Origin of the sequence: Rubripirellula tenax (assembly GCF_007860125.1) — a bacterium.
Lineage (GTDB): Bacteria > Planctomycetota > Planctomycetia > Pirellulales > Pirellulaceae > Rubripirellula > Rubripirellula tenax.
Window position 1 is genome coordinate 584,343 of sequence record NZ_SJPW01000005.1, and the last position, 57,671, is coordinate 642,013.

General features: G+C 56.2%; 42 protein-coding genes and 1 tRNA gene (2 of these 43 cut by a window edge). 21 read left to right on the forward strand and 22 right to left on the reverse strand.

The genetic code is table 11. From position 1 onward, the window contains the following. Positions 1-351, forward strand: the final stretch of a protein-coding gene (locus tag Poly51_RS20520; RefSeq protein ID WP_146459641.1) for a cytochrome c3 family protein. It extends 1,617 nt beyond the left edge of the window; the window shows 351 of its 1,968 coding nt (coding positions 1,618-1,968); its start codon lies off the left edge, out of view; the stop codon is at positions 349-351. Positions 352-993: 642 nt separating this feature from the next. Then, positions 994-2,403, forward strand: a complete 1,410-nt coding sequence (locus Poly51_RS20525; RefSeq protein WP_146459642.1) for a sulfatase-like hydrolase/transferase — start codon at positions 994-996, stop codon at positions 2,401-2,403. A 208-nt stretch (positions 2,404-2,611) separates the two neighbouring features. Here the strand turns inward: Poly51_RS20525 and Poly51_RS20530 are convergent, their stop codons facing one another. Then, entirely contained in the window at positions 2,612-2,794 is a 183-nt protein-coding gene (locus Poly51_RS20530; protein ID WP_146459643.1) for a hypothetical protein, read from the reverse strand. 7 nt (positions 2,795-2,801) lie between these two features. Then, the gene (locus Poly51_RS20535) at positions 2,802-4,040 is read right to left on the reverse strand and encodes a DUF1559 domain-containing protein (protein ID WP_146459644.1); all 1,239 of its coding nucleotides are present in this window, start codon (positions 4,038-4,040) and stop codon (positions 2,802-2,804) included. Between the two features lie 929 nt (positions 4,041-4,969). Between Poly51_RS20535 and Poly51_RS20540 the strand changes: the two genes are divergently transcribed. The 3 genes from Poly51_RS20540 to Poly51_RS20550 all read left to right on the forward strand — a co-directional run bounded on the left by Poly51_RS20540 (position 4,970) and on the right by Poly51_RS20550 (position 8,482). Beyond that, entirely contained in the window at positions 4,970-6,706 is a 1,737-nt protein-coding gene (locus Poly51_RS20540) for a bifunctional alpha/beta hydrolase/class I SAM-dependent methyltransferase (RefSeq protein WP_146459645.1), read from the forward strand. A 284-nt stretch (positions 6,707-6,990) separates the two neighbouring features. Further along, complete coding sequence (locus tag Poly51_RS20545; RefSeq protein WP_146459646.1) at positions 6,991-7,812, forward strand: hypothetical protein; 822 nt, start codon at positions 6,991-6,993, stop codon at positions 7,810-7,812. Positions 7,813-7,846: 34 nt separating this feature from the next. Next, positions 7,847-8,482 carry a hypothetical protein gene (locus Poly51_RS20550; protein WP_146459647.1) on the forward strand — a complete coding sequence of 212 codons (636 nt, stop codon included), beginning with the start codon at positions 7,847-7,849 and terminating at the stop codon, positions 8,480-8,482. Between the two features lie 48 nt (positions 8,483-8,530). Here Poly51_RS20550 and Poly51_RS20555 read toward each other — a convergent pair whose 3' ends face one another. Further along, the gene (locus Poly51_RS20555; RefSeq protein WP_146459648.1) at positions 8,531-9,910 is read right to left on the reverse strand and encodes a glycosyltransferase; all 1,380 of its coding nucleotides are present in this window, start codon (positions 9,908-9,910) and stop codon (positions 8,531-8,533) included. Positions 9,911-10,124: 214 nt separating this feature from the next. Here Poly51_RS20555 and Poly51_RS20560 point away from each other — a divergent pair, with 214 nt between their 5' ends. The 5 genes from Poly51_RS20560 (at position 10,125) to Poly51_RS20580 (ending at position 16,118) form a co-directional block, all read left to right on the forward strand. Beyond that, a complete protein-coding gene (locus Poly51_RS20560) occupies positions 10,125-10,721 on the forward strand; it encodes a tetratricopeptide repeat protein (RefSeq protein ID WP_146459649.1) in 597 nt (198 codons plus the stop codon). A 308-nt stretch (positions 10,722-11,029) separates the two neighbouring features. Continuing rightward, on the forward strand, positions 11,030-13,672 hold the full coding sequence (locus Poly51_RS20565) for an ATP-dependent Clp protease ATP-binding subunit (protein ID WP_146459650.1): 2,643 nt from the start codon (positions 11,030-11,032) through the stop codon (positions 13,670-13,672). A gap of 276 nt (positions 13,673-13,948) precedes the next feature. Next, complete coding sequence (gene msrA / locus Poly51_RS20570) at positions 13,949-14,611, forward strand: peptide-methionine (S)-S-oxide reductase MsrA (protein ID WP_146459651.1); 663 nt, start codon at positions 13,949-13,951, stop codon at positions 14,609-14,611. Between the two features lie 55 nt (positions 14,612-14,666). Next, positions 14,667-15,401: an alpha/beta hydrolase gene (locus Poly51_RS20575; RefSeq protein ID WP_146459652.1), complete on the forward strand. Its 735-nt coding sequence runs from the start codon at positions 14,667-14,669 to the stop codon at positions 15,399-15,401. 144 nt (positions 15,402-15,545) lie between these two features. Continuing rightward, complete coding sequence (locus Poly51_RS20580; protein WP_146459653.1) at positions 15,546-16,118, forward strand: DinB family protein; 573 nt, start codon at positions 15,546-15,548, stop codon at positions 16,116-16,118. Positions 16,119-16,181: 63 nt separating this feature from the next. On the opposite strand, the gene Poly51_RS20585 is transcribed toward Poly51_RS20580, so the two are convergent. Together Poly51_RS20585 and Poly51_RS20590 are read right to left on the reverse strand one after the other, a co-directional pair. Then, positions 16,182-17,435 (reverse strand): DUF1559 domain-containing protein, encoded by a 1,254-nt coding sequence (locus tag Poly51_RS20585; RefSeq protein ID WP_146459654.1) that lies wholly within the window; start codon positions 17,433-17,435, stop codon positions 16,182-16,184. A 50-nt stretch (positions 17,436-17,485) separates the two neighbouring features. Then, positions 17,486-17,923, reverse strand: coding sequence for a hypothetical protein (locus Poly51_RS20590; RefSeq protein ID WP_146459655.1), 438 nt, complete (start codon positions 17,921-17,923; stop codon positions 17,486-17,488). A gap of 331 nt (positions 17,924-18,254) precedes the next feature. Between Poly51_RS20590 and Poly51_RS20595 the strand changes: the two genes are divergently transcribed. Genes Poly51_RS20595 through Poly51_RS20605 form a run of 3 tightly spaced genes read left to right on the forward strand, consistent with a single transcriptional unit; the run spans position 18,255 to position 24,044 of the window. Further along, positions 18,255-19,817 carry a HEAT repeat domain-containing protein gene (locus Poly51_RS20595; RefSeq protein WP_146459656.1) on the forward strand — a complete coding sequence of 521 codons (1,563 nt, stop codon included), beginning with the start codon at positions 18,255-18,257 and terminating at the stop codon, positions 19,815-19,817. A gap of 20 nt (positions 19,818-19,837) precedes the next feature. Next, positions 19,838-20,095 carry a hypothetical protein gene (locus Poly51_RS20600; RefSeq protein ID WP_146459657.1) on the forward strand — a complete coding sequence of 86 codons (258 nt, stop codon included), beginning with the start codon at positions 19,838-19,840 and terminating at the stop codon, positions 20,093-20,095. A gap of 58 nt (positions 20,096-20,153) precedes the next feature. After that, positions 20,154-24,044 (forward strand): FtsK/SpoIIIE domain-containing protein, encoded by a 3,891-nt coding sequence (locus Poly51_RS20605; RefSeq protein WP_146459658.1) that lies wholly within the window; start codon positions 20,154-20,156, stop codon positions 24,042-24,044. On the opposite strand, the gene Poly51_RS20610 is transcribed toward Poly51_RS20605, so the two are convergent. The 3 genes from Poly51_RS20610 to pdxH form a co-directional block, all read right to left on the reverse strand. Continuing rightward, the gene (locus tag Poly51_RS20610; RefSeq protein WP_146459659.1) at positions 24,037-25,482 is read right to left on the reverse strand and encodes a sulfatase; all 1,446 of its coding nucleotides are present in this window, start codon (positions 25,480-25,482) and stop codon (positions 24,037-24,039) included. The two genes, Poly51_RS20605 and Poly51_RS20610, sit on opposite strands and share 8 nt — an antisense overlap. A gap of 204 nt (positions 25,483-25,686) precedes the next feature. Then, positions 25,687-27,222: a sulfatase-like hydrolase/transferase gene (locus tag Poly51_RS20615; protein WP_146459660.1), complete on the reverse strand. Its 1,536-nt coding sequence runs from the start codon at positions 27,220-27,222 to the stop codon at positions 25,687-25,689. Between the two features lie 83 nt (positions 27,223-27,305). Next, positions 27,306-27,950, reverse strand: coding sequence for a pyridoxamine 5'-phosphate oxidase (gene pdxH / locus Poly51_RS20620; protein ID WP_222435899.1), 645 nt, complete (start codon positions 27,948-27,950; stop codon positions 27,306-27,308). 139 nt (positions 27,951-28,089) lie between these two features. Between pdxH and Poly51_RS20625 the strand changes: the two genes are divergently transcribed. Both Poly51_RS20625 and Poly51_RS20630 read left to right on the forward strand, forming a co-directional pair. Then, complete coding sequence (locus Poly51_RS20625; RefSeq protein WP_186775693.1) at positions 28,090-28,770, forward strand: YqgE/AlgH family protein; 681 nt, start codon at positions 28,090-28,092, stop codon at positions 28,768-28,770. A gap of 49 nt (positions 28,771-28,819) precedes the next feature. Continuing rightward, positions 28,820-29,218: a cold shock domain-containing protein gene (locus tag Poly51_RS20630; RefSeq protein ID WP_146459663.1), complete on the forward strand. Its 399-nt coding sequence runs from the start codon at positions 28,820-28,822 to the stop codon at positions 29,216-29,218. Positions 29,219-29,251: 33 nt separating this feature from the next. On the opposite strand, the gene Poly51_RS20635 is transcribed toward Poly51_RS20630, so the two are convergent. From Poly51_RS20635 to Poly51_RS20670, 8 genes are all read right to left on the reverse strand, one after another. Next, positions 29,252-31,150, reverse strand: coding sequence for a hypothetical protein (locus tag Poly51_RS20635; RefSeq protein ID WP_146459664.1), 1,899 nt, complete (start codon positions 31,148-31,150; stop codon positions 29,252-29,254). Continuing rightward, a complete protein-coding gene (locus Poly51_RS20640; RefSeq protein WP_146459665.1) occupies positions 31,147-33,504 on the reverse strand; it encodes an ABC transporter substrate-binding protein in 2,358 nt (785 codons plus the stop codon). The genes Poly51_RS20635 and Poly51_RS20640 overlap by 4 nt, the downstream gene beginning before the upstream one ends. A 13-nt stretch (positions 33,505-33,517) precedes the next feature. Continuing rightward, complete coding sequence (locus Poly51_RS20645; protein ID WP_146459666.1) at positions 33,518-36,889, reverse strand: outer membrane protein assembly factor BamB family protein; 3,372 nt, start codon at positions 36,887-36,889, stop codon at positions 33,518-33,520. A gap of 69 nt (positions 36,890-36,958) precedes the next feature. Further along, positions 36,959-37,750 carry a biopolymer transporter ExbD gene (locus Poly51_RS20650; protein WP_146459667.1) on the reverse strand — a complete coding sequence of 264 codons (792 nt, stop codon included), beginning with the start codon at positions 37,748-37,750 and terminating at the stop codon, positions 36,959-36,961. Positions 37,751-37,814: 64 nt separating this feature from the next. Beyond that, the gene (locus Poly51_RS20655) at positions 37,815-38,303 is read right to left on the reverse strand and encodes an ExbD/TolR family protein (protein ID WP_146459668.1); all 489 of its coding nucleotides are present in this window, start codon (positions 38,301-38,303) and stop codon (positions 37,815-37,817) included. 67 nt (positions 38,304-38,370) lie between these two features. Further along, positions 38,371-39,078 (reverse strand): MotA/TolQ/ExbB proton channel family protein, encoded by a 708-nt coding sequence (locus Poly51_RS20660; RefSeq protein ID WP_146459669.1) that lies wholly within the window; start codon positions 39,076-39,078, stop codon positions 38,371-38,373. 67 nt (positions 39,079-39,145) lie between these two features. Further along, a complete protein-coding gene (locus Poly51_RS20665) occupies positions 39,146-40,117 on the reverse strand; it encodes a hypothetical protein (protein ID WP_246114647.1) in 972 nt (323 codons plus the stop codon). A 57-nt stretch (positions 40,118-40,174) separates the two neighbouring features. Beyond that, positions 40,175-41,857 carry a hypothetical protein gene (locus tag Poly51_RS20670; protein ID WP_246114648.1) on the reverse strand — a complete coding sequence of 561 codons (1,683 nt, stop codon included), beginning with the start codon at positions 41,855-41,857 and terminating at the stop codon, positions 40,175-40,177. Positions 41,858-42,124: 267 nt separating this feature from the next. Between Poly51_RS20670 and Poly51_RS20675 the strand changes: the two genes are divergently transcribed. The 4 genes from Poly51_RS20675 to mscL all read left to right on the forward strand — a co-directional run bounded on the left by Poly51_RS20675 (position 42,125) and on the right by mscL (position 45,898). Beyond that, positions 42,125-42,197: transfer RNA gene (locus Poly51_RS20675), tRNA-Phe, on the forward strand. A 237-nt stretch (positions 42,198-42,434) separates the two neighbouring features. Next, on the forward strand, positions 42,435-44,111 hold the full coding sequence (locus tag Poly51_RS20680) for an alanine/glycine:cation symporter family protein (protein ID WP_246114649.1): 1,677 nt from the start codon (positions 42,435-42,437) through the stop codon (positions 44,109-44,111). Beyond that, positions 44,108-45,385 (forward strand): nucleotide pyrophosphatase/phosphodiesterase family protein, encoded by a 1,278-nt coding sequence (locus tag Poly51_RS20685; protein WP_146459670.1) that lies wholly within the window; start codon positions 44,108-44,110, stop codon positions 45,383-45,385. The genes Poly51_RS20680 and Poly51_RS20685 overlap by 4 nt, the downstream gene beginning before the upstream one ends. Positions 45,386-45,427: 42 nt before the next feature. Continuing rightward, positions 45,428-45,898, forward strand: coding sequence for a large-conductance mechanosensitive channel protein MscL (mscL, locus tag Poly51_RS20690; RefSeq protein ID WP_146459671.1), 471 nt, complete (start codon positions 45,428-45,430; stop codon positions 45,896-45,898). Here mscL and dusB read toward each other — a convergent pair. The 3 genes from dusB to Poly51_RS20705 all read right to left on the reverse strand — a co-directional run bounded on the left by dusB (position 45,895) and on the right by Poly51_RS20705 (position 50,062). Continuing rightward, positions 45,895-46,920: a tRNA dihydrouridine synthase DusB gene (gene dusB / locus Poly51_RS20695; RefSeq protein ID WP_146459672.1), complete on the reverse strand. Its 1,026-nt coding sequence runs from the start codon at positions 46,918-46,920 to the stop codon at positions 45,895-45,897. The two genes, mscL and dusB, sit on opposite strands and share 4 nt — an antisense overlap. A 121-nt stretch (positions 46,921-47,041) precedes the next feature. Next, positions 47,042-48,100: a transporter gene (locus Poly51_RS20700; RefSeq protein ID WP_146459673.1), complete on the reverse strand. Its 1,059-nt coding sequence runs from the start codon at positions 48,098-48,100 to the stop codon at positions 47,042-47,044. A gap of 165 nt (positions 48,101-48,265) precedes the next feature. Further along, positions 48,266-50,062, reverse strand: coding sequence for an ABC-F family ATP-binding cassette domain-containing protein (locus Poly51_RS20705; protein ID WP_146459674.1), 1,797 nt, complete (start codon positions 50,060-50,062; stop codon positions 48,266-48,268). Between the two features lie 304 nt (positions 50,063-50,366). Here Poly51_RS20705 and Poly51_RS20710 point away from each other — a divergent pair, with 304 nt between their 5' ends. Next, positions 50,367-53,177 carry a 2-oxoglutarate dehydrogenase E1 component gene (locus Poly51_RS20710; RefSeq protein ID WP_146459675.1) on the forward strand — a complete coding sequence of 937 codons (2,811 nt, stop codon included), beginning with the start codon at positions 50,367-50,369 and terminating at the stop codon, positions 53,175-53,177. Between the two features lie 83 nt (positions 53,178-53,260). On the opposite strand, the gene Poly51_RS20715 is transcribed toward Poly51_RS20710, so the two are convergent. Next, complete coding sequence (locus Poly51_RS20715; protein WP_146459676.1) at positions 53,261-54,913, reverse strand: hypothetical protein; 1,653 nt, start codon at positions 54,911-54,913, stop codon at positions 53,261-53,263. 119 nt (positions 54,914-55,032) lie between these two features. On the opposite strand from Poly51_RS20715, the gene Poly51_RS20720 reads away from it, so the two are divergent. Further along, the gene (locus Poly51_RS20720; RefSeq protein ID WP_246114650.1) at positions 55,033-55,470 is read left to right on the forward strand and encodes a thiol-disulfide oxidoreductase DCC family protein; all 438 of its coding nucleotides are present in this window, start codon (positions 55,033-55,035) and stop codon (positions 55,468-55,470) included. Between the two features lie 17 nt (positions 55,471-55,487). Here Poly51_RS20720 and Poly51_RS20725 read toward each other — a convergent pair whose 3' ends face one another. Next, positions 55,488-56,291: a phosphoribosylformylglycinamidine synthase subunit PurQ gene (locus Poly51_RS20725; protein ID WP_146459678.1), complete on the reverse strand. Its 804-nt coding sequence runs from the start codon at positions 56,289-56,291 to the stop codon at positions 55,488-55,490. 81 nt (positions 56,292-56,372) lie between these two features. Next, positions 56,373-57,671, reverse strand: the 3' portion of a protein-coding gene (locus Poly51_RS20730) for a sporulation protein (protein ID WP_146459679.1). The gene runs 84 nt beyond the window's last position; only the last 1,299 of its 1,383 coding nucleotides appear in the window; its start codon lies off the right edge, out of view — the gene reads right to left on this strand; it ends in the stop codon at positions 56,373-56,375.

The following is a 57,671-nucleotide window of genomic DNA, read 5'->3' on the forward strand; positions in this document are numbered from 1 at the left end:
GTGCTGCAGGTCGCGGCGATGGAACGCACCGATGCGCGAGAAGCGTCGGGAACCGAGTGGCTTCGCCCCTATTTGCTTATTGGACTGTCAGACACGTACGCCGCGATCCGACTCATATCGGAGCGTGTTTACGGTACGCTACCCGACGCGGAGCCTCTGGCTTTCGATTTTGCAACACCTGCTGACGAGAGACTGCGACAGATCGCTGAGTTACTTCGAGAAATTCGCGAGCACGAACGCTTCGCTCCCAATGCAGAATTGCTAGTCGATGAGGATGGGAAGATTGACACCGAACGCTTGGATCAACTGATGAAATCCCGCAATCAGCGTCCAGTCACTTTGCAAGAATAGGATGTCAGCAGAGGGTGATTCGCTGCGAAAGGAAGGGACCAATCGAGAGGTAATTGGCCACTCTTTTCGCTCCTGCCCCGTCCGTGCGAAGCTTTTCCCGCGACGACCTATCCCACCGCCATTTGTTCCTGTGTTTGTCCAAAGCAGACTGACCGAACGGCTCTCAGACGTCGACAAGCCGGGTGGAGTTAATGGCAAATCCTGGGTCTTAGAGGATTCGTTGTCGCAATCGTTCCGACAAAGTTGAAATCCATAGAGCGAGTTGGTGCCCAGGATGCCGCCTAACGAAATACCGCTAGCACGACTGTCAACGGCTTCGGTATCCTGCACTCCCGAAGAATTCACTTGACTAAAAACTGGAATCGCCACCGCCGTGAAAAGGTGCGACGAACAGTGTTTCGGTTTTTCGCCGACCGTTGGTTCCGAATCGCAAATCGCTTCGATCAATCACCCGTCGTTGCGGCCCACCGTTTTCGCTTAACTGACGGACTGTGGTCGATCGTGAATTGTCCGTAATTTGACGCTCCGTTGGGATGAATTGGCAGCTGCGAATTCCAATGGCGTGTTACAACAGGTTTGTAACCTAACTTGAGCTACCGTTCAGTCTAGCTCCACAATGGCCGAGCGACAGCAATCTCACTAATGAGCATTCCTATGAAATCGTCTGCCCTGCATTCGTTAAGTCATGTCGTCGTTTTGGCGCTGACCTCTCTCGTTCTCGCCAAAGCTGCTCCGCTGGGTGCTTCCGAGGGTAAGCCTAACTTCATATTTGTTATCGCCGACGACCAACGCTGGGATGCGATGGGTGTCGTACAGCGTGAGCACGGAGAGAACGGTCGGTACCCATGGTTTGAAACGCCGTCGATGGATCGTCTCGCTGCCGAAGGTGTCCGATTTCGCAATGCCTTCATCACCCATTCGATCTGTTCGCCCGGTCGAGCCGGATTTCTGACCGGGCAATACACTCACGTGAACGGGGTGATGGACAATGTAACCCATCTTCCTGTTAACTCGATCACGCACGCGACTCTTCTGCGTGACGCGGGCTACCAAACGGCCTACTTTGGCAAGTGGCACATGTTTGACCAAACCGGACCCCGACCGGGCTTTCAGCATTCGGCCAGCTTCATCAACCAGGGGATCTATCAAGATTGCCCGTTTGAAATCAACGGCGTCATGACCTCTACCAATGGCTGGGTGGACGATGTCTCCACAGACCTCGCCATCGATTGGCTCACGGCAAACCATGACCGACCCTTCTCGATGGTCCTAGGTTTCAAGAGTCCACACAATCGTCGTGGGGATACTAATTTACCAGAGCGATTGCGTCATCTTTATGAAGGTAAAACCACGCGTCCCACCCCTAATGTCGCGTTGGCCGCCATCTATCACAAAGCACTTACCGCCGAAGACGTTGGAAAGGAACGCGGACTTTCCGCCAACTCGGTCCATCTAGACTATTTACGTCATATCAAGGGCATCGACGAAAACCTTGGGCGTCTTCTCGACGGGCTCGACGAACTTAAGCTTGCTGAAGACACGGTTGTCGTCTATTCGAGCGACAATGGATATTTCCTCGGCGAACGCGGTCTGGGTGACAAACGGGCACTCTACGAGGAAGGTCTGCGACTGCCGTTTCTGGTCAGGTACCCGCGACTGTTTCCAAAAGGAAAATTAGTTGATGAGATGGTTCTTAACGTCGACCTTGCGCCTACTTTTCTGGACCTTGCCGGAATCCCGGCCCATCCCGGCATGCATGGCACGAGTTTCAAAGAACTGGCCGAAGGCAAAAAAGTCGACTCATGGCGCAACTCGTTTCTCGCGTACTACCGCAAGGAATTGGGTGACACTCCGACATGTCATGGCATCCGCACTGACGCCGCCAAAATGATCGTCTATCCAGGCCGTCCTGACTGGACGGAAGTCTTCGACTTAAAGAACGATCCCTACGAGTTACAAAATCTGCCAGCAGACGGGCCACTAGCAATCCAACTGAAGTCAGAACTCGATAAGCAGATGACAGCGTTACAATTCAAGCCTCTGAAACCTTAGAGACAGAACACCCAGCTAACGTGGTGCGGAAAAGTGTTTGCCCCCTTTTGCCGGGAACTAGCCTTCGCGTGCTTCGTACAGAAGATGTCGGACACTTATTTTCCGCTCATGGCTAAGTCGAATTTCGCAGTTCGTTAAGCATGAAAATAAGAAAAGCGTGTCACGGTATTCCGTGACACGCTTTGGCTGTCTACTTGTCAACGCGATCCTATTCCGGATCTGGTGGCGGCTCCATGTCCAAGTTAGCCGATTCGGGATTCTGGTCCAAATAATTTTGGACTTCCGATGCGTCCGACGTCACTTCGGGATCCGACGACCCGGAACAGCCACTGGCAACGACCAGTGGCAGAGCCATCAGGATGCCGAAAAATATCTTCAATGAATGTTTCATGGGTCTACTAGATCTCCTGATCAATTACTTCTTGGGATGCGGCAGTACCAAGAGCTCCCCACAAACCGAACGGGCTTGCGGAGCCGGGCACTGAAAGAGGATCGTTGGTTGTGCTGGACATGCCGACTTGCCCACGGTTGGAGCTTCCAGCTTCGATCGAGTCGGTGATGAACTTGACGGCGCCATCGCCCATCAAGACGTGTGCACCACCTTGGTGACGACTCCCCGCACTTGCGATAGTGATCAAGGTCAAAGAGTTTCCATTAGTGCAAAGTTCCGTATTGGGAGGCAATATCGTGAACACCTGTTGATTCAGAGGTGTGCCGTAGGCCCACTTGAAACCGCGACGTTCCTCTGCAGTTCCGACGATACGGCCACTGAAGTTTACCAGGTCCCAAAACTGAGGACGTAATGGATCAATGTATTGCTTGCAGGATGTGGCTCCATTCAATCTTGTGATCTGTGTACCACGATTTGCTGGAGTCGTACGGATATCGTTGTCACCCAAATCGGTCACGATCTCGCCCATCGCGATCGTGTTAGACAAACCATCAAGCACATCACGAAATGCGTAAGGACGCTGCAATTTAAAGAATCCACGCTGAGAGGCTCTTACGCGTTCGTAATAGGCAGGGTTGCCACTGGTGTTTTGCAGATAGGTGCCCCGACGGAGGTAGCCACCCCACGTGGTATCCGTGGAGTCGCCCATGCACGGCCCGTAATTCGTGCGGCCTTGAGCGGGCAAACCAACTCCCGGATCGCTCGGGCAGCGAAGGGATGGAATGTCAGTCATCCAGGGGTCATAAAAACCGCCGGCGGCGTCGGTATTTGCACTCAGCGTTCGCCCTGGCCAAGGGCCCATTGCTTGAAAGATCGCTCCGGGGGTACCACCTTCTCTCACAACAAATGGGTTACTGATTTGTTCCCACAGCGCCTGTTGCTCCATGAAGGGAGTCAAACCCACCAACGCTGACAAATAAATTTGATTGTTTCCGCCGACGGCCTGCCATGAACCGTTCGCGCCGTGAGTACCTCCCTGCTGCATCGGCACTAGCTTGAAGGCCGAGTGGTAGTTGTGGATGGCTAAACCGATTTGCTTAAAATTGTTGCTACAGCTCATTCGTCGAGCTGCCTCGCGTGCTGCCTGGACAGCAGGCAGCAATAATCCAACCAATACGCCAATGATGGCGATGACCACCAGCAATTCAACGAGCGTGAAACCACGCTTCTTCGAGATGTTTACCATTTTTAGTACCTTTCAAAAAATGAAATGACAGGCGAATAGAGAGTGCAGATCATCCGCATCGCCGAGGAACCTTTGACCTGAGATTAACGCGGCGACAAGCGGCTAAGTAAGTCATTTTTTTAAGAAACGACAAATTTTCTGACGCTTTTCCGTGAACGTCGTGAAATGTTCCCCAAAACCTAATCTATGGGTTTTGAGCGTCGAGAGCCAATCCCGGCGAAGCACTTTCCATGACGAAAAAACGACGACATTCACCAGAACAGATCCTGAAAAAACTTTGCGATACGGATGCCATGTTGGCGGCCGATTAGAGCGTTGGTGAATTCATTCAGACAATGGACCACGCTGAGCCGCTGGCGCAGCCAGTATGGCGGTGAAGAGGCCAAGCGACTCAAGGCCTCTTGGAAAAGAGAACAGCCAGCTCAACAAGATTGTTGCCGACCAAGCCTTGGACAATATGCCCATATGTTGCGTTTCGGGCTTTCGTTCACGCATCAAGCATACCGTTACGCCTTTCCCCATAAGTACGTCCTTCGTTTTCCTCTTTCCGATCGGCTCGAAAACCTAACGCGTCACAAGTGAGAGCCCTGATCTAATGAAGGTGCGTTATGGTCTCTACTCGGGTCTTACAGTTGCAGTCGTCCCTTTGTCCTACGTGATTTAGCCTGCACTTAGGGGTTGAATGACTTGAGGGCTCCGAATCACTGGCAACAAAGAATTTCGATGGTGCTTGGTGCGTGAACCGAAAGACGATCGCGAAGTTTGGAAGAAATCGAAATCGCGCGAATCCGAGCAGATTTAGTGGGCTCTTTTAGTTGAAGGCGTCGCTGCCTGAAGTTTCCGTTCGCTGATTGTGCGACGAATGTGACTCAGGCCAAGTTCTTCGTCCCGAAAACTTCCCTTCACTCAAACACCCTGAGTCGCCCATCATGCGAGTCACAACTGAATCTTCCTTCTTGGCCAGCGATGGACAAGAAATTTTCTACCGCTACTGGGAACCCACTTCCCCTAGCGATCGGGCGGTGATGTTGTTCCATCGCGGGCACGAGCATTCGGCGCGATGGCAGGACTTTGTCGACACCAGTGGGCTGGACGACTGTTCGTTCTTTGCCTGGGACGCTCGTGGACACGGTCGGACCGTCGGCGAGCGTGGCGCGGCGGATAGTTTTTCGCGAATGGTGAAAGATGCGGATGAATTTGCGAAGCACATCGAGCAAAAACACAAGATTCCGCTGAAACAAATGGCGGTCGTCGGCCAAAGTGTCGGCGCGGTGCTGGCGGCGAGTTGGATCCACGACTATGCGGCTCCGGTGCGTTCCCTTGTTATGGCAACGCCTGCGTTTCGAATCAAGCTGTATGTGCCTTTTGCGATCCCCGCATTGAGACTTTGGAACCACATTCGGCCGGGCGGTTTCATCAAGAGCTACGTCCGCCCCGGGATGTTGACGCACGATGCCGACCAAGCCAAAGCGTACGCCGACGACCCGCTGGTTTCCCCTCAAATTGCGACTAACATTCTGTTGGACCTGCACGACACGTCGACTCGCTTGGTGGACGATGCCAGCGCTATCCACACGCCGACGCTGATGTTCGTATCGGGCAAAGACTATGTCGTTCGCCAGGACGTCCAGCATCAATTCTTTGACCGGTTGTCGTCGACGGACAAGCAGATCGAGGTGCTCGACTACTTTTTCCACAGCACGTTTTGGGAAGCCGGTCGCGGCGACGTGATTCGACGCAGTGGCGACTTCATTCGCGAACGTTTCGACGCGTCGGCCGCCGAATTGCCCAGCGAAACGGCGGCGAAGGGTTCGCTTGCCAAGTACGAACAACTGAAACATCCGCCATCGGTGATCAGCCGCGCGTGGTTCGGACTTCAAAGTCTTTCCCTGGGGACGGTCGGTCGGCTCAGTCGTGGAGTTCAAATCGGGTGGCGAGACGGCTTCGATTCGGGACAATCGCTCGATCACGTCTATCGCAACCGAGCCGAGGGCACAACGCCGATCGGCCGGCTGATCGACCGAGGATACCTCGACTCGATCGGTTGGAAGGGGATCCGCCAACGCAAGATCAACATGGAACGTTTGCTCGATGAAGCGATCGCACAGCAGGTCGAGCGGTTCGGCGAGATCACGATCCTAGATATCGCGGCGGGACCTGGCCGATACGTTTTAGAAACGCTCAAACGGAATGAGTCGTTACCCCTGCGAGCGATTCTTTGCGATCGTGACCCCGGTGGAATCGCTGAGGGAAGTGTGATCGCAAGAGAACTGGGCCTTTCCGATCGCGTCGAATTTCGGCAAAGCGATGCCTTCGATCCAGCGAAGATCCGCGAAGCGGTTGGCGATCGGTCGGTTCATATCGCGATCGTTTCGGGGCTGTACGAATTGTTCCCCGACAACGAACCCGTCGAGCGATCGTTAGCGGGTGTCGCCAATGTCCTGATCGATGGCGGGCGATTGCTGTACACAGATCAACCGTGGCATCCCCAACAGGAAATGATTGCCCGCGTCTTGCCCAATCGAGACGGCGATCCGTGGGTGATGCGATGCCGAAGCCAAGCGGAAATGGATGCGTTGGTCCGCGAGGCGGGTTTTGGTCGTGATCAAATGCTGGTCGATCGATGGGGAATCTTCAGCGTCGCCACGGCCGTGAAATATGAGTGATGCGTCTGAACGAAAACTCGGAGTGACACCGGACGGCGTGCGCTGTTCCGCTATGATTCTTCGCTGCCGGACGCCAGTCCGTCGAATTAGCCGATCCCCGAATAAAACATTGACGCACCACAAGTCGTGTACCTGAGCTCGATCGTCGGGCAGAAGCCGTTGCAAAAGTCGTCAAGACGTTCGGCGATCAGATCCGACCGCAACTCTCGACGATTTTCGCCACCGGCAGACTCGACGTAGACGCACCACTCGCCCAGAAGCGGCTGCCACAGGAATATCAGTTCGTGTCACTTGATCGTTCATTGCCGAAGTTGGCCACAAAGATGGTGGCAGCCGAATCCGACACCGCGCGAACGAAACTGCTTCGCCAGGAAGTGCCGCGACTGTATCGGCACTTGAAACGAGTCCGTATCGAACGTGGTCTTTTGAGCCGCTGGGGAATGTCGGTCAACTTGGATGAACTTGCCGGTGTTGAAATCGTATCGCCTGATACTTTGCGAGTGATTGGACAATGCGCCGACATCACCATGCAGCCACCTGCCTATCATGCTGGGCTGCAACACACCTACGGATACTTACTTAGCTTGGTGGAAACACCCTACGGTTACAAACGCGATCGTTGGCTCAGCGACCGAATCGAAGTGGGGTTCGGGCTACCGAGGCATTCGCTGAATGCGTTCCCACGGCGTGGAACGCTATTGGGCAACTTGACGGACTTCTTGGTCCGATTGTCGCTGCGAGAAGGTCCGCCGGCGAAGTCCGTGGGCGCTGTGGCGGAATTCGACAAGCAATCGCTCGAACGTACGCCGGGGACACGCATCGTCGAAGAAATCCGAGGGGACGATCGCGATACGATTTTGTTGAGAACAGATTTGTTTCCAATGCCCTACACACCGGGCGAGGGCTTGTTGGTTTATTCGATCAAAAAATCGCGTTCGGGCTGGAAATTGGTCACCACCTTTCCAATTGAACAGCCAAGCTGGGACGAGTTGTTGTCGCCATCGCGATTCGGAAACGAGCAGCCGATAAAAGTTCGGTACAATGGATTCGTGAACAATTTTCCCGCTGACGGTGTCCTGGGGAAACGTACGAAAACCGACTTGTAACGCATAGCCTCATCAAAATCGAAGACGACGTCTGATGGAAAAGAGCCACGAAAAAGAGAACGACCCGACGACTCTGCAACCGGTCGCCGAAACCGCTGCCGTTCAAAATCCGAGTTCACTGTGCGACGACACCCAGGATGCGTTGGAAGCCGAGAACCTAATCGAAACGTACCAAATCATTGGCGAGTGGATTCGTTTTGCTGATGCCAAGGCCGCCGCCGTTTTGGCCGTCAATGGCGCGCTGTGTGGCGTCTTGATTCCGACATTGCACGAATACTCGAGCACACAACAAAATCATCCCGCAGCTTGGTGGGGCACGTTGGTATCGGCATCATTCTTGCTTTGGTTGGTCGCGATGATTTTGTCGTGCGTGCTGGCGTTCCGGTGCATTTTGCCGTTTCGACATCGCGGCAAGCACCCAGCGATTGGACATGCGGATCATTTCCATCCGGCTGCGATTTCACAGTCCTATCGGATCGACCAAACCGAAGAATTCGCCGACGAGATTGGGCGGATGGGGATGAGTGGCCTGAAACGCGAGATTGCGATTTGCATGATGCTGGATTCGCATGTATCGAGTGCGAAGTACGGCAGTGTGTCGGGTGCGATCCGCATGTTGGCGCTCAGCGCCGTGCTCGGCCTGCTGTACATGCTGTCGATTCAGTTCTGATCTTCATTCAGCACGAGAAACGGAACGGGGCAATCCAGAACCGATGACTTAAGCAGCCCGCTGCGATTGCTGTGCTGCCAACCCCATTTCGCGCAGCACGTTCTCGCCGCTGTGTCGTCGGGCGATCACGCGGGCGTGCTCGATCGAACGAGCATGTATTTCGGCGCGCCGCTTCACGAACTGGCGCATCAGTTCGGGGATCTCGCTGCGATCCTGGTAGATGAAACCGATTGAGCGATGACCGCCGGCCAATCGAACTTGATCGGCCAACCAGCATCGATCCGGCACGATCACCGGCACACCGCGGGCCAGCATTTCCAGCAGCACACCGCTGCATCGGGCCACATATCGTTTGGGTTCATACAGAAACAAACCCAGATCCGCGGTATCAAGCCAATGGTGATAGTCGCTGGTCGACAAATTGGACGTCATGACCTCCAACGGTCCGTCGCAAACTTCGCCCGACTCGGCAGCCGACGCCGCTTTCTCGTAATTGCGATGGAGCGTGGCTGGAATCATCGATTGCCACTTCTCCGCAGGCATCTGCATCGACAATTGGATACGGCCGGTTTTCAACAAGGACTTTTCGATGCCCGTGATCAAGGCGGCAATCGCATCGCGTCCCTTTTCGGCACGCGGCAAGCCGGCCAAAACGGCTTTGACAGGCAGTCGATCAAGCGGCTTTTCGACCGCGCGCTTGCGAGTCGGATAGGAGATCGTGTTGACGGGGACGCCAAGATCGGTTTCGCGCAATTGGTCGGCCAGCGCAGTCGTCGTTGCGTGGATGTGAACCTTGTGCGGTGATGTGGCCACGATGGACGATCGCATTTGGCTGCCGATTCTCTTCAACCGATCGGCGCGATTGGGCGTTTCGTCGTCATAGAGGGCGAAATGAAACAAGATGTCGATTCGCATCGGCGGCAATTCGATTTGCTCCAACGCCGCTGCCAGCGCCAGCATCACAAAGTCGTCGCCCGTGTTGATCAAGATCGTATCGGAGGCGGTCGGTTTGACTTGGGCAATCAGACCGCAGAAGTCGTCGACCCATTGAGCAATCATTCGACGAGGTCGTTTGGCCGGCGGGTTCATCCAATCGGACAAACGAGTGCGAGCGTTTTCAACGAACGAGCCACCGACCGGATTGCCGATCCGATCACGAGTGACGTGCGAGTTGCCGTCGACGCCCATCGACCAACGAACCATGCGCCGTGTTCCGAACTTGGGGACGACCGCCCACGACTTGGGGACGCTGCCGGGCGCATCGAAACTCTCATGCGTTGCCATCACGCATCCCAACCCGAGCGACTGGGCACCGCCCAGCAAGAGTGTTGCGAGCTCGAAGAAGTGACCACCGACGTTTCGGATGTTGTCATCGACCAAAATCAATCGTGGCGCCGGCGTTGGTCGAGCAGTATCTATTGCGTTCACGGTCATGCCTCCCAGGCATCATGCTTCATTGGAGTCTGCAATCGGAATTCGAGAATAGACGGTCCTGGGGCACAAAACCAAGATCATCCGAGGCCAAAAATAGGCATTCCAGGCTCGAACATGCTCGGTGCATTACCAGGCGTTCGCCAGCCCGCGACGCCAGCAATCACAAACTCCCTTGATTCATCGTGGGTTTCGCACGTACAGGTAGGCCATGGAAGTGCAGCATTACTTGACGTGCTTGTGGCCGGGGATGCCGGAACTGTGGTGGCGAGGCCGATTATCGGCGTTGCCGCTGGCGGTCGGGTTCGCGATTGCGCTGAACGCTGTTTTGGTAACGCGGTACATCTTTCCCGAGTGGTTGTCGGGCGGATTGGTATCGATGGCATTCTGGATCGGCGTGTTGGTGTGGGGCTTCTACGTCGCGAAAAGCGTTCGCGAACTGCCGGGCATCGTGGCTCCGCGAAAAGTCAGCGACGAGCCCGATCGATTCGCCGAAGCCCACCAAGCGTTCTTGCGAGGCGACTATTCCGAAGCCGAATCGCTGCTCAATCAAGTGCTAGCAATTGAAGCCCGCGACCCACCGGCGTTGCTTTTGCTGTCGGGGGTTTATCGTCACACCGATCGTTTCGAATCGGCGGAACTGCTGCTTGCCGAGATTCGCCGTTTGGAAGTGTCCGACCGCTGGTTTTTGGAAATTCAGGCAGAAGCATCCAGGCTGAAGCGGGCGTTGGAGCGAAAAGAAAAACCGAAAGAAGATTCTTCTGATTCTGCTGCCGATCTGACAGACACGGCAAACGTTGCCGCTTAGGCCCGGTTGCGACGAGTTCTTTTTCAAAATTTTGATTCAGAAACGCCCATTTCGCGGGACTTGTGCCGTCAAGCTCCTATCCCCGATCTTTGACGAGGCCGATAGAATCTAGGTGAAAGCGGAAAGATCGGTGGCTTGCATTCTTTCCCTCGGCTTTGCTAAGGGTATGAATAGCTATGGCGTGCGATTTGCTTCGTAAGATGTTCTTGGGCAGTTTCGCCAGATTGACAGCACCCGACATTCTGTGAGCGTACGGAGTCGCCCTCTCCGACGTCCCACCGGACACGACCTGGGTAGAGAGATAAAAAATGTACGAACGATTTACTGACCGTGCTCGCAAGGTCATGCAGTTGGCCAATCAAGAGGCCCAGCGTTTCAACCACGAGTACATCGGCACCGAACACATCCTGCTCGGGTTGGTGAAGGAAGGCAGTGGCGTCGCCGCCAACGTGCTGAAGAACCTGGAAGTCGATCTAAGAAAGATCCGGCTCGAAGTCGAAAAACTTGTCCAAAGCGGCCCCGAGATGGTGACCGTTGGCAAGCTTCCGCAAACCCCGCGTGCCAAGAAAGTCATCGAGTACTCGATGGAAGAGGCCCGGAATCTCAATCACAGCTACGTCGGCACCGAGCACATCCTGCTGGGTTTGTTGCGTGAACAAGAAGGCGTCGCGGCCCAGGTTCTGATGAACCTGGGGCTGAAACTGGAAGACGTTCGCGAAGAAGTCTTGAACCTGCTCGGTCATGGGCTCGAAGGCGCCGAAGTCGGCGAACGTGGCGGACGCACCGGTGACGGTGGCGAAAGCAGCGGATCATCGTCCAAGAGCAGCAAGAGCAAGACGCCGGCACTCGATTCGTTCGGCCGCGACTTGACCGAACTGGCCAAGAAGGGCGAACTGGATCCGGTCATCGGTCGCGAACGAGAAATCGAACGAGCGATTCAGATCCTTTGCCGTCGTACCAAGAACAACCCGGTTCTGCTGGGCGAAGCCGGTGTCGGTAAAACTGCCATCGTCGAAGGCTTCGCTCAAAAGGTCATCGAAGGCGAAGTGCCCGAAATTTTGGCCGACAAGCGCATCGTCGTCCTTGACTTGGCGATGATGGTCGCCGGCACCAAGTACCGCGGTCAATTCGAAGAACGCATCAAAGCCGTCATGACGGAAGTTCGCCGCGTCAAAAACACGATTCTGTTCATCGACGAACTTCACACCCTGGTCGGTGCCGGTGGAGCCGAAGGTGCCATCGACGCGGCCAACGTGCTAAAGCCGGCGCTGGCCCGTGGCGAGATCCAGTGCATCGGTGCAACGACCCTGGACGAGTACCGCAAGTACATCGAAAAGGACAACGCGCTGGCCCGTCGTTTCCAAGAGATCATCGTCGAACCGACCGGCAAGGTCGAAACGATCGCGATCTTGAAGGGCCTGCGTGGTCGTTACGAAGAACACCACCGCGTCCAATTCACCGACGATGCCGTTGTCGCAGCGGTCGAAATGAGCGAGCGATACATTACCGCACGCTGCTTGCCGGACAAAGCGATCGACGTGATCGACGAAGCCGGTGCTCGGGTGCGATTGCGCACCATGACGCGTCCACCAGATTTGAAGGAAATCGACGAAGAAGTCGAAAAGCTGAACAAGGAAAAAGAAGACGCGGTCGCCAACCAAGACTTCGAAAAAGCCGCTAACCTCCGTGATCAGGCCGAAAAACTTCGCAAGAAGAAAGACCAGATCACCGCCGAATGGCGTGAAAAGAGTCAGCAAACCGATGGCGTCGTCGACGAAGAAATCATCGCCGAGGTGGTCAGCAAGATGACCGGCATTCCGTTGACTCGATTGTCGACGGAAGACTCAATGCGTTTGATGAAGATGGAAGAAGAACTTCACAAACGAGTCGTCAGCCAAGATGCCGCCGTCACCGCGATCAGCAAGGCGGTTCGCCGAAGTCGCAGCGGATTGAAGGATCCCAAGCGGCCCACGGGCTCGTTCATTTTCGCTGGTCCCACCGGTGTCGGTAAAACGTTGCTTGCCAAAGCGCTTGCCGAATACATGTTCGGTGACGCCGACGCGTTGGTGCACATCGACATGTCGGAGTACATGGAAAAGCACAACGTCAGCCGCTTGATCGGGGCGCCTCCTGGATTTGTCGGTTACGAAGAAGGCGGTCAGTTGACCGAGAAGATTCGTCGCCGTCCGTACGCCGTGGTGCTGTTCGACGAGATCGAAAAGGCTCACCCGGACGTCTTCAACATGCTGTTGCAAGTGATGGAAGAAGGCCGTTTGACCGATTCATTCGGACGCAATATCGACTTCCGTAACACGATCTTGATCATGACCACCAACGCCGGTGCCGAAGCGATCAAGAACGAGTCGTCGTTTGGTTTCCAAAAACCAGACGAAGACGCCAGCTACGATTCGATGAAGTCGCGAGTGATGGATCAAATCGAACGTGTTTTCCGACCGGAATTCTTGAACCGTTTGGATGACACGATCATCTTCCGTCACTTGACCAAGCAAGACCTCAAGGGTGTCATCGACTTCGAATTGTCAAAGGTTCGCGAACGCTTGATGGATCGCGGATTCAACTTGGAATTGACCGACGCGTCGAAAGAATTGCTGATCAAAAAGGGCAGCAACCTGGATTACGGTGCTCGTCCGCTACGTCGTGCGATCGAACAGTTCATCGAAGACCCACTCAGCGAAGAATTGCTGCGTGGTGCATTCGAAGGCAAGGACACGATCATCGTCAGCGGCATCATCGAGAACGAAGCCGGTGACAAGATCAGCGAGAACGACGTCACCACCGACGAGAAGACCGGCAAGCTGATCGATGCCGACGGTAAGAAGTGCAAAGTCGTTCGACTCGACTTCGCCGGCGAAGCTCGCGGTCTACCCGAACCAGGCGAAGCCGTTTCGGCCGGCGCCGGTGGCGAAGGCGATTCGGCAGGCAAGTCTTAATCCGACTTCGCTGAGAATGAAAACCAATGAAACCGCGGTCAGGTTCCTGACCGCGGTTTTTTTGTTGATCACTGTCACTCGCTGAATTGGCACGTGCTGATCGCGGCAGCGGGATCAGCCAGCGAGTGTGGCCCGGACTCCGCAATTCCCCGCCTGCTCGATGACGGATGGCTCGGCGGAAGCATGACGGGATTGTGATCACACGCCTTGCGGTGCAGCTACAATAGGTGGCAATGATCCCGCCTAGTTGCTGCTTGATATATCAGAGGTGTACCCATGGCATCTTCCTGCCCCGCATCTTCCCGCCCCGCGATCGTGCTTGGCCTTGCCTGCTTGTTCGGATTTCCGCTGTTCTCCGCGGCGACCGAGCCGGAGTCACTCACCGGTGATTCCTCGAGATCGGAACCATCCGTTGCCACGGCGACGTTCGCAGGTGGGTGTTTTTGGTGCATGGAACCGCCGTTTGACGACATGCCGGGCGTGATCTCGACGACGTCGGGATACACAGACGGACGGACCAAGAATCCGACCTACGAATCGGTCAAAACAGGGCGCACCGGCCACATTGAATCGATGCAGGTCAAGTACGACCCTGCGAAAGTGACCTACAAACAATTGCTTACGCTTTTCTGGCACAACGTCGATCCGATCAAGGCGAACGGACAGTTTTGCGACGAGGGTGGCCAATACCGGACGGCCATTTTCTACGAAAACGATGACCAAAAAAAGCTCGCCGAGGAAAGCAAAGAGATCATCGCCAAGGCGTTGAAAGCGCGAGTTCGGACGGAGATCACGCAAGCGACGACGTTCTATCCCGCCGAAGATTATCACCAGGACTATTACATCAAGAATCCGAAGAAGTACAAATTTTATCGCTGGACCTGTGGTCGTGACGCGCGGCTGAACGAGATCTGGGGTGACAAAGCACGCAAGCCTTGACCAAACTGTGTCGGTTCTGATTCCTTCATCCTACTGACACGATTTGCCAAGCCCGATGCCGACAGCCATCCGAACTCACATTGCCCCGCTCGACTGCATCGTCATCGATGGCGGTCCTTCACCGACGATCCCCGTTGTGATCTGCCACGGTTACGGCGCGTCGTACGACGACTTGGCTCCGCTGGCGGGAGAGTGGATTTCCATGCTCGGCGATGCGGCGGCAAAGCTTCGGTTTGTATTCCCCGACGCGCCGAATTCGTTGGCGGCGATGGGCATGCCGGACGCTCGCGCGTGGTGGCCGATCAATATGGCCGGATTGGCCGAAGCGGTTCAAGCGTCTCGATTCGATCAACTTCATAAGCACACGCCACCTGGTATCGACGATGCTCGCAACGCTGTGTGCCAAACGATCGCAACCGTTCGCGCCGAACTCGGGTGCGACACGGACTCGCCGTGGGTGATGGGCGGTTTCTCTCAGGGCGCGATGTTGTCGATGGATGTTGCCGTTCGCGGCGACATTCCCGCACCATCGCTTTTGATCCTGTTTTCGGGAACGCTGGTTTGCCAACCGTTGTGGAAGTCGGGATTGAAGCGACTTGGTGAAAGCCAAGTCTTTCAGTCGCATGGAACCGTTGATCCCATCTTGCCGTTCACCAGCGCCGAACGGTTGCGAGACTTGATTGGTTCCGAAAAAGTGCCGCTGAAGTTTCATTCGTTCGTGGGCCCGCACACGATCGACGGCGAGTCGGTTGAAATCACGGCACAGATGCTGGCTAAGGTTGCCGGGTAGTCATCCGAACCTTATGCGTCGATTGAATCCATACAACAATCACGTTTCGCAAATGGTTGTCGCCGCAACCGAATCCATACGGAAACCCATGTTTCCAATCCACCGAATGCCGCTCACCCTTGCCGATGCGAAAGTTGCTGACCGATGAACCGAATTGCCAGTCGACGACCTGAAACGCTCGAGTTTTCTGAGTCCGCCGAATCGTCCGTCTATCAACGAGGATTGGCTGATCGAGTGGAAGGGGCTTGTGCACTTGAGGCCCTTGAAAAACAACTGTTTTGGCTTTGCGAACTCGCCAGCCATTTGAGCACCGAACAAGTCGACAAGATTCATTTGCCCTATCACTGGACGATTCGCCAAGTCTTTGAGCATTGCGCGGACGCCGAACGAGTGTTCGGATATCGAATGCTGCGTATCGCGGCGGGAGACCCAACGCCGTTGCCTTCGTGGGACGAAAACGCCTATGCCGACAGCCGATTTGGGCTGGGAACGTTCACCAATCTGGTCAACGAGGTTGCGATGTTACGTCAATCCAATCTGTTGCTGCTGCGGCGGATCGAACCCAAAGCCTGGGATCGAAGCGTGAAAGTCAACGGAAATCGAATGACGGTTCGAGCCATTGCTTGGGTCACGGCCGGTCACCTGCACCATCACTTCGAAATTGTCGAAGCCAGATGTGGGATGACCGTCCAACGTGCACCGGCACCTAACATGTAGTGAGCCGGGGTACGCTGCGCGCCTCCGGGCTCAGTTGCTAAACGGCTTTGCCGCGATGAAGCACTACAGCTCTTCTTCGATCACTTCTTTTGAACCGCGAGTCCCTAGCGATCCCCACAATCCGTAGGGACTCTTGTTGCCCGGGGCGGCACCGCCGGTTCCTCCGCTCCAAACGTTTGGCGTGTCAAAGTTACCGGCTTCAATCGAATCGGTAACGAACTTCACCGCGCCGTCGGACATCAGGATATGCGCACCGCCTTGGTGACGGCTGCTGACGGTTGAGACGCCGGGCGAATTAACTCCATCGCCGGCCGCTCCACCGAGACATACTTCGCGGTTCGGTGTCAAAATCGTATTGAAACTGGTCCAGATCGTTCCGGCCTGGGCCCAGCGATAACCACGGCCTCCAAACGCACCCGGTAGCGTCGGCGCGGTACCGCCGTCCGTGCCGTCAGACCAAAATCGCGGACGCAGGGGGCTGACCAAACCATCATGGAAACAGTAGTCCGGTTCATCACGAATCGTCGGGGTATCGTTTTCGATCGCCGGCAACGTGCGAGTGTCGCGGTCGCCAAGATCGGTGGCGATTTCCCCGCACATGATCGTGTTGGACAATCCATCAAGGATGTCGCGAAACCTCATGTCCCGTCTCGCAACAAAGACACCACGACAGGCAGCCTGTGATTCGATCGCGACCGCGGTTGGCGTCGGCGTCACTAGAATCCCGTTCGTGATTTGAGTCGGTCCGGTGTCCATCCGCTCGATCGAATCGCCGACACAGGCGGCGTAGTTAGTTCGACCAAATGCGGGCAGCCCGACACCGGGGTCACTCGGGCAACGCAGCGTGGGAAGCTCGGTGTGCCACGGCGAGTATTGAGCGTGATAGGGAGCCGCACCCATCGCAGGAAATGGCGGAGTTTGCAATCCGCCGTCGACGCGAGACTGATTCGGATTCGAGATCTGTTCCCAAATCGCTTGCTGTTCCATGAACGGCGTGATGCCGACCAAGAACGATAAGTCCAAACGATTGTTCATATCGACGGGGCTGTTCCCGTCGGTCCACGTGCCACCGTGATGCCGCGGCAGTTGCTTGTAGGCCGAGTGATAATTGTGCAGTGCCAAGCCGAGTTGCTTGAAGTTGTTGCTGCAACTCATTCGACGAGCCGCCTCGCGGGCCGCTTGGACGGCGGGCAGCAAAAGGCCAACCAAGACCCCGATGATGGCGATCACCACCAACAACTCAACCAAAGTGAAACCAGAGCGACGCGATGCGGAACCATTGGCGCAGCCGCAACTGCGCAGAGAAATACGGACCATTGGGATAAATTCCAAACCTGAGAATGATAGAAATGCAAAACGAATGAACGCTAAGCAAACTCAGGCGGCCCCCTCAACCAATGCGCTCCCGATCGAGCGGTGGGCAGAATCCATGTGACGGAAATCCCCGCATCGATCCGTGGCGGTCCCATCAACGAGACCGTATTTGGCACGGCAATCGTAGCCGAAGCGAGCGTGCGGGCAGCACAAATCGCACACAGCCCGCTGTGACAATGATCGGATACGGCGCGTTGGCCGATCAAACCACCAGCCAAAGCATTGGACGATTCGCTGGACAAGTCGGCCGAATCGTCTTCCGAAGACTCAACATGGGGGTGATCATGACCGTGGTCGTGATCACATCCGGTCGAATGAACGTGGCTGGAACCCTGGCAAGCGACCGCCGAATGCGCGTGGAAGTGCGAAGCGGGCAAAAGCCAGCCGCCTACCAAATACGCGATCAGAGTCAGTCGAGTGATCCAGACCATCAGTTACGTCGTTGCCAATGTTGAAAGAGAACCGGGAAACTTGAGGGTGACGCTATCGTAAACGCCAGGTTTCGCCAAGCCATATTTCCGAGCAAAAACCACGGCATTTTGATAGTACGCGTCGGGCAAGCTGTCGGTTCACCGTAGAAATCACCGTAGAAATCACCGTAGAAACACCGACGAGTGGACCCGACGCCAACCCAATACGCGTGATTGAGCGGCAAAACCCGCGACTCGCCGCCCGCTACTTGGGGCGAGCGGCAAATCATGGGATAACAACCGGTCGGTAGACCCCATCAAACTTTCTCATCCAAGATCCCAGTTTTGTCCCGTGTTTGAAGAATCCCTCGATCAACTTTTGGGTGAACAAGCTGATCCCGTCGCCGCCGGTTGGCGTCTGCGTGAATTAGCCGAATCCGCGGCCGACCACGGCCCCGCGCTGGTCGACGAGCTCGTCAGTCGGACGGAATCACTCGCATCCTCGGATCCGGCGATCGTCGGCGGATTGCTGCGCGTCGTCCACACAACGCTGTTGAGTTTGGGTGGCGACGTGATCGCGGGTCTCGATCCCGGTCGAATCGAATCGATCCACGATGCCCTGCCGACCGGGACCCCCAATCGGTATTTGCTGCTGCACTTGTTGGCGACGATGCGCAACCCCGATTCGTTATCACGGCTGGTCGCGATCTTACAGAAGTCTCCGCCCCAAAAATGGATGGAAGCAGCCCAGGTGCTCAGCCCGCTGATGCAGCACGCTGATTGGCCGGTCGCGTTGGTCTACCCCGAACTCTTGAACGCGATCGAGCATCCATCGCTCGCGTCGCCGGTATTGGACTTGGCGAACTATTTGTTTCGGAAGGCCCGCGTCGCCACGCACCCAGCCGCTGACCGCGTCCCGACATTGAACGTATTGTTGGGCGAAATCAGCGGTCGACTCTCTCGTTTTGAAGAGAACCCACATACGTTCGGCGATGACGTCGATACGGTTCAGAATCGCTTGGGCGAAGCGGTCGCCTTGGCAGTATCCCTTTGCGACACGGTTGGCATCTTGGGTGACGAAAGCTCGATCGGCAAACTGAATCAAACGGTCGAATTGAAGCATCGTCGCGTGCAATGCGAAGCCGCCGGTGCACTGTCCCGCATGGGCGACGAAGCGGGCCAGAAACGTTTGATCGAATTGACCAACGATCCATCCGCTCGACTTCGTGCGATTCACTATGCCGACGAACTGGGCATCGGCGATCGAGTCGACGAAGCCAATCGCAGCGATCGGGCGACCGCCGAATCCGAAGTCTCACTTTGGTTAAGCCAACCCCAACAAATGGGCGTACCACCAACCAGCGTCGAAGTCGTCGATAGCCAACGGATGATGTGGCCTTCCTTTGAGGACCCTATCGACATTCACTTGGTACGTTTCGAATACAACTTTGGCGAACGCGTCTACAGCAATGTCGCCATCGCGGGCCCGGTCACGTTCGCGATGTCCGCCGATGTCGCCGACTTTTCCATGACCGACATTTACGCCATCTATGCCGGATGGCACGCCGACCATCCCGACATTTTCTCGGTTGTCGCCGATCAGTTGAACGAAGTTCAGATTCGCGTGATGAGCGAACTGCAGAAGCACCTGGACCATCTTGGTTACGAGTCGATCAAGCCGGCGATGCTAGGCTTTTTCTTAGAAGAAAAAGCCGGCGTGTTTACAGCCATGCGTGACAACAAACCCTGTGCCGTCGTCACCGACGGACTGGAAACGATCGACCATCCCATCGGCGGTCGACTGCGGCCCATCCAACCGATCGACCTCTTCAATCTGTACAAGGGCCGCAAGATGTTGCGGACCTTCAATCCGACGTCCGATGGCGACCTCGAAGACATTGTCGAAAGTGACTGACTTCAAACCGGTGCAAAACGATGTCTTTTAATCTGAACCGCGTGACGGACTGTGAAAGCCGCCTGAAGCGTGACTTTATCGAGTTTGCTCGGCTATGGGCCGATGTCCGCGAAGATTGGCTGGACGAACGCAGGGCTCAATTTGAAAGTGAACATCTGGATTCGCTGGGGCCGAGCTTGAATCGGTTTGCCGCGGCGCTGAGGGATTTTTCGGATACCGCTCGGAAAGCGGACCGGTTACTTCGCGACGATACCAGCGGCGACGATCGACTAGAATGATTCGGTACCGACGTGCCTGTCCCCTTACCGGTGCGCGCTCCTGATTAGGTATTCGATCATGAAAGATAATTCCGTCGGTCCGGCCGGCCTCTTTGACGTGTGTCGACAGCAACAATTGCTTGAAGGTTTGTCCGAGCGGATTGCAAGTTCGTTGGAGCAGCAAGAATCGCTTGTGGTCGCCCACTCGCAGCAACGAGCATCCGAAGATGCCGAACTGTCTGACCGACGCAACGGCGCCATGGCCGAATGTCGAGTCACACGCCACAAAATGTTAACCCAGTGGGATCGCGCTGAAGAAGACCTGACACATGCCTACGAAACCAAAGCGGTCACCCACCGCATGGAACTGAATCGGTTGGCTGTCGTTTTTCGCCGTAAGAAAACGGAAGCAACCAAAGCGATTCAGCGCAAAGTGGACGCGCGACACCAGGCGGTGCTACAGCAATACGAGAATCGCAAGAACCAACCTGGCCTAATCAAACGCAAGGAGATCAAGAAGATCGACGACTCGTTAGCGTCGATACACCAGAACTTGGAATGGGCACGCGAGTTGACCATCCGGCGGTTGGATCGATTGCCGGAAGTGCTTCCCACGGATGACCCCGACGAAGACATGCGTGCGGCACCGCCCGAATCGGTTACGCACACGATCGACACGATTTTGCAATTGACGCGGCAGTCTTCCAAAGTCGTCGAAGAAATGCAGACTGGTGCGGCATCGAAAATCGTGGACAAGTTTTACTTGCCCGTCGGCGTCGCGATCTTCGTCGTCTTGTGGGCGATCGTCGCGTTCTTTGTTGCGCCGTCCCCTCCCTACTTGTGGATGGCTGCGGGTGTTGTACCCGCCGGCATCATCGGGTTCGCAACGTATCTGATTCTGCTTTGGCCACTCAAAAAATCTACGCGGACGCTCTACCCTCGCGCCGAACGACTTGGACAGGCGGCCGAAGAATGCGCGGCGACCGGCCGCAAGATTGCGACACAGACCGCGTCGAATGCTGCGAATGACTTGATCAGCCGGCGTGACGCCCATTTGCTATCTGCCCAACGCTGGAAAGAAGAACAAATGGCAACGCTTGATCAACGCCTCGCTGACGAACAAAACGAACTCCGCCAACAATTGGTCTTGTCGATCGAAAAAGCCGACAACCAGTACTCAGAAAGCTACACAACCGTTGGCACGACAATGCGAGCCAAAGCGGAATCCGTCGCCCAATCGATCACGCAACACATCGCGTCGACAGACCAAATGATCCAGCGGGATCGTGACGTCAACGCCGCCAAGCGTTACGCCGAGATGCAGCGTTTGGCGAATCGGTTGAAGGACGGTGTCAGCCGCGGAATGTCGCGGATTGCAAAGACGGACGAGAAAGTGCAATCCCAGTCTCCGGCGTGGGACGAGATTCTCAATTCCTCCTTCACGCCCGATCGACCGGTCGTCGATTTTGTGCCGATTGGTTCGCTAGCCGTCGAGGGTCACTTGCGAAGCTTGCTGTCCAGCGCCCCCGTCGATGAAACGAAACCGGATCTGTTGGCGGATATCAAGATTCCGTCACGGATGCCGATCGCACTGCACCGCCGTTTGCATTCGTGCTTGGTGATTCATTCGTCGCCGGCGTCGATGAATTCGGCGATCGACGTTGCCCACCAAGTATTGTGGCGATTGCTCTGTACGGCACCGCCGGCGCGAGCCAAGTTGACGTTGATCGATCCGGTGGGTCGCGGCCAACACTTCACCAGCTTCATGGCATTGGTTGACCACGATCCGGCGATCGTCAGCCATCGCGTGTGGACGACCGACCAAAAGATCGAAGCTCGTTTGGCCGAACTTGGGCATCACATCGAAGATGTCTTGCAGTCCAGCTTGCGCGATCGTTTCGAGCGGATCGAAGACTACAACGAATTGGCCGGTTCGATGGCCGAACCCTATCGCGCGGTCGCCGCGGTTGGATTTCCCAACGGACTGACTCGCGAGGGATACGGCCACCTGCGCGCGATCGTCGAAAGTGGACTGCGTTGCGGAATCTTTACGGTTCTGGTTTGCGACGACGACACCCCATGGCCCGCCGACATGCCGGCCCCTTCGGGCAACAAAGTGATGTCGCTGCGGGTCGATGAAGATGGTGCTTGGACTCTGTTGCAACCGGGACTCGAGGACCTTCCCTTCACCCCGGCATCGGTGCCACCAACATCGATCCGCCCAGAACTTGTCGCGAAACTCGGTTCAGCTGCGGTCGCTGCATCACGTGTCGAAATCCCGCTTGACTCGGTGTTAGCAGGTATCGTCGAGGCCAAAGGATCGACCTCGGACGAGATCGCGATCGCCGTCGGCAGCCAAGGTGCCAACCGTGCCATGCAAATGGAACTGGGCGAAGGCGTACGACAACATGTGCTGATCGCCGGCAAAACGGGATCGGGAAAAAGCACGCTGCTGCATTCGATCATCACATCCGCCGCCTATCGCTATCGTCCCGACGAATTGCAGTTCTACCTTTTGGACTTCAAAAAGGGCGTCGAGTTCAAACCTTATGCCGATATCGGTCTACCGCACGCTCGTGTGATCGGAATCGAAAGCGAACGCGAATTCGGACGCAGCGTGCTACAACGACTGGACGTCGAACTGCAACAACGAGGCGAAGCGTTCCGTGCCGCCGGCGTTCAAGAGCTTGGCAATTATCGAAGCGCAACCGGTAAACCGATGCCGCGATTGATGCTGGTGATCGACGAGTTTCAGGAACTGTTCGTGCGTGACGACAGGATCGCTGGTGACTGTGCCATGCTGTTGGATCGATTGGTTCGACAGGGTCGGTCGTTCGGTATCCACGTCGTGCTAAGCAGCCAATCGCTCGCCGGCGCATATTCGTTGCCACGCGCGACGCTTGGCCAAATGGCCGTCCGCATTGCGATGCAATGCAGCGAATCGGACGCCGCATTGATTTTGGCGGACGACAACACCGCCGCTCGTTTGATCAGTCGCCCTGGCGAAGCGATCTATAACGACGCCGGTGGTTTGGTCGAAGGCAACCAACCGTTTCAAGTCGCGTGGCTCTCGCCCCAACGACACCGCGAAATGCTTAGCGCGATCACGGCGCGAGACCAAGCGTACGGATCTGAAATGCCGCCTGCTGTCGTGTTCGAGGGCAACCGCCCATGCCGCTGGACGCCGATCCTGGCCAACGCCGCCCTGAAGAGTGTTCCGAACGGTTCGATCGGCGGATTGCTTGGCGAATCGGTGGAAATCGGGCCGCCGGTCGCCGTCGCATTGTCACGGAATACAGGTCGCAATTTGTTGCTGATCGCCCCACCGGATTCCCGCGCGGCAATCTTGACAGCGACCCTGTCGGGCTTCGCAAAGATGCGTCCCGATGTCGAACTGATCTACTTTGACGGAACACGTGTCGACGAAGGCGAATCGTTGACGCCCTGGCTCAATGATGCGGGCGTCGCCGTCACCGCCATCAAGGCTCGCGAGAGTGATGCAGAGATAGTGCGGCTGTGCAGCGTGCTCGATTCACGCGACGAGGAATCGACCGACTCGTCACCGATCGTCGTGATCATCGATCCGTTGGAACGATTCCGTGATCTGCGGCAAGACGAATCGTTCAACTTCTCGCTCGATTCGGCGGCAAGTGACGGCGGCGGCCCTGCGGGCCTACAGCGACTCTTGCGAGACGGGCCGGCGGTCGGCATGTTCGTGGTTTTGGTTTGCGGTTCCGCAGAAACGCTATCCCGCTGGCTGCCCCGTGGCAGCCAACATGATTTGGAACTCCGAATCCTTGGACCAATGAATCCGTCGGACTCGTCGCTCTTGATCGACTCGCCCATCGCATCCGAATTGTCGGCGGCAACGATGCTAGTCTACGATGATTCCGATGGCCGCATCACGAAGTTTCGCCAATGCGATCTTCCTGACGCGACCGAAGTGAAAACGTGGCGTGAGTCTACTTAGGGACACGACGCCGATTCTCAAAACTGATTTGCAACAGTCCGGCCGGCTTCTTTTGAGCCGCCGCGACGCGTGACGCCAACTGCTGCGTCAACTCGGCGACAATGGGTGCGTACCGATCGTCCTCGGCGACGTTATTCATCTCGGCGGGATCCTGTTTTAGGTCATACAGCTCGCGACCTTCGTCGCCGTTGTCGCCCCATTGAGTGAACCGAAAATCCGCCGTCCTCAGCGAATACCCGCTATTGAGCTGCGACAACGCGGAAGTCCGTGTCGCGATCGTCGGATCCGCAAGCGTTTCAACCAAGCTGATACCTGAAACGGTCGACGGAGCTTTCAATCCGGCAAGTTCCGCAAGCGTGGGATAAAAGTCAACCATTTCAGCCATCGACGCCGACGTTTTCCCCGACGCGATCCCTGGGCCCGCGATTACCAAAGGAACGCGAGTCGCATTTTCGAATAGTGTCTGCTTTTGGTAGTAACCATGTTCACCCATGTGATAGCCATGGTCCGACGTAAACACGACGATGGTGCTATCGGCCAAGCCGGATTCCTGAAGTGCATCAAGGACTCGACCTACCTGGGCATCCGCGAAAGTGATTGACGCATAGTAGGCCTGGATGGCTTGACGGGCGAGTTCCGGAGCAAGATTGATCTGATCCTTCTTCACCTTCAAAGTTTTTTGGGCTGGCAGCGGCAATGTTTTGAGATAGCCGGCGGGAACGTTGGGGATTTTGATCGAATCGACGGGATACTTTTCAAAGTATTTTTTCGGCGCAACATACGGTGTGTGCGGTCGGTACATGCCGACGGCCAGAAAGAACGGCGTCTTCTCTTTGGCATGTTGACTCAGCACCTTGGCGGCTTCGTCGGCGGCGATAGCATCGGTCTGCTCGCTGTCATCCCCGTCCGCAGCCAACCAGCTGAGTGTGCCACCGAATCGGCCCGGCACCAGGCTGAAAATCTTGTCGTGTTCATTGCGATCGCGACCGCGAGGGTTAATCGTGTAGTCCCACGAATATGGATCGTCATGGCCCGACGTACCGATGTGTAACGGAACGTTGTAGTGAAAGATCTTGCCAATTCGCGTTGCCGTGTACCCGGCGTCGATGAACATTTGTGACATGGTTACCACGTTGGGCACATGTTCCCGGATATAGATGGCGTTGCGTTTCACCAAGTTCTGGTCCGGGTACATTCCCGTCATGAACGACGCGCGACTGGGACCGCAAAGCGGATACTGGCAATAGGCCCGATCGAACTTCACGCCACGGGCTGCCAAGCGATCAATATTGGGTGTTTGAACTTGTTCGTGACCGTAGCAAGCCACGTCACAATTCAGATCATCGCAAATCAAGAACAACACGTTCTTGGTATCCGCCGCGGCGCAAACGTTGATGCTGACGAGCGTGACAAATAGAAGAAAGAAAAATCGAGACATGAAGGTTTGCTCCCAGAGCAGGCAGGTCGAAATTCAACGGGGCGTGTCTCGGATCATTCATTCCAAAACACCGCCCAATGTATCCTACCGCACGCTCCACTGCTTCGATCGGTTCGACTCGTCACCCTCGCAATCCGGATACGGCACCCTCGCAATCCGAATACAGCCCCGAATCGATGACGCCAAACCATGTGTGCCGCATCGCTAACGAGACTGAAAAGTCTCGCTGTAGCGAGGCATCTTGTTGTCGATCCAACTCTGCCGACCGGTATCAGTATCGTGCCACTGTGGATCTTGCAGCGTTTTGCTCCACTCCAAACCGTCACTGATCATGCGATCGAGAGTTTCCCTGTTTGACGATGCGATGTTGTCTGACTCGTCGACATCTGCTGTAACGTCAAAGACTTTCCATACCGCGAAATTTTTGCGGTAAGCCTTCAAGTTACCTCGCCGTATCGCGACTTCATTCCCGCCGCCATGGTGCCGCAGCCAATACATGGTGTCATCCGCGTGAGCATCTTTGCCGACCAGAAAATCATACCAGATATTCTTGCCGTCCAGCACCTTGTCCGCCGGCACGGATGCGCCCGACAACGCGGCGAACGTCGGATAAAGATCCAGGGCGTGGACCGGATGGTCGAATACGGTCGCAGCGGGGACCTTCGTTGGCCAGTGCATGAACATCGGCACGCGAATACCGCCTTCGTGCGCTGACCCTTTGTCGTCTTGCAAGGGCGCATTGATGGCCCCCTGCGCAATCTTGCCACCGTTGTCACTTAGAAAAACAATCAAAGTGTTGTCCATGATCGAATCCACGGTGTCTGAATCGGCGTTCGGATCGTTTAACGCATCCACAAGCTTCGCAACACCTCGATCCACTGCGTACATCATCGCAACATAGTTTTGTCGCTTGTCGTAGTCACGGTAGTCGACGCCGTTGCCCGGGTCCAAAGGTTTGTGATCGGGATACAAGTGTTGCAGATCTTCCGTCTTGCCTTGCAATGGCGAGTGCGGCGCGTTGTAAGCGAGATAGAGAAAGAATGGCTTTTGTTTTGCCGCGTTTGCCGAAACAAATTGAACCGCTTCATCCGAAAGCATGTCCGTTAGGTAAGCGTCTTCGGGTGACCGGTACGTTTCGCCATTGCGTTCTAAAAAGTATTGATAGTCGTTGATCTTGGGCTCGACTTTGTCAGTGACCGACGGGAAATAGATATGCCCGCCTCCCACGAAACCAAAGAACTCGTCGAAGCCACGCGTGTTCGGATGCGATGGCTTCGACGACCCCATGTGCCATTTTCCGATACACCCCGTGGCGTAACCCGCATCCCGAAGCACATTGCTAATCAACGTCTCACTTTCGGGGATGCCTTTGGAGTTGTAGTCCTCTAAGTTTTTTGCAACATCTGGAAGATTTTTCTGTCCGCCATAACAGTGCGGCATGCGACCAGAAAGCAATCCCATACGACTGGGGCCACAGAATGGGTGCGCAACATAAGCCTGCTTAAAAATCGTTCCCGCGCGGGCAACCTTGTCGATCGCGGGCGTGACGACATCCGTATCAACACCAAATAGTGCCGCATTGAAACCAACATCCGCATAGCCCAAATCGTCACAAAATATCAAAACGATATTGGGTTGGTTCGCCGACGAAGGGTTTTCCCCGCTGACGAAACGCGTCGCGAAAATGAAGACGATCCCGACAAGTAGGACCGTTCGGAAGTTCAAGGCAGTTGTTTTCATGATGGTGCGTCGTGAATCTTTGGCGAACTAGGATTGAAGGAGAGTGTGTGAGGAAAAAGCGTCCGAGTCCCAGCCATGGTTGATCAGGGCGCTAAGCGCACGATCGCCCATCCATCACCGTCACGACGAAAACAAATTCGATCGTGCAAGCGGCTTGGCCGCCCCTGCCAGAACTCAAATTTCTGCGGCGCTACTTCGTATCCGCCCCAATGCGGCGGACAAGGAATCGGACCATCACCGAACTGAGCGCGAAGGTCGCTCAACGTTTTGCCGAGTGCGTCTTCGTCGACAACCTCCACCGACTGGTTGCTTACGTTGGCACCGAGCTGGCTATCGCGAGGTCGCGATTGAAAGTATCGCTCCGTTCGCGCACGGCTTACCTTCTGGGCAATCCCTTCGATGCGAACCTGTCGTTCCAAGTGAGGCCAGAAGAAACAAAGCGAAACTCGAGGGTCGGCTTCGATCTGGCGACCCTTCGTGGATTCATAGTTGGTGAAGAAAACAAAATTTTGGTCTTCAACCGCTTTCAACAAAACGATGCGAGACGTCACACCCCCAACCGCATCGGTGGTCGAAAGCGTCATCGCGTTGATCTCCATCCAGTCGGGTAGATCCGCGTTTTTTGCTTCGTCGAACCACCGAGTGAACTGAACCACCGGGTCTTGATCGACGTCTTGGATTGCTAGGCCGGCTTTGGTGTACGTCTGGCGCATTTCGTGAATAGACATCAATTTCCCGCGTTTATTTTCATTTTAACGAAGCATTTCTTCTGTTTGGCCCGCTTTGGCGCACCGCTTGCCTCGTTTGTAGTTCGTGATTTCGACACTGCCAACCTGGCAGATGTTTGTTTCCTCGACTGGGTATTCCATGAAAGACACGCTCGCTGAATCCGGCCTCGCTGACAACTCATTTATCGGAAATTTGTTGGTAGCGTCGTCGTTGGTCAACGATTCCGTCTACGCCGGAGGTGTTTGCCTGATCGTGCATCAGGATGATGAGCAAGTGATCGGAGTGATGCTGAACCGACCGTTGCGGCCCAATCCAGAAGCGATGGCTGCCCTGTTGGGTCCCCAACCGCCGGCAATGTCATTGACGTCCAACCGAATTCCGACGGAAGCACCCAGCGGTCCGCCGCAAGAACCAGGGTTGATCAACCAAGATTCGCCAGCCGGATTTCCGCATCTGAATTTGATTCATTTTGGCGGCCCTCTGTCGGGCCCCGTCGTAGCCATCCACCAGGACAGCCAATTCGCCGAGTCGGAACCGGGAACCGGAATCTATCTGGCCGCACAAAAGCAACATCTTGAAAGTCTGCTCAATCAAGAACCCACGAATTGTCGGCTAATTGTCGGCCACCTTCGATGGGACCGCGAACAGTTCGTTTCCGAGATCGAAGCCGGCGTTTGGCATCTGGCGCCGGCCACCGTGGAAACCGTGTTTGGATCGGCTCCCGAAATGTGGCCTGGCCTGATCCGCCGCGCGACGTCGCGATCGGTCGCTCGGTGGATTGGCACGCCTGACGTGATCGGGGCCTCGGAGCTAAACTAATGGTCGGGTTTGATTTTCGACCCGGCAACTCCACACCGAGAAACCACTCGTGGCACGACACGACGAAGACGACATCCCACCGAAGAAGAAATTTCGAATCCAGCGTCGCCGCTTGGGCAAGATCATTCAGATCCAACCCGACGGAAAGTTCGGATTCATCGATGCCGAAGACTATCGAGATGACGTCTTCTTCCACAAAGACGTCTGGGACGGTCGAACCACAAAGTTTGGCCGCGATGTGAACCTGCGCCCAGAAATTGGCATGTGGGTCGAGTTTGAATTGGATGACACGAAGTTTGAAGAAGAAAAGAAACTTCGTGCAAAAGCTTGTCGCCCCACCGATCGACCGATCGGACGCAAGTTGTCGGGACGCGACGCGACGTTTCAAATCGTGCTGCACCATCCCAACGCGAAGCGAAAACGCCCGACCTGGCGGAAGGACGATTGATCGTCCGAACCGAGTTACGGCCCGGGCACGAGTTTACTTTTCTTCTTCCTCGGTCTCTGGTTTTTCAACCGGCAACTTGCCACCGTTCTTCTTCGCCTTCAAAAGATCTTGCTCTAATTCTCGGACCAAGATGGGATTGATGTGCTTGGAAAGCAACTCACGCGTCGTGACGAACATTTCGTCGACTTTGCGTTTTTGATTTGCGTTTCGAGTGCCCAACAGTTTCAAAAAGACGGCCTGTTTCTTGCCCATCGCGGACGCGAGCGCTTCGTTGCTGGGTTGATTACGAAGCGCCTCCATCAATTCTTCGGCCTCTTTCATCTCACCACGCTGAAGCCGCATCCGAATTCTCGCTTTGTACAATTCGCGAACGGCGACCAAGTCGATGATCGAGTTCTGAACACCGCGAATGTAAGCTTCTGCTTGCAAACGCAAATCGTCGCCTTGCAAATCGGCAACTGCGTTCTGATACAGTCCGGGGACCATTGGCAACCGCGCCAGCACCGCACCTCCATTCTTGACATACATTAACCGCAATGGGTCTTTGGTCTTATCGATATTCAATCGACCGTCCCAGTCGGTCCGACCAACGAACGTCATCTCGGTACTCTTCAGTTCTTTCTCGTAGATTTCGTATCCGATCAATGGAAAGTCGACGTCGCCTTGGGCATGCAAACGAAGCAAAGTGCCTTCGTCAAAGGGACGCACTTTGAGCGCGGTGCGAAATGTTCGTTTGTTCTTTCGCCCTTGCAATCCGCCGGCGCGGCCTGCGTAGAAGTCCATCTTGGCGGATCGATCTTCATACTCGGTAACCAAAAGATACGCCCAATCCATTGCACCGATCATGAACGGATCGCCGTTTCTGTCGTTCTTTCGCGACATTGGCTGCAGAACGTCGCCGGGACCGACCAAGGCCGGCGACTCTTCGTCGACAATCAAACCGGCTGCTCGCAACAAACCGACGGCTGATTTTTGACCGGCGTCATCGATTCGGACGACTGGTGCAAAGGCCTTGGTGACGCCACGCCCGATCGCTTCGCCTAATGATTCATTGACCGGTACCGGGACGCCGGCGACAGGACCAAAGAACCGCATCAACGTGTCCATCTCAACCACATCAACTTGGCCGGGTACGGACGACACATCAATTCTCGCAATGAATATTTTGTCGTACTGCTCAATCACTTCACTGACCAATCCTTGGATCGGTGGCGTCACGATCTTCGCTTCCGGTTTGTCCAACATGACGGCCATACCACGATTGACCAGGATTGCCTCAGTACTGGCATCGGCCCACATGTTTTGGACCCTCAGTGCGTCGCCGTCGACGGGCTTCAAACGTTTTGCCACGCCCGTAACTGTCGCGTCACCCTTTGCTTGTGCCCGTTTGATCAACGCGGCAATTCCCGAAGGCGTCCCATGCACGGCTTGCACGAACTCCGCCACGGTGGCCGCGGTACGAATTCGCACCGCGTCCTTGTGATCACGTTTAACAGCCAAGACAGGGTCAGCCGACGTCAGAACGTCGTAGTCCATATTCACCATGTTACGGAACGCAGCGGCCCGAACGGCCGCGGGCGCGTCTTCGATAGTAACACGAAAAACAGACGAGTAATCGCGGTCCAAATACTCTCGCAACGAGTGATCCACCGATGCCGCATTGACGCGATCACTATCGGCAACGATCCAAACCAAAACCCGATAGGGCGAGAAATCCCAAGCCTCTTCCACGACTTCCGCAGCAGCCGTTTCGGATTCGCTTTTCACTTGTTGCGACGCCGAACCGCCGTTCGGCGCGGCCGACGTTTCGGTCGTCTCGACAACGGCAGGGACGGATTCAACTGAATCCGCGTCCACGTCGGCGGCGTGAAGCATCGGCGACAGGATCAAGACCGAAGCCAGCATCCAAAAATGAATCGAGTAATTTCTCATTGTCCCAACCGCCAGTTGCTCGCGTTCTGATACAGCGACACGATATCCGATCCCACGCCAACCAGTTCGCGTCGGTATGCGTACGAATCAACCATTTGCCAAAGCGGCAAAACGGGTAACTCGTGGTGGGCGATAGCGTGCAGATCGAGAAGCCGATCGCGCACCTCGCGCCAGTTCTTTGCTTCCTCTAGACGACGCAGCCCAAGACCGACCAGTTGGTCCGAACTTTTGGCGAGCCCTTCGGGCCCAAGCACGCGACGCGCGTCAATAACCGGTTCCCAAACCGCTGCGGACACGTAAACGATGTCGGCAATGTCTTCATCGGGACCTGGGAACGTGTGTCCGATAGGCAACTCAACGAGCTCAATCTTCAAGTCCAACAATTCCCACTGGCTTCGAATCGCTTCGCAGGCGACTCGCGACAAATTGTCGGCCGGGAACGCCAATCGGATGGGCGTCATCTCAGGTGGTTTTTCTTTCTTACGCGACGCGAATGCTTCCATTTGATTGAAATTCATCGCCAACAGGAGTTTCGCCAATGGCGGTTCGTAAGGGCGTGGCGTGATGTTTTGATCGTACGCATATCCCAGCGGATCGTTGATCTCGATCCCGGCGGGGAACGGTCCCGACAATACGCGACAACCTTCGGACTGCAAACTTTCCAGCAGTTCGCCATTGAGAATGTCTTCGCGGTTGATGCCATAGAGCAACGCACGGCGAAACGTTCGCTCAGCCAAATAAGGATGACCCGAACACGGAACCAACATGTGAACCGTAGGCAGCGGATACTTAACGACCTTTACTTTCTTGCTTTTCGATAGACGGATCGCATCGGCAGGAAACAATTGATCGAGCACGTCGACTTCACCCTGCAACAATTTCGCAACGCCGTCACTTCCCGAAAGCAAGCGAGATTCGACGATTTCACGCGGCTGGGTCGGCGTCTTGGGTGCACCGCGTAAAACGTATCGAACGACTTCGGCTTGGTCCTTCATGGCTTCGGGTTGATAGTCGCCGGTGGGCGATCCCGGTTGCCCGCCGAACCAGCTTCCGTCGACCGGAATTTGCAGCAAACTGATTGGCAAAACATGCGGACGGCGAAGGTTAAAACCGACCTGCTGCGGACCGACCAATTCAATCGAGTTGACTGCTGCGGCCCACGGGGCAAAGTACTCGGGGCTGGTGGGAATGGCGCGATTTGCCATCACATCGGCCAAATAGTGACCACGGATTCCGTCGAGTGGCGGCTTGATCTTCTCTGGCTCGATCAACAAATCGAAGTGCATCCGATCGGGGCTCATCTCGGTGTCGCCAAAGATGAATTCGTACTCGCCGCCTTCGGGACCGGCGCCTTGAATCTCAAAAAGCGTTCGGTACATCAAACGCCCGGCGCGGCGAGCGGCCCAATTGTCAATTCGCGTCGGCTCCAGAACCGTTGCCGATTGCAGCACGCCAACGTTGACCATTGGATAGAGTTCGTGAATCTTGCGCACTAATGCCGCTGCGCCTGGCAATTCGGGTTCAAGATAAAGTGCTTCGCGAGCAATTCGCCTTGCCTCGCGAAAATCCTTTGCCTCCATCGCCTTGATGGCCTCATCGCGTTTGCCAGACGCCATGTCCCAAAAGCTCTTCTTCCATTTCGCAACGGCTTCCAGCCGCTCATTTTGGTAGTCGACTTCCAGACGCGCCAACATTTGCTGGGCCAAATCAAGCTGTCCCGCATCGACCAACGCCTGCATCAATCGGTCTGCGGTCCCACTGAGTGCGCGGACGACGCCGGATCTTTGAAACTCCGGTGCATACCTTCGCAACTCTTCCAACATTGCCAGGGTCGGCGCGATCTCGCCACGTTTCGCACGAGAAATCGCATCCTGCCACAAGAAATTGCTTCGCAGTTCTCGCAATCCCTTTTGGTTCGGAAAATCGCGTATCAATATCGACAAAAACGGATACGCGCCCACGAAATCGCCTGCGGCAATCCGCTCACGTGCTTCCCTTTCTAGTTTCACTTCCCAAAGGTCGATCTTCTCGATCGTTGACCATTTGGCCGTCATTGGTTTGCCCTCGATCCCGAGAACAGTGAAACGCAAATCTCCAGACGGCTTTGACGGCGGACGTCGTCCGGGGAAATCGAGAAGCAGCACGCGAGCCCAACCGCCCCCCGAATCGGCCGTGAAATAGACGATGTCGTGTGGCTCATACTGCAACAGTTCAAGCCCCGGTTCGGGCGGCACACCGACTTCCGCGTAATCGAGCTGCAGTTGCGCGGATGCGGGTTGGCTGGCCACGAAAATCGTGACGATGATGACGATGGACGCGGCTACCCACCGATGCCAATGTTTCGCTTGGGTCATGTCCCTAATCGATTTAATTGCCAAGGGTTTCTTCCGAAGGAATGTCAGTGATGTAAACGACGCCTTCGGCACCTGGTACCAACAGCTTGTTGCCGACCGCCAACGGCGTCGCCGAAATCGGCTGGCCTAACTCGAACTTGCCCTTGAGCTCTCCGTTCGCCGGATCGATTGCAACCAACCAACCGTTTTGGCCGGCCACGACAATCGCATTACCGATCACGACGGGTTGCCCCACCGGTCGGCCTTCAGGTAAAGACACCTGGAATTTCTCGACGCCCTCAGCTGTGAAACCACGCAAGATTCGGTCTTCCGTTTCGATCAAGCACCAATTCTCGGCCGAGACGGGTCCCCAAGCAATGCGACCATCCAACAGAGTCTTGAATTTTTCGTTCAGGCTCGTCATATCAAATCCGACCAAAAAATCAGCAGCCGGTCCGGCGGTCGACGCGATGTAGGTTCCCCCAACGCCGGTTGCCGGACCCAGAAAAGTGTATTCAACATCCTTGGAAGACAATTCGCGAAGCTGTTCAGCGACACGGATCCGATAGATTTTCTTGCGACTGTCGGCCAACACGACTTGATCGGCGTCATCGGGAAGTCCAACCGGATAAGTCCAGTCGACGCTTGCCACAGGATCGCTTGCCGGTTGAAACGGAGTTGCCATCATCGCACCCGTTTGATAGTTCGCCAGCACCGCGCGGCCAGTATCGAGCGGCAGGAAGATTCCGCCGCCGGCAAACAAACCGCCTGACTTGGGTCGTCCCGCGGGCAGCTGCATCGCCACTTGACGCAGCTTTTCGGTTTCGCGACTGGGGTCGTAAACCAGAATCGACTGGCCACCGACTTGGTTGACCAACGCGATTCGATTCTTGTCGATCGGCATCGGATCCTCGAACCGAATTCCGATTGCATTCTTACCTGGATTTTCGATCGGTCCTTGCGTTGACCCGCTCGCCAACGTTTCACGATCGAGCGAGAACAAAGCCGCTTGGCTGGTCACGACGTGAAAACCATTTCCGTCTGGGATGGGCTTGATCATCGCAACCGGCACACCGACATCCGTCCGCCAAATTTCTTCCCCCGTTTTCGGATTCGCTGCGGTGACGCGGATTGCCGACGTACCACGCAGCACACGCGAGTGGACCAACGTATCGTCGCTGGAAAACGGTTCGCCGATGAACGTGTCCAACTCGTGAAGACTCCAATCGCGAACGACTCGGCCTGTGTTGATTTGCAGTTCATACCGTCCGACACGTGTTCCGGTAATCCACATTGCCGTTCGGCCGACCGCCATTTGCGTCGCAGTCGGTTCGTCATAAAACGCTGGCAACGTCGCCGCGATCGTAACTTGTTCGCGTTCTGCGGTGGGCTCAATATCCAAAACCGTGACTTCACCGCGGTCTGTCAACACGATCAAACGACGGCCTTGAATGATCGGCGTCACACGCACGTTGCCGGTCAATCGGAACGGAGGCTGAGCGACTCGCAGATTCTGCCCTGATTCGTCCACTCGTAAAACGTGCACGATCGCGTATTCCGAACCGGCGTTTTCGATCACGAACACGTGCCCCAGCAACGGGACCGGCGGGACCGCGATGGTTCCGTCGCGGTGACCGATGTAAAAACTTTCCAGGCAAGCGCCATCACGCGTGTTCATCACGTAAAGATTGCTGTGGTTGCCCGGAAGGTATCCGCGGTTGGCACGCACATCGATACCGGGGGCTGTTTCAAGTCCTTGTGGAATCTGGCTGACCCATTTCGCATCGCCCGAATCGGCATCCAAGGAAATCAGTCGGCCGGAGTCGGTAACAACGTAGACATCATCTTTGACAGAGATCGGCTGGCGAAAGGTTTCGTCGATCTGCGCACGCCATGAAACTCGACCATTCTCTGCGTCGCAACGAAACACTTCCAACAGCGACGAATCACTGAGCAGAACACCACTACCACTTTCGATTCGCACCGGGGGCAAGTCTTTGGCGTATCCGACGAACTTTCGCCAGCGAAGGCTTCCTTTCTCGCCATCGAACGCCAACACCGATCCGCCGGCACGCAGGTACAACGTTTCGCCTCGCAGATCCGGCGCCGCACGACCAGCCAACGATGTCAGCACCACCGAATTGATCAGGTCTCCGTCGGGAGCCTGCGTCACGGTTTCGGGAAGCTTCGACGACGGAGCAACCAGTGTCTGTTGGATATCACTGGCCGATCGAATCAATGTTACCAACCGCTCATCGTCTTGGAGCTCTGGGAAATCTCGCAACAACTCGACCCGCGTGTCATAGGCCGCTTTCGTTTCCTTCTTCGCCAGCGAGTCCTTCATCAAAGTCTCCGCTGCATCGAGTCGTCTATTGCGACTGATATCTCGCTTTACTCGCTCGCGTGCTTCTTCGACCGTCTTGATTTGGCCGGCCAAGGTGGCACGCATCGACGTCGGCATGTAAAGCGGGTTTTCCATCAACTCGCGATGCTCGTCCAACTTCGCCAACAAGCTCTCTTTCTCGCTCGTCTCTTTGGCCTTGCCAGCCGAACTGGCCATGTTGGCGGCGATGTCGACCAAAAGAGACGCGAGGTTGCCGCGTTCTTCGTTCATGCCTTCTTCTTCGGCAATGATAGGCAACTTTTCTTTTGCCAGATCCACCGCCTGCCACGGCTCCTGTTTAAATTGAGCCGCTTTATAGAGTTCAGTCATCGTGACGCGGGTTCGCGATAGCGACGAGTATTGATGTTCGTCGCCAAAGGAGTCCAAGAACCCCAGGTAAGCATCCTGGGCACCCTGATAGTTCTGCTGATCGTAGAGCTTGTTTGCGTTTCCGATAAACTCATCAGCGTTCTCGCGACTGAGAACAAACGTGATGCCGGCCCCCATCAACAACAGCAGCGCGATGATGCCCAAGTATCCATAGATTTTAAACGAATCCCAGACCGACTTCTGAGGGTCGGGTTTTCGCCGGCTCGAGCGTGGGCGGTCGGCGGTCGGTTCGACATCCGCGGAACCATTCGTTTGCAATCGGCCACTACCGCCGCCCACCGGAACGGCTTCAACAGCAACCGCTTCGACCGCCACCGGTTCAGCATCGAAATAACCGCCATCGGCTACTTCAACGACTTCCCCGAACTCCTCACCGACGACGCCCAATTCATCCACTGCGGTCAAATCCACTTCGGCAACTTCGTCCGATTCGTATTGCCCGCTGCGCAGTTCGCCGATCAGTTTGGACGCCTGAAAATGGGTCAACTGTCCATTATCGACCAGCAATTTCGCAACTGCTTCGGGCGTCACACGCGTGCCTCCCTGTTCCAGTTGTTCGCGGAGGGCCTCGATGATCTCTTGGTCGAGTAACCCGAGGCGTTCGAGTCGGTCGATCAAATCTTTAGCAAGCATGGATTGCGTAGGTGTTAGAAATTAAGCGTTAGGTATTAAGTAGCATCCGAACGTAGGCCGTCGGAACCGTCAGTCGAACTCTTCGACCTGAGTGACTTCCAATTCGGCATACCCGGCGATCGTGCCCGCGTCCATCGCGTCGACCAGCGCACGCAGCTTGGCCATCTCGTGAACCTTGATCACCAATCGCATGCCATCGTTGTTGTTGCCAGCAGCTTCTTTGAGCGTCGAGACCAAGTTTTGTTTCCCCGGTGTTTCGCGTTCCCATTCGGGCGCCATCACCAGGAACGATCCGTACTCGTCGACCTGAACCTCGACCATGTCCAAGTCCTCGGTTTCTTCGGGTTCCGAATTGGTACTCGGCGCGTCGGTTTGCTGACGAGGCATCTCGATCGATTTTTGCAGACTGAATGCCGCCGTCACCATGAAGAAGATCAATAGCAAGAAGGTCACGTCCACCATCGGTGTCATGTCCATCTCTTCTTCGGGACGCTTATTGCGTTGGAGAACTTGATCTTCTTCGTCGTCCTCGAGTCCCGAAATAGAAGGGATCATCGCCAAATTTTCTGACCGCGCCGCCGCTTCCTTGGAAGCCACCGAAACGAACGGCTCGGACACAATCGCCGCCGAATCGGCGCCGACCATCGGTGCGTCGTCCGCATCGACCGTGATCCCTGTATCCAAGGCATCATCAACGTGGCTCAAATCGTCTTGATCGGCATCGGGTTGGCCAAGCACGATTTCGGGTTCCGGCACATGCACCACCGTGTCGCAACTCGGACAGCGCACACGTCGCCCGGCCATCCGATCATTGACATGATGGCTGGCGTTGCACTGCGAACATACGACTTCGATTGGCATGGAGTGAAAAGGGTGCAGGAGTCAGCAGGAGGAATTAGGAAACAGCGATGGCCGCAGCAATCGGTTAGTTCTCTTTGACGGCGATGTAGGTCGAGTTGATGTCCTCGAACGCGTCACCGATGATTTTTTGAATCCGGGTCACTTGACCGACCTTGACGTTTGAATCGCCAAACAACATGACTTGCTGCTTACTCGCACCCAGCGATCGTTCGAGTTCGCCCGTGATGTACTCGATGATCTCGGAAGCCTGTGCGTCTTCGTCACGGCTCAATTCCGTGCCGTCCATTTTGGACAAGATCACGTCATCACCGGCGCCCGGGTTGATGAAGATGACTGCGGAATTTTTTGCCGCGATCGCCAAACCGTTCTCGGCTTCGGGAATGGTGCCGATTTTGGTCGGATCCATCGTCGAACAGACCACGAAAAAGATTAGCAACAAGAACGTGATGTCGATCATCGGCGTGATGTCCATCTCGTCATCGTCTCGCTTGCGGCGCGGCAACGCAAAATCGTCGTCCGCGTCGTCGATCAAATCGTCGGGTTCAGTACTCATCGCGTTCAGTGCTCATCGCGTCGTAGGGTTCATCGCGTTTCGGGATTCGGTTCGATGACGATACCGATCATCGCATCGGTGACTGAACGGCAACGGGTTCATTTGTTTGACCGGCAGAAGCACGCGGTGCGGGCGCCTTGTCCAAGCCTTCGCGAAACGCGGCCATGAAGCGAGCCAAACCGGCGCCGACAAGGTCTTCCATCTTGGCGATGCGAATGTTGACACTGGCCACCAAAATCATCAACGGAATCGCGATCGCCAAACCGCACGCGGTCGTACGCAGTGCGATGTTGATGTCGCTGGCCAACAAAGACGGCTCGACCGATTCCGCGGTCGCCAGCGTTTGGAAAGCGCCCATCATCCCGAACACGGTCCCAAACAATCCGATCATGGGTGCACTCTTGATCATGGTGCTAACCCATGACAAACGGTACTCCAGGTCGCTCATCACATCGCGTTGGAATCGGTCCATCACGTATTGGCGAGCCTTCTTGTATCCGAGTTCGCGATGGCTGCATGCCATTTCCGCGATCTGAGGAATGGCGCGAGTGTCTCCGTCGCAATATTCAATGACACCATCCAGATCGCCGGAGGTCAACATCCGCTCGATGTCGTCCATGAAGACGTCTTGCTCTTCTTCGGACTTGAATCGTTTTTGCCCCACACGGGTCCAAACAACAACGATGCAGTACAACCCCCAAAGCGCTGCCGCAGCAAGTGCGAAGTAGGTCGCGTTTGAGATGATCTCGAATAGAGAGAGTTCAGCGAGTAGCATCAGCGGTCAGGTCCTTCGGATGGATCAGTAAATTGGACGAATCGAATCGCAAACTGGCGAAACGGATCTACTTTTTAGGCTTACGGTAACGTTGGCTGGTGACTTCGAATTCGTAGCCACCACCCACAGATTTACTTTCGAAAACGGTCTTTGCAATCTCAGTCACCGACGGGTGTCCCTTCGATTTGGAATACTCCAACTCGACGAACGCCAGCTTATTCTCAAGCTCGGACGGAATGAACTTCAGCGGTGTCCGCCCCGACGTTTTCACGCCTGCCGAATTGAGCAGCGACAAGTCAAACTGCATCAATGGGCTGGGCGTTTTGAACATAAAGTAGAGACGCTTTTCCGACTCGGTGTCCACGATCAGACGCGCCTTCGGCTTGCTGGCCAAATTGTTAACAGCGTCCACACCTTGGATCGTCCCGCCAATCGCGCCAAGTTCGATTTGGTAGAAGTCTAATTGCTTTGCGTAAGAGGGTAAGTCACGTGCGGTGAAGTTCAATTGCCATCGTTCAAAACGTGGAATGATGTCTTCGCCTTCGCCCTCGGGCCCGGGCGGGCGACTGTCACCTGCACCGGTGCCGGACGTTGTCGCCGTCGCAGCGGTGTCGTTGGTCGTCAGCGCTGCGGCAACGCTGCTGACAGCATCAGTGACCGCCTCGATCGTGTCCTGAAGTGTTGGCTCCAACAGCTCCTCGACTTCTTCGGCCCCCGGCGGCTCGAAGTCTCGCTCGAAACCTTCGGCGTTATCGCCGCGGCCTGCCGGGTTCTCGATGATCGGTGCGATTGCGAGGGGCGCGAACGTCCAGCGACTGGTCAACCAAATCACAAAAAGCATGAACACGAACACGCCGATAAACAGCATCAATGCCATGAAAAACGACGTCACGACATCGAATCGACTGATCCGAAACTTCTCTCGCTCGGCCTCGCGAGAATCGTGATGTCCACGCGTTTCGGCGGATGTGCCGCCGTCCACTGCGGAACGATCGATTTGTTCGTCGACGCTACGATCGGGATTCTCCACCGAAGCCATGACAGCAACCTAAAAATGAAAAGACGGGACAAGGTGAACGAAAAGTGGAAGCTGGAATTACAGATCGTAATCCAAAAACACGTAAGTTGGGTCAGTGGATCGATACCAGTCGCGCCATTCGCGCTGGGCCTTGTCGATCTCGGCCTCCGACGGATCATCGGGCATACCGAAACCCTCGAACTTCCGACTGATGAAACGCAATCCGTCACGAGCAAATCGGCGAGTCGGCTTGTCGTTATCACTGAGCGCAAAGATCAGCGAGGGCGCAACGCGCAGTTCGTCGCTCTTACCCAGCAGCTTTGCCGCCACACGACGAGCCTGCCACGACCGACTGCCTCGTAACAGACGCTCGAGTCGGTCAATCTGGGCCCGCCGACCGGCCGGCGTCGGATCAAGCTCTAAATCATCCGGCAATGACTTACCTTCGGTGTCACCGGCCCCGTCGGATTCCAGAATCTTCAATAGGTCCGTCACCTGAGTCGCAATCGCCTTGCCTTTGATCTGGGTTCCATCGACACGAATATTGGTCGTGTCCTTGGGCAAGCCGTATCCGCCTTCGAGCGATCCGGCGCTGAGCGAAAAAATCGTCTTCTGGGTACTGCGAATCAGAAAAAGCAAGGCGAAGCAGGTGCTCTCGGGCGCTTGCGTATGGGACCGATCCTTCCAGCCGCCATCGGCGTCTTGAAACCCTTTTAGCTCGTCGACATAACGGTTGTACCAGTCGGGGCTGGAGTCTTTGGGAAGTCCACGAGCAATTTCAACGAAGCTTTCGTAGCGTTCCAGCGTGTAGAGAATGTAGTAATACCAATCCAGGCCGCTTCGCTTGTAGGGGTTTTTAGCGCGCCAGGATTCAAGATATCCGATGGAGCTAAAAATAGGCTCTTTGGATATTTTTGCTGTCTTGCGACGGTTTTGGTTGCTGTCTTCGACGAAAAGTTTGATCGCCTTTGGAAGCCCGGCAATCCCTGGGTCATTTTCGTCCGACGTTGTGTCGCCCCAAAGCCGAAGTGCATCCCCGAGAATGAGCGTGCTACTACCGCCGGCTAAGCCCATCGAAATACCAACTCGGTTAGTCTGAGCAATGTTTGGTTTTCCGGGACCGGGATCGACGCCATGGTACGGCCACGCTCCTTGGGTATCTTGGACCCGCAAGATCCACTGCAAGCAGGAAACCACCTTCTCGTAGTTCAACGGAATGCCATTTCGGTCGAGAGTCCACATCGCCAAACTGACATACTGCACCTGCGAGACGTCACCCATTTTGTCCCCTGGGTAACCAAAGCCACCGCCGGGCATCTGGCTGTCAAGCAACAACTTCTGGGCCAGCACCAATTCATCGCGATAACCGACGGGGTCAACCTCGGCGAACAACAAAACGCAAACCGCCAAGTCGTACATGCCCGTATGGTCGAGCCGGCCAGATTCCTGAGCTTTTCCTACGTACCTTTTCGCGGCGGCGATACCCTGCTTTACGATCGCCGCATCTGGATCGTGCCGACATTTGTGATGCGTGTAACCCATCAGCATCGGTGAACCGGCGTGAGACATCCCTTTCGTATCGAGGCCCTCCAGAAACTTGACGCCCTTGTTAATCATTTGCTGGACCACCGGATCTTCCGGCGTGTATGCAATTGCGTCCGACGCCAGTCCCAAGCAAAGGCTCACGCAGAGCGTCGCTGCAAGGACCTGCTGCCAACTTCGATTCGCGATTCGCTTCTCGGTTTTTGCAGTTGCAGACATCGAAATCATCTTGTTTTCGTGAAAAAAGTTCGCAATTTTGCCCGATGCCGACTCACGCTGGCAGAGATTGGCGTTTACGATTGATGAACGGAATATAGGCACAAAAATGAGGCGGTGAACCGAGGTCCACCTTGCCGAAGATCGTTCTTCGGTAAACCGATTGACGACGCCCAGCATCATACCCTACGATCCCCAACCGTCGGAATGTCCGACGCCCTTGTTGGTACGGTTCCTCCGGAATTATCCGCTAAACCGAATCGACGCAATGGTTAGGTAGCTCAGTTGGTAGAGCACGGCCCTGAAAAGGCCGGTGTCGGCGGTTCGAGCCCGCCCCTAACCACTTCTTTTCTGGGTCGCTTCTCTCGCGACGGTGCGGGGCAACTCGAGCCACCACCGCATTCTTCGCCCACTTGATGAACGACATCGAGACCACGTGGCGAATCGAAAACTGTTTTTTTCAGAAATTTCCTGCTGCGAGTGCCATCCGCACCGGCGTTGGTGTCGCCACCGACAACGCTAGGCTTTAGCTTGGGGGGGAGAATTTCACCAACGACCTGCTCTCTCGCAAGCCGAAAAAATGCCGAACGCAAGATTGCTGCTGCTGTTTGCCCTGATCGGGCTCTTATCCTTGACGACGACGTTTGCCCAAAGCGACCTGCCGACCCCGCCTGACCAACCGGTCGCCGAATCGGAATTGATCGCGCAACCGCAAGATACACCGGAAGTCGAAACGCCGAAATCGACGGATGCTTCGGTCAATGAATCGCCCGACACGTCCCCGGACACCTTGTCCCAGCGGATCGACCAAGCGTTCGGCAAGTACGTCGTTGGCACGGCCGCCGCCGTTATTTTCTATGACTTCGGCACCCAGCAGTGGCTCGGAACCAAAATCCCGTTCGTGGTGGTTTGGCTGTTTTTTGGCGCCATTTTCCTGACGCTAAGGATGGGATTTATCAACCTGAGGGCTTTCCGGCACGCCATCGACCTGACTCGCGGCGTTTACGACACACCGGGTGAACCGGGCGAGGTTTCTCACTTCCAGGCACTCGCCGCTGCCCTGTCCGCGACGGTCGGACTTGGCAACATTGCTGGCGTTGCGATCGCGATTGCGACGGGAGGCCCCGGCGCGACGCTCTGGATCATCATGATCGGACTGCTGGGCATGACGTCGAAATTCGCCGAATGCACGCTCGGCCAACTCTACCGAGTCACCGACGCCGACGGCCACGTCCTGGGTGGACCGATGCGGTACCTGCGAACGGGACTCGCCGACATCGGCTACGGACGACTGGGCAGCGTACTTGCCGTGGTATTCATGGTGCTTTGCATCGGCGCCAGCTTCGGAGGCGGCAACGCGTTCCAAATCGGCCAATCGCTCGAAGCGATTCGCGGCGACGTTCCGATCCTGCAAACCTATCCCGTCATCTACGGATTGATCATGGCGGTCGCCGTTGGCGTCGTCATCATGGGCGGCATCAAGAGCATCGGTGCGGTGGCGGGCAAAATCGTTCCGTTCATGTGCTTCGCTTACGTGATCGCCGCGCTGTACATTCTGGCCCGCAACTATGCGGCTGTCCCCGATGCGATCGTCACCATCGTGACCGAAGCGTTTACACCCAAAGCGGCTTACGGCGGCTTTTTAGGCGTGCTGGTCATCGGAATCAAACGCGCCGTATTCAGCAACGAAGCCGGCGTGGGATCTGCCGCGATCGCACACTCGGCCGCCAAGACCGACGAACCCGTCAGCGAAGGCATCGTTGCTTTGCTGGAACCGTTCATCGACACCGTCGTCGTTTGCACAATCACGGCCTTGGTGGTTGTGGTAACGGGCGCGTACAACGCACCCGAACTGGCCGGCGCCATCCAAGCCGACCAGGGCGCGAAGATCACACTTTACGCCTTCGCCAACGGCGGCCACTACTGGTTTCGTTATCTGCTTTACTTCGCCGTCGTGCTGTTCGCCTACTCGACTTGCATCAGCTGGTCGTACTACGGCGAACGATGCTGGGTCGAATTGTTCGGCGAGCGTTTCTCGATCTTCTACAAGATCTTGTTCCTAACGTTTACGGTACTCGGTTCGATCGTGACGCGAGGCAATATCCTCGACTTCAGCGACTTGATGATTTTGGGAATGAGTTTTCCGAATCTGCTGGGCGTATTCATGCTCAGCGGCGTCGTCAAGCGGCAACTCGATTCGTATTGGGCGAAGTACAAACGCGGCGAAGTTGCCCGGGCTGATTCGTTCAAGTCATGAGCCGTGCTTGCATCATCAATGTCGTTGGCTTAACGCCGCGATTACTGGAACACGCGCCGCGCATCCGATCGGTCGGCAACGCCCAGGCTTGGCGAAGCCCGTTGCCGGCGGTGACTTGCACGTCACAAGCCACGATGCTGACAGGGCTTCCGCCACGTGATCACGGGATCGTTGGCAACGGCTGGTATTACCGCGACACGCAAGAAATTCGGTTCTGGCAGCAATCCAATTCGTTGGTCCAGGGCCCCAAGTTTTACGACGGCATCGAAACGGCGAAGATGTTTTGGTGGTTCAACCAGTCGTCGGGGGTGAAGTACTCAGCCACGCCGAAACCGCACTATGGATGTGACGGATCGAAGGCGTTCGACATCTTGGATCACACCGGATGCGACCTAACGAAGAAGTTGGGGCCGTTTCCGTTTTTCTCGTTCTGGGGCCCCAATGCGGGGCTGCCCAGCAGCGACTGGATCGCCGACGCGACGGCGATTGTGATGCGTGAAAAACGCCCCGAATTGACGATGGCCTACCTGCCGCACCTGGACTACGACTTCCAACGCCTGACCGATCACGATCCGGCGCGCGTTGCCGAAGTCGACGCCGCGGCGGGCCGTATCATCGACGCGGCCAATGATATCGGCGCGACCGTGATTGTCGTATCGGAATACGGTCTCGTCCCAGTTAGCCGCCCGGTCGATATCAACCGAGTGCTTCGCCGTGCCGACTGGTTGGGCATTCGCAGCGGACCGTTCGGCGAGATGATGATTCCTGGTGAATCCGATGCGTTTGCGATCGCCGATCACCAGTTGGCACACGTCTACGTTCGCAATCGGGACATGATCGCTGACGTGCGAGATCGATTATTGGCAACGCCCGGGATTGCGCAAGTTGTTGCACCGGAGGCAATCGAACTCGACCATCCTCGCAGCGGCGAGCTGATCGCAATTGCCGATGCAGATGCTTGGTTCACGTACTATTACTGGCTCGACGATGATGCGGCGCCCGATTTTTCCCGCACCGTCGACATCCATCGCAAACCGGGCTATGACCCCTGCGAATTGTTCGCGACCAGCAAGGTCCGCGCGGTCGCTCGCGTGGCTCAAAAGAAACTAGGCTTCCGCTACAAGATGGATGTCATTCCGCTTGACGCGACGCTGGTTCGCGGCAGCCACGGGGCGCACCCGTCTAGCCCACAAGATGGCCCGGTTATCATCGGGACTGGTGCCTTACCCACGGATATGCGAAAATTTCTCGGTTATGTCCGTCAATTGTTTTGACCGGAACGTCACTTAAATCTCGGTCTAGAAGGATTTGTTGCGATGGGTATGTTGAAAGAGTTTCGTGAGTTCGCGATGCGAGGTAGCGTCGTCGACTTGGCCGTTGGTGTGGTGATCGGTGCCGCGTTCGGCAAGATCGTTTCTTCGTTTGTTTCCAACATCGTGATGCCGCCGCTGAATTTGTTGACCGCCAAGTACGGCGTCAACTTCAGCGAAATGGCGTACACGGTCAAAACCGAATCGCCGAAACTGCTGCCCGATGGGACCGTCGAAAAAGCGGCTGATGGATCGCCAATCATGGCAATGCAAGATTACCCGATCCTGAATTATGGACCGTTCATCCAAACGATTGTCGACTTCCTGCTGGTCGCCGCCGCGATCTTCATGGCCGTCAAAGTCATGAACAGCGTCAAAGCACGCTATGAGAAAGAGAAAGCGGAAGAGGTCAAAGAACCGACGGAAGACGTCTTGCTGTTGCGTGAAATCCGCGACTCACTTAAGCGATCGTCCTAGACCACCGCTTCAGCGGTTGGGAAGTATTCGCGAACGACGCCGAAGAATTCTTCGGCGGATGAGACCTTGGCAACGTGCGTTCGAAAGAATCGGGCGCCACGCTTGCCCTGGGCATAACAGCACGCATATTTACGCATCAGCACCGTGCCCTTTTCTTCGCCAAATCGGTCAACCACCAATTGATAGTGGTCCAGCATCACGTCGCGCTGCTGGTCGATGGTCGGTTCCGGCGGAATCGGTTCGCCTCGAAGTGCCGCAGCTGCCTGGGCAAACAGCCACGGTCGCCCCAGACACGCGCGTGCGATCATCACGCCGTCGACGTTGTAGTTTTTGAATGCCGCGACCACCTTTTCAGCCGAATCCAAGTCACCATTTCCGATCAACGGGATGTTGCGCAGGTGTGACTTGATTTCGCTAATGCGATCCCAATCCGCCACGCCGGTGAACATGTCGGCCGCGGTGCGACCGTGAACCGTCAAGGCTGCGGCGCCGGCTTCCTCGACCACCATCGCAATTTCGTTGCAGTTGATGTTCGTGCGACTGCATCCCAATCGAATCTTGGCCGTCACCGGCGTCGGGGCACAGGCTTTGACCAATTGGCTGATGATGGCCGACATTCGATTGGGCTCGCGCAGTAAGTAGCTGCCGCTGTGCGCCTTTTCGGTCACTTGGCGAACCGGGCAACCAAAATTGATGTCGACGACACTGACTTGATATTCCTCGACCAAACGACGCCCGACTTTGGCCATCGTCTCGGGGTCGTTGTCCCAGATCTGGACGGCCAAGGGACGCGGTTCGTCGGCAACGCCCCACAGGCGATCAGGATGCTCGGCATCATTTTCGTCCAGCCAGACAAAACCACGGGCATTCACCATCTCGGTCGCCAACAACCCGGCACCGCCGAATTGGCGGACGATGTGGCGAAAAGCGGCGTTGGTGAACCCGGCCATCGGCGCCTGCAGAATCGGCGGGTCGACGACGAGGTCACCGATGCGAAGCGGCGGATGCGGAAAATTAGGCATGGAACAGAATGCTTTTGGCTGGTTTCAGGTCGGCAAGACCGTTGATTGTGTCTGCTAAACCACGTTCTGCCAACTCGCTTTTCTCAGCAGCAGCTTTTGCCGTCCTTTCGCCAAGCACTCGTTACCAGGCTTTCGACCAACTCGCGATCACGGAATAGTCGGTTTCTAGCTGAATACCGTCCAAGTCTTGGGCGATGGTGGGCACGAATTCGACATTGAAATAGTGCCCCGCCGCCATGACCTGCGTTCCCAGACCGAGGTTGTACCAATAGCCACCGCGGAAACTTTCGACGTTCGTCGAGATCAGCAGATCGGGCGTCGCCGCATCAGCGCCCGAGTATGCCGTTCGCCACAAGTGCTCGCCACGAAGGGAGACCGACCAGTTTTCGGTCAGCAGCACGCTGGTCCACGAATTGAACCGGAATTCATCGCTGACGCTGTACCCACGATAGTTGCGACCGATCGGCAAGTCGGTCTGGAATTGCATCCCACCGCTCCACCAATCGCGATAGTATTTCCAGGTCATGCCGGGTCTTGCGTTGAACGTTCCGCTGCCCAGTCGCATCGGGTACGGCAGCGGTTGAGACACCAATCCATCGGTCGGCGCGGTCGATTCGCGATAGATGTCACCGGTCGGGATCGAACAACCAAGGTTGAAGATAAAGTCTTGAGTTTCGGTGCTGTACAGACGCAGCAATGCACCCATTGAAGTGTCGCCAAAGCCGCTATTGTGCGTCGTGAAATCGCCGCCCCGTCCGGCCGGGTTTCCGTCGCCGCGGATATGGTCCATCGTCAAGCTTGGCAGCATCGCCATCGTGTACAGCGTCACGTCATCGGTCAGGCCGTACATAACATGAGCCATGTGCATTTCCATGGTCATTTGCGTCGGCGTGGCACCCGCGTTGGTCTGGATGCCGTTGACCACAATACCCGGCGGCGGCCCCACGGGCCCAAGGGCGGCTTGGTCGCTGATGGAGTTCTCGCCGATGCGATTATCCTCCATGGACATCACCATGTACCTGTACTCGACCATCCACTCACCCTTGCTATGCAAGTGGTCACCGACAATGCCGACGGGCGCGTGCTTGTCCGCCAAACTTTTGCGATTGGGGTGGTCGGCGGTGGCAGAGATACCAAAAAACAATAGGCATGCTGTAGAAACAGCAGATCTTAGACGCATCGTTCACGCTCATCCTTGAGTCATGGAAGTACGCTCAAAGTATCGAGCAGATCGGAGGACGCGGCATGGTCAAAATGAATTCATCGACTCAACCGTTACCGTCGTCAGATCCGGACCAAGCGTCGAACTTGGCCGGCGGACTGAGTAACATTTACGAAAAGTCGCCTACGAAAAGTCGCTCAGCTCCAGCCACTTTTCTTCGCACTCGGCCAGTTCGGCGTTCAGCTTTTCGATTTCCTCGTGCTGCTTCATCGCTTTATCGGGGTTGGTTTCGGTCAGCATTTTGGCCGACAGTTCTTTCTTCTCGTCGTCCAGTTTGGCGATCTTTTTCTCGAGGTTTTTCAGTTCTTTTTCCGCCTTGCGGCCGTCCTTGCCCCGTTCGCGGTGAACCTCGCCCTTTGCCTTCGCTGGTGTAGCTGCGGCGGCGGTGGTGACCTTGCCTCGCTGCCGCTCGCCCTCGTCGATTTCTTCCTCGACGGACAACAAGTAGCTGTCGTAGTCGCCGAAGTAGGTTTTCGCGGTTCCGTCACGAACTTCGATGACTCGCGTTGCCACACGGCGAACAAAGTGCCGGTCGTGGCTGGTGAAGATGACCGTGCCTTTGTAAAGGTCCATCGCCTCGGCGAGAGCTTCGACCGTTTCAACGTCCAGGTGGTTCCCCGGTTCGTCCAAGACCAAGACGTTGGCCGTCCCCAGCAACAGTCCGGCCATGCAAAGACGGGCCCGTTCGCCCCCCGACAACACTTTGACTTTCTTGTTGATGTGTTCGTCACGGAACAACAGCGCGCCGGCCATCGCCAACAACTCTTGCCGAGTCGTTCCGGCCATGCTGTTGTATTCCAGGTTCTCGATCACCGTTTGTCGTTCATCCAGCGACGTGTAAACGTGCTGGGCATACGTTCCGATCTCGACGCCGTAGCCCCACTTCATCACCCCGTCGACGGGATCAAGCGAGTGAACGACCGTCCGCAGTAGCGTTGTTTTGCCCTGGCCGTTGTCGCCCACGATCGCGACCCGCTGGCCGTGTTCGAGTTCGAAGTTGATATTGTCTGCGATCGTGACCGCGTCGCCTTCCTTGCTGGCGGGATATCCGATGGCAAGGCTTTCGCAACGCAGCACCGTGCCGCTGCGCGGCTCGACACGTGGCGGACGGATGTAGACAGTGGGCTCGTCCACTTCGATCTCCGTCGTCTGCAGCTTCTCAAGCTGTTTGGCCTTGCTGCGCGCCTGGCTAGCCGTTGCCGCGCTGGCGCGGTTCTTTTCGATGAACCGTTGCAGTTGCTTTTGCTTGGCGGCCACGGTCGAATTGACGCGTCGGTCGTGCTCGCGACGCTCCTCGCGGTATTCAAGGAATCCGTCGATTTTGCCCGGGTACATCGTCAACTTGCCGCGTGACAGCTCGAGCGTTTGGCTGCACGTCGCTTTCAAGAATGCCCGATCGTGGCTGACGATCAAAGCGGCTTTGTTGAAGTCACGCAAAAAGTGCTCCAACAGAATCTGTGTCCGCAAATCCAAGAAGTTGGTCGGTTCGTCCAACATCAACAGGTTGGGATCGTGCAACAGCAGCGCCGCCAATTTGACTCGGGTCTGCCAACCGCCGGAAAGCTCTTTGACCGGGCCTTCCAGATAAGCACCTTTCAATTCGAATTGGCCGGCGACTTCACCGCAGCGCCAATCGGGCTCGCCGCTGTCACGCATCAAGAAATCGAGGGCAGACTCACCCGGATTGAATGGGTCATGTTGTCGCAGGTAACCGATCCGCAGCGTCGGATGATGGATGACCTCGCCCTTTTCGAGCTCTTCGTTGCCCAGCAATGCCCTTAGCAGCGTGGACTTTCCGGCGCCGTTTCGGCCAATGAACCCGACTTTCACGTCATCCGTCAAAGCAAGCTCGGCACCGTCCAACAAAACTTGGTCGCCGTATCGTTTGTGAGCGTCACGAACTTGGATCAAAACTGCCATGGATTCAAAAACATCGAGAAAGGGTATACCGAGAACGGGTATCGGGCGTTCGCCCAAGAGAATCTGTCGCCATAAGATGATCGGCTAAGGAAAGTTTACAACCGGCCCAACAATATGGAACATTGCCGACGAAAAACAGACTTTCCCGACCTTGATCGACTGGTCAGGAAGCGGGGTCTGTTGGTACTCTACGGTTCACGAGTTCTCTACATTGCGACTGATCGCGCCAGACGTCACCGTTTGTTCAACGGAACCGCCGTGGCGATAGCCGCCGACCGCATTCGACCGGCCACGTGCCGTTGCCATGAATAGCTTCAGCTTGGATTACATCGATGATTTGTACGTCAAGTACGTTCACGATCCCTCGAGCGTATCCGAAACTTGGCGTCAGTACTTTGAACAGTTCCTGGTCGTTGGCGGCACGTCGTCGAAACCGGCCTCGTCAAAGGACGGCTCAGTAGCCGCGGCCCCAACAAGCGGTGCCAACGGCAAGGCGGGCTCATCCGCCGACGCACTGCCGCCATCAGCGATGCGAAATGCCGAGGAAGCCATCTGGCTGTCTCGCATCCAGGATCGTGTCAACAATCTGGTTCGCGAATACCGCGTCCGCGGTCACTTGACCGCCGATCTGGATCCGCTGGGCTTCGAACGCCCCGATCGGCCAAACCTCAGTCCCGAAGTTTACGGGCTGTCGGACGAAGATCTGAATCTACCGTTCGATTCGATGGCCATCGAAAATGCTGGCGGAACCATCAAATCGATCCTGAAACGACTTCAAAATACGTATTGTCGTTCGATCGGTGCCCAGTTCATGCACATCAACCGTCGCAATATCCGCGATTGGTTGCAGCGGCGGATGGAAACGACCGAAAACCGGTTGGAACTGTCGCACGAAGTACAACGCCGCATCTATGTGCGTCTGGCCGACGCGGCGATCTTTGAAGAATTCGTTCGCCGGAAATTCGTCGGGGCGAAAACGTTCTCGCTCGAAGGTGCCGAGAGTCTGATTCCGTTATTGGACCTGGCGCTCGAAAAGGCGGGCCAGCACAACGTGAAAGAAGTCGTCATGGGCATGGCCCACCGCGGCCGCTTGAACGTGATGGCGAACATCCTGAAGAAACGAGCGACCAACATTTTTTGGTCGTTCGACGATCCGACGCCCGAAATGAACCGCGGCGGCGGCGACGTTCGCTATCACCTCGGTTACAGCAGCGATTGGAAAACCGCCTCGGGCGACAACATCCACATTTCGTTGTGCTTCAACCCCAGCCACCTGGAATTCGTCAACACGGTCGCGCAAGGACGAACGCGTTGCAAGCAGGACCGCAGCGGCGACGTCGACCGCAAAGAAGTGATGACCATTTTGATCCACGGTGACGCCGCGTTTGCCGGCGAAGGCGTGGTGCAAGAAACGTTGAACCTAAGCGAACTGCCCGGATATCGCACCAACGGAACGCTGCACGTCGTTATCAACAACCAAGTCGGATTCACGACCGAACCGTGTGACGGACGCAGCACGACCTACGCGACCGATATCGCAAAGATGCTGCAGATCCCGATCTTCCACGTCAACGGCGAAGACCCCGAAGCCGTTGCGCAAGTCGTCTCGTTGGCGATGGATTTCCGCAAAGAATTCCACCGCGACGTCGTCATCGACTTGTACGCGTTCCGTCGCTGGGGACACAACGAAGGTGACGAACCCCGCTTCACCCAACCACGGATGTATGCCGAGATCGACGCGCGGGCAACGGTTCGAGAACAGTACCTAGGGCAACTGCTCAAGCTGGGAAAAATCACATCGGCCGAAGCCGAAGAGATTCAAAAAGAACGTACCGAGAAACTGGAATCGGAATTCGAAGCCACCAAGAACGAAACTTTCGTTCCCGATACTCAAACGCTGGCGGCGAACTGGTCTCAGTACTTCGGCGGCGACGAACCGTCCGAACCGACCGACACGACAATGCCGATCGAGACGCTGTCGCACTTGTTGGACAAAGTCACGAGATTACCGGCAGGCTTCTCAGCGAACAAAAAGCTAAAGCGTCCGATGGCGCAGAAACGCGAGATGGCTACAGGAGCTCTACCGCTCGATTGGTCCAGCGCCGAAGCACTCGCGTTTGCTACCCTGCTGACCAGCGGTCACCCGATCCGAATGACAGGGCAAGATTGCCAGCGTGGCACGTTTAGCCAGCGTCATGCAGTTTTGCACGATACGCGAGACGGTTCGACGTACACGCCGTTGAAACACTTGTCGCCCGACCAGGCGCCGCTGGAACTTTACAACAGCCCGCTTAGCGAAGCCGGAGTGCTGGGGTTCGAGTACGGCTATTCGCTAGACAACCCCGATGGGCTAACGATTTGGGAAGCCCAGTTCGGCGACTTTTGGAACTGCGCCCAAGTCATCGTCGACCAGTTCATCGCGTCGGCGGAAGACAAATGGAACCGGCTCAGCGGTTTGGTGATGATGTTGCCGCACGGATTCGAAGGCCAAGGCCCCGAACACTGCAGCGCCCGGCCAGAACGCTTTCTTGCCATGGCGGCCGAAGACAACATCCAAGTTTGCCAACCCACCACACCGGCCCAGTACTACCACCTGCTGCGCCGACAAGTGATTCGCAAGTGGCGAAAACCGCTGGTCGTGTTGACGCCGAAGAGCCTGCTGCGTCATCCGCGATGCGTCAGTCCGTTGAAGGTCTTGGCGGACGGCAGCTTCAAGAAGATCCTTCGCGATCGAAAGGTTTCGTTAGCCGACGCCCGTCGTCTGCTGGTGTGTACCGGCAAGGTTTACTTCGATCTGCTCGAAGCACGCGAGGCGCGGGGCATCGACGATGTTGCCATCATGCGGATCGAGCAACTGTATCCACTCAGCTCGGAAGAATTGATCGCGGCGTTCGAAGGCTACCCTAAAGGCAGCGAAGTATTCTGGGTCCAAGACGAACCGACCAACATGGGTGCATGGCCGTACTTGAAGTTGAACTTCGGCGATGACCTGCATGACATTTACCCGCTGCGAAGGGTCAGCCGAGTCGAATCGGCCAGTCCCAGCACCGGCAGCATGGCAGCTCACAAGTTGGAACAAGCCGACCTGATCAACGAAGCCTTCGCCGGCCTGTAAACAGGCAACAACCCGGCAACCCTACGTGGACCCGCGACGCCGTCGCGGGACGTGAACTGCAAAGCAGTTCACAAAGGCCCCTTTTACTTGCCTTCCCGCAAGCTATCAAAGTACTGCCGCGCGTGCTCTTGCTCGGTTCGCGGCAACGTTTGATTCTCCGTCGGATCGCTCTCCTCACTGAGCGTGCTTTGAATCGCCGACTTCACGTCTTCGCGGCTGATGCCTTTGCGGTTCGGGCCGTCCGCGAAACCGGCGATGATCGCCTTGCCTTTCTTCACCTCGCCGCGAACTTGGGTGTCATACGTGTTGGTGTCGTCGTCCGCTTCGGGGCGGTCACCTTCGCCGCTGCCGCGACCGAGTCCGTTGCCCGGCTTCTGGCCCATCCCGAACTGGCCGTTGCCTTGACAACTCTGGCATCCGCCACCGCCACACTTATCGCACCGCATTTGGTTCTTCGATTCCGACAACTGATCAAGCGACGACTCCAAATCTTCGAGTTCCGACATCTCGTCCGACATCTCACCCAATTGATCGGCCATCTTTTCCAGCGCGTCCGACGCCTGGCCGCCCTTGCCTTCTTTCATCGCTTGCGCGGCTTGGCTCATCGCTTGTGCCATCTTGCTCATCTGTTGCATCTGAGCATCTTTCTGCTGCATCTGGTTCATCTCTTGCTGCATCTTGGCCGCGTCGTCGCCCCGTCCTTCCTTGCGAGCCTTATCGATTTCCGCTTGCAGTTCTTGCTTCTTCTTTTCGTGCTCTTGGGCCGTTTTCTCCATGGCCTTGGCCATCTGCTGGACTTGTTTCATCAGTTGCTGTTTCTCTTCTTCCGTCAGCTTCCCGTCCTTCATTTTTTGAGCCAAGTCTTTGACCATTTGCTCTGCCTTGTCGAAGTCACCTTGTTCGATCGACTTGGCAATCTTCTCACCCGGCCCCGATTCCATGCCTTTCATTTGTGACATCGCACGCCGCATCTGTTCAGATGACCCGAGTTGTTCGCGGCGTTCTTCCAGCTGCTTCTTCAAATCGTTCAGCGCGATCATCGCATCCTTGCGGTCGATGCTCTTTTTCGCTGTGATCTTGTCGAGCTGCGACTCCATTTTTTCGTACATCTCCTTCGCCTCCTTCAATCCTTCGGCGTCGGCTTTGCGTTTTTGTTGCTCAATCCGTTTCTTCAATTGGCTAGCGACCGTCTTGACCTGTTTGGCTTCGATCGGATCCACCGTCGGTGTGCTGCTTGCGGTCGAACGGCTGACCGGATCGACCAACATCAACACGATCGCCAGCACAGGCACGATCGCCAGCGGCAACCACCCCAAGCGGCTCGGCTTAAGCGGAAACCGATCCGCCACCGCCAACTGATCCGCTCGTTTTTCAGCGTCGGCAACCAGCGCCAACCCGAAATCGGTTTCCTTGGTCGCATGATCCATCGCCATCGAACTGCTGACCCGTTCGCGAAGTCCGAAACGCTTATCGACTTCGGCCGCGACCGATTGCATCGAGGGCGCGGTGGCGATCGCGTAAATTCCGGCAACGACGAGCGCCGTTACTACTCCACCGCCGACCCAGCCGTAGGTCCATGCGCCGAAGTCGACGTCCATGAACCGCAGCGCCGGAATCGCGATGGCAATGGTGGCAACAATCAGCGCCACGAAGGTGGTCACACAAAACGCTTTTCCGAACCGGGCCAGGACGAGGCGTCGTCGGGCGATGGCGACTTGTTGTTCAATTCGGTTCATTGCGGTTGATCCGGTGCGGGGACGAGTTTCGCGGGCTACACTCAGTATAGAGGGCGGCCCAGAAGTCGGCCGAGTCAGATTTGATGTTTTCTTTTGAGTTTTCTTCTTCTGAGTTTTCGATGCTCCGTTCTGCCTCCCTGCCCGATCCGGACACGCAAACCGACGCCGACGTCGTGATTTACGACGGCGATTGCGTCTTTTGCAAGTCTCAGATTCGTTCGCTGCGGCGGCTGGATTGGGGCGGGCGCCGGTTGGCGTTCATCTCGCTGCATGACCCGCGCGTGACCCAGCGGTACCCCGATCTAACGCACGAGGCGATGATGAAACAGATGTACGTCGTCGACACCCGAGGACGCCGCCACGGCGGATCCGAAGCGGTGAAGTACCTGTCGCGTCGGTTGCCAATGCTGTGGCCGGCGATGCCGATTCTGCACATCCCCGGAACGGCCGGACTATGGCGATGGATGTACGGGCAAGTCGCCAAACGCCGCTACAAAATTGCGGGAAAAATGTCTGGCTGTGACGACGATGCCTGCAGCGTGCATTTCGACAAATAGCAGCATCGTCTGCTCGATCAAGCGAACCAGTCGACCGCGTTTTGAAACATTTTGAACCCGTCGCCTCGTTCGGGCTGTTCTTTGCGCCGCGTCCAATACGGATGCTGGGTCGCGTCGATGTGACGTTCCGGGTGCGGCATCAATCCGAACACTCGGCCGCTGGCGTCACAAACGCCCGCCACGTTTGCGTCGGCACCATTGGGATTGATAGGGAACGGCAGGACGTCATCCACTACCCCGCCCTGCCCTGCCCCGTCGCAGTACCGAACGGCCAGCCGACCGGCATCGCGAAGATTCGACAGAACCGTTTCGTCGGCTGCAACGAATTTGCCTTCGGCGTGTGCCATCGGCAAATACATCTGATCGATGTCTTTTAAGAAGACGCAAGGTGTCTTGTCGACGACCAAGTGAACCCAGCGATCTTCGAATCGGCCGTGGTTGTTCCACGTCAGTGTGGCCGGCGTTTGGTCGGCCTGGCCCACGCCTTCGGTCAACACGCCAAGCCGCATCAAGACTTGCATCCCGTTACAGATGCCCAGCACCAATCGATCGCCGCTGCCGTGGACAAACAAATCGACCATGTCGGCCAAGTGCTGACGCAGTCGTGTCGCCAAAATCCGTCCGGCCGCGATATCGTCGCCGTAACTGAATCCGCCCGGCACGCACAGGACTTGATAGCGATCCTTCAACGCCGGATTTTCGATCAGCCGGTTGACGTGAACGCGTTCGACCTCGGCACCGGCCTGTTCGAACGCGAACGCCGTTTCCTCGTCACAATTGGTTCCGGGAGCACGAAGGACCAAAACGCGGGGCGTTGCCATGACGGTGTCACAAACGAGGAAAGATGGCGAAAGGCCGAAGTTTAGACGTGATCGTCAGCGGTGAGAACCATATAGCGGACCCTACAATTTGATTTGAAGCCGGCCGTGCAGGCTGTCCCAGCCGACAATCGAGCCCTTCCCTCGCCACAAACCACGCCCGGCTTGCTCGAATTCGTCACCCAAATCGTGCGGCACGTACAGCACCAGCGGCAGCGGCGGATCCGGGACCTTGGCCCACACTGCAAAACCATTTTTGTAAACGTGGGGATCCTCGTCGCCGGCATACAGCAGACGCCGCTCGATCTCGGCCTCGATGTCGAACGCCATCCCCGTGACCGCTTCGACCAGCATTTCGACCTGTGATCGGTCGTCGCGAACGGCAAAGACATGTCGCGCGGTCTCGGCGAACGTGATCTCACCACCGCTGGGTTCGGGTTCCGGCGGGATGACATTCGTCGGGCCTGAACTCTCGCTTGCTCGTTCAATCGGCTTGCCCGTCGGTACGACCCTGATTCGCATCGACTTGGTCCAGTCCGGCCAGCGGGGAATGTCGATCCGAGCATCCGCGGTCCACATCAGTTCGTTGTTGGTCAACGAAATGGTGTAGGCGGCGTCCGCGGGAAGCGAGAACGAAATCGGAAAACGATACGTTTGCCCCGCCCGGAACGTGGTCGCATCGCCCAAGGAGATGGACTCGTCAAACACGGTGTGTCGATGAGTCGTTTGGTTGCTGCCGCTTCCGCTGACACAGCGTTCGGCAGCCGTCAAGTTGATCGAGACTGCGCCGATCGAAACGTTCTTTCTAGGTTCGACGACCAACTCGCCGGTCACGGCATCACCCGGTGCGACGACGTCCGAAGCCAAACTGCACTCGACCGCGCCCAGCACCCACTGCGGCAACACCTTCCGGACCAACCAATACACGACGCCTGCAACGGGAACCAACATGAACACGTAACCGAACACACCGAAATTACGCAGCACCGCAAAGCCAACTCCTGCGAACACGCTCAACACGGTGATCGTGATGATCCAAGCGACAATCTTGTTTACCTGCGCAGCCTTCGCCTCGGGCAACCCTTCGGCGCCGCAAGTCGGCTGCATCACAAACGCGACGGACGCCTTCGGATCAAAAGACCAAGGCACCTTCGCTCTTGCTTCGACGTAGTGGTCCACGTTCAAGTGGAACCCGTGATACGTCGGCGGCCAATTGGCGACTGGCAACTCGAACCGATATTCGTTCTGATCGCCAGCTTGCCACTTGCCCTCAAACAAGGTCGACGAACCCGCGGTACCGGTGGCGACGTTGCCACGTCCATGAGTCTTCCAGACCGAGTTGACTTCCAGTCCGCTGCATTGGACATCGGCGGTTGCCAAAAC

What these genes read in the sequence shown, in the direction of transcription:
- Poly51_RS20640 (WP_146459665.1), bottom strand. Translation starts at nt 33,504, where the DNA reads ATGACCCAAGCGAAACATTGGCATCGGTGGGTAGCCGCGTCCATCGTC.
- Poly51_RS20715 (WP_146459676.1), bottom strand. Translation starts at nt 54,913, where the DNA reads ATGAACCGAATTGAACAACAAGTCGCCATCGCCCGACGACGCCTCGTC.
- Poly51_RS20565 (WP_146459650.1), top strand. Translation starts at nt 11,030, where the DNA reads ATGTACGAACGATTTACTGACCGTGCTCGCAAGGTCATGCAGTTGGCC.
- Poly51_RS20615 (WP_146459660.1), bottom strand. Translation starts at nt 27,222, where the DNA reads ATGAAAACAACTGCCTTGAACTTCCGAACGGTCCTACTTGTCGGGATC.
- dusB (WP_146459672.1), bottom strand. Translation starts at nt 46,920, where the DNA reads ATGCCTAATTTTCCGCATCCGCCGCTTCGCATCGGTGACCTCGTCGTC.
- Poly51_RS20585 (WP_146459654.1), bottom strand. Translation starts at nt 17,435, where the DNA reads ATGGTCCGTATTTCTCTGCGCAGTTGCGGCTGCGCCAATGGTTCCGCA.
- mscL (WP_146459671.1), top strand. Translation starts at nt 45,428, where the DNA reads ATGGGTATGTTGAAAGAGTTTCGTGAGTTCGCGATGCGAGGTAGCGTC.
- Poly51_RS20665 (WP_246114647.1), bottom strand. Translation starts at nt 40,117, where the DNA reads ATGGCTTCGGTGGAGAATCCCGATCGTAGCGTCGACGAACAAATCGAT.
- Poly51_RS20550 (WP_146459647.1), top strand. Translation starts at nt 7,847, where the DNA reads ATGGAAAAGAGCCACGAAAAAGAGAACGACCCGACGACTCTGCAACCG.
- Poly51_RS20670 (WP_246114648.1), bottom strand. Translation starts at nt 41,857, where the DNA reads ATGTCTGCAACTGCAAAAACCGAGAAGCGAATCGCGAATCGAAGTTGG.
- Poly51_RS20680 (WP_246114649.1), top strand. Translation starts at nt 42,435, where the DNA reads ATGCCGAACGCAAGATTGCTGCTGCTGTTTGCCCTGATCGGGCTCTTA.
- Poly51_RS20530 (WP_146459643.1), bottom strand. Translation starts at nt 2,794, where the DNA reads ATGAAACATTCATTGAAGATATTTTTCGGCATCCTGATGGCTCTGCCA.
- Poly51_RS20655 (WP_146459668.1), bottom strand. Translation starts at nt 38,303, where the DNA reads ATGAGTACTGAACCCGACGATTTGATCGACGACGCGGACGACGATTTT.
- Poly51_RS20635 (WP_146459664.1), bottom strand. Translation starts at nt 31,150, where the DNA reads ATGAGAAATTACTCGATTCATTTTTGGATGCTGGCTTCGGTCTTGATC.
- Poly51_RS20725 (WP_146459678.1), bottom strand. Translation starts at nt 56,291, where the DNA reads ATGGCAACGCCCCGCGTTTTGGTCCTTCGTGCTCCCGGAACCAATTGT.
- pdxH (WP_222435899.1), bottom strand. Translation starts at nt 27,950, where the DNA reads ATGTCTATTCACGAAATGCGCCAGACGTACACCAAAGCCGGCCTAGCA.
- Poly51_RS20560 (WP_146459649.1), top strand. Translation starts at nt 10,125, where the DNA reads ATGGAAGTGCAGCATTACTTGACGTGCTTGTGGCCGGGGATGCCGGAA.
- Poly51_RS20525 (WP_146459642.1), top strand. Translation starts at nt 994, where the DNA reads ATGAGCATTCCTATGAAATCGTCTGCCCTGCATTCGTTAAGTCATGTC.
- Poly51_RS20625 (WP_186775693.1), top strand. Translation starts at nt 28,090, where the DNA reads ATGAAAGACACGCTCGCTGAATCCGGCCTCGCTGACAACTCATTTATC.
- Poly51_RS20710 (WP_146459675.1), top strand. Translation starts at nt 50,367, where the DNA reads ATGAATAGCTTCAGCTTGGATTACATCGATGATTTGTACGTCAAGTAC.
- Poly51_RS20720 (WP_246114650.1), top strand. Translation starts at nt 55,033, where the DNA reads ATGCTCCGTTCTGCCTCCCTGCCCGATCCGGACACGCAAACCGACGCC.
- Poly51_RS20660 (WP_146459669.1), bottom strand. Translation starts at nt 39,078, where the DNA reads ATGCTACTCGCTGAACTCTCTCTATTCGAGATCATCTCAAACGCGACC.
- Poly51_RS20705 (WP_146459674.1), bottom strand. Translation starts at nt 50,062, where the DNA reads ATGGCAGTTTTGATCCAAGTTCGTGACGCTCACAAACGATACGGCGAC.
- Poly51_RS20600 (WP_146459657.1), top strand. Translation starts at nt 19,838, where the DNA reads ATGTCTTTTAATCTGAACCGCGTGACGGACTGTGAAAGCCGCCTGAAG.
- Poly51_RS20535 (WP_146459644.1), bottom strand. Translation starts at nt 4,040, where the DNA reads ATGGTAAACATCTCGAAGAAGCGTGGTTTCACGCTCGTTGAATTGCTG.
- Poly51_RS20645 (WP_146459666.1), bottom strand. Translation starts at nt 36,889, where the DNA reads ATGCTTGCTAAAGATTTGATCGACCGACTCGAACGCCTCGGGTTACTC.
- Poly51_RS20540 (WP_146459645.1), top strand. Translation starts at nt 4,970, where the DNA reads ATGCGAGTCACAACTGAATCTTCCTTCTTGGCCAGCGATGGACAAGAA.
- Poly51_RS20605 (WP_146459658.1), top strand. Translation starts at nt 20,154, where the DNA reads ATGAAAGATAATTCCGTCGGTCCGGCCGGCCTCTTTGACGTGTGTCGA.
- msrA (WP_146459651.1), top strand. Translation starts at nt 13,949, where the DNA reads ATGGCATCTTCCTGCCCCGCATCTTCCCGCCCCGCGATCGTGCTTGGC.
- Poly51_RS20685 (WP_146459670.1), top strand. Translation starts at nt 44,108, where the DNA reads ATGAGCCGTGCTTGCATCATCAATGTCGTTGGCTTAACGCCGCGATTA.
- Poly51_RS20575 (WP_146459652.1), top strand. Translation starts at nt 14,667, where the DNA reads ATGCCGACAGCCATCCGAACTCACATTGCCCCGCTCGACTGCATCGTC.
- Poly51_RS20610 (WP_146459659.1), bottom strand. Translation starts at nt 25,482, where the DNA reads ATGTCTCGATTTTTCTTTCTTCTATTTGTCACGCTCGTCAGCATCAAC.
- Poly51_RS20650 (WP_146459667.1), bottom strand. Translation starts at nt 37,750, where the DNA reads ATGCCAATCGAAGTCGTATGTTCGCAGTGCAACGCCAGCCATCATGTC.
- Poly51_RS20700 (WP_146459673.1), bottom strand. Translation starts at nt 48,100, where the DNA reads ATGCGTCTAAGATCTGCTGTTTCTACAGCATGCCTATTGTTTTTTGGT.
- Poly51_RS20580 (WP_146459653.1), top strand. Translation starts at nt 15,546, where the DNA reads ATGAACCGAATTGCCAGTCGACGACCTGAAACGCTCGAGTTTTCTGAG.
- Poly51_RS20590 (WP_146459655.1), bottom strand. Translation starts at nt 17,923, where the DNA reads ATGGTCTGGATCACTCGACTGACTCTGATCGCGTATTTGGTAGGCGGC.